Annotated in this window: 50 protein-coding genes and 1 riboswitch (1 of these 51 cut by a window edge); of the genes, 32 read left to right on the top strand and 18 right to left on the bottom strand. The window is 71.3% G+C overall.

What is annotated here, in order from left to right:
- Both ASD11_RS13945 and ASD11_RS13940 read left to right on the top strand, forming a co-directional pair.
- Positions 1-722, top strand: the 3' portion of a protein-coding gene (locus tag ASD11_RS13945) for an NUDIX hydrolase (protein ID WP_156464728.1). The gene continues 106 nt to the left of window position 1, outside the view; the window shows 722 of its 828 coding nt (coding positions 107-828); its start codon lies off the left edge, out of view; it ends in the stop codon at positions 720-722.
- Entirely contained in the window at positions 719-1,495 is a 777-nt protein-coding gene (locus tag ASD11_RS13940; protein WP_056288111.1) for an MBL fold metallo-hydrolase, read from the top strand. The genes ASD11_RS13945 and ASD11_RS13940 overlap by 4 nt, the downstream gene beginning before the upstream one ends.
- Positions 1,496-1,728: 233 nt before the next feature.
- Here the strand turns inward: ASD11_RS13940 and ASD11_RS13935 are convergent, their stop codons facing one another.
- Positions 1,729-2,406 carry a Crp/Fnr family transcriptional regulator gene (locus ASD11_RS13935; protein WP_056288109.1) on the bottom strand — a complete coding sequence of 226 codons (678 nt, stop codon included), beginning with the start codon at positions 2,404-2,406 and terminating at the stop codon, positions 1,729-1,731.
- A gap of 166 nt (positions 2,407-2,572) precedes the next feature.
- On the opposite strand from ASD11_RS13935, the gene nth reads away from it, so the two are divergent.
- Genes nth through ASD11_RS13915 form a run of 4 tightly spaced genes read left to right on the top strand, consistent with a single transcriptional unit; the run spans position 2,573 to position 5,922 of the window.
- Complete coding sequence (gene nth / locus ASD11_RS13930; RefSeq protein ID WP_056288106.1) at positions 2,573-3,238, top strand: endonuclease III; 666 nt, start codon at positions 2,573-2,575, stop codon at positions 3,236-3,238.
- Between the two features lie 34 nt (positions 3,239-3,272).
- The gene (locus ASD11_RS13925) at positions 3,273-3,917 is read left to right on the top strand and encodes an NUDIX hydrolase (protein ID WP_056288104.1); all 645 of its coding nucleotides are present in this window, start codon (positions 3,273-3,275) and stop codon (positions 3,915-3,917) included.
- Positions 3,914-5,086: a MarP family serine protease gene (locus ASD11_RS13920; protein ID WP_056288102.1), complete on the top strand. Its 1,173-nt coding sequence runs from the start codon at positions 3,914-3,916 to the stop codon at positions 5,084-5,086. Before ASD11_RS13925 ends, ASD11_RS13920 begins: the two co-directional genes overlap by 4 nt.
- Positions 5,086-5,922, top strand: a complete 837-nt coding sequence (locus ASD11_RS13915) for a hypothetical protein (protein WP_156464727.1) — start codon at positions 5,086-5,088, stop codon at positions 5,920-5,922. Before ASD11_RS13920 ends, ASD11_RS13915 begins: the two co-directional genes overlap by 1 nt.
- A gap of 3 nt (positions 5,923-5,925) precedes the next feature.
- Here ASD11_RS13915 and ASD11_RS13910 read toward each other — a convergent pair whose 3' ends face one another.
- A complete protein-coding gene (locus tag ASD11_RS13910) occupies positions 5,926-6,363 on the bottom strand; it encodes a phage holin family protein (RefSeq protein ID WP_056288932.1) in 438 nt (145 codons plus the stop codon).
- A gap of 346 nt (positions 6,364-6,709) precedes the next feature.
- On the opposite strand from ASD11_RS13910, the gene ASD11_RS13905 reads away from it, so the two are divergent.
- Together ASD11_RS13905 and ASD11_RS13900 are read left to right on the top strand one after the other, a co-directional pair.
- Complete coding sequence (locus ASD11_RS13905; protein ID WP_056288098.1) at positions 6,710-8,026, top strand: adenylate/guanylate cyclase domain-containing protein; 1,317 nt, start codon at positions 6,710-6,712, stop codon at positions 8,024-8,026.
- Positions 8,027-8,293: 267 nt separating this feature from the next.
- A complete protein-coding gene (locus tag ASD11_RS13900) occupies positions 8,294-9,163 on the top strand; it encodes a hypothetical protein (RefSeq protein ID WP_056288096.1) in 870 nt (289 codons plus the stop codon).
- 82 nt (positions 9,164-9,245) lie between these two features.
- On the opposite strand, the gene ASD11_RS13895 is transcribed toward ASD11_RS13900, so the two are convergent.
- The 7 genes from ASD11_RS13895 to ASD11_RS13865 form a co-directional block, all read right to left on the bottom strand.
- A complete protein-coding gene (locus ASD11_RS13895) occupies positions 9,246-10,757 on the bottom strand; it encodes a sodium/solute symporter (protein ID WP_056288095.1) in 1,512 nt (503 codons plus the stop codon).
- On the bottom strand, positions 10,757-11,161 hold the full coding sequence (locus ASD11_RS13890; protein WP_056288092.1) for a hypothetical protein: 405 nt from the start codon (positions 11,159-11,161) through the stop codon (positions 10,757-10,759). Before ASD11_RS13890 ends, ASD11_RS13895 begins: the two co-directional genes overlap by 1 nt.
- Complete coding sequence (locus ASD11_RS13885; protein ID WP_056288091.1) at positions 11,158-11,895, bottom strand: LytR/AlgR family response regulator transcription factor; 738 nt, start codon at positions 11,893-11,895, stop codon at positions 11,158-11,160. The genes ASD11_RS13890 and ASD11_RS13885 overlap by 4 nt, the downstream gene beginning before the upstream one ends.
- Before the next feature lie 44 nt (positions 11,896-11,939).
- Positions 11,940-13,061: a sensor histidine kinase gene (locus ASD11_RS13880; RefSeq protein WP_056288088.1), complete on the bottom strand. Its 1,122-nt coding sequence runs from the start codon at positions 13,059-13,061 to the stop codon at positions 11,940-11,942.
- Between the two features lie 30 nt (positions 13,062-13,091).
- Positions 13,092-15,059: an acetate--CoA ligase gene (gene acs / locus ASD11_RS13875; RefSeq protein ID WP_056288085.1), complete on the bottom strand. Its 1,968-nt coding sequence runs from the start codon at positions 15,057-15,059 to the stop codon at positions 13,092-13,094.
- A 167-nt stretch (positions 15,060-15,226) separates the two neighbouring features.
- Positions 15,227-16,897 (bottom strand): solute symporter family protein, encoded by a 1,671-nt coding sequence (locus ASD11_RS13870; RefSeq protein WP_056288083.1) that lies wholly within the window; start codon positions 16,895-16,897, stop codon positions 15,227-15,229.
- Positions 16,894-17,232, bottom strand: a complete 339-nt coding sequence (locus tag ASD11_RS13865) for a DUF485 domain-containing protein (RefSeq protein WP_056288080.1) — start codon at positions 17,230-17,232, stop codon at positions 16,894-16,896. Before ASD11_RS13865 ends, ASD11_RS13870 begins: the two co-directional genes overlap by 4 nt.
- A gap of 181 nt (positions 17,233-17,413) precedes the next feature.
- On the opposite strand from ASD11_RS13865, the gene ASD11_RS13860 reads away from it, so the two are divergent.
- The 4 genes from ASD11_RS13860 to ASD11_RS13845 are packed head-to-tail and all read left to right on the top strand — an operon-like array spanning position 17,414 to position 21,903.
- Positions 17,414-18,211 carry a class I SAM-dependent methyltransferase gene (locus tag ASD11_RS13860; protein WP_200940132.1) on the top strand — a complete coding sequence of 266 codons (798 nt, stop codon included), beginning with the start codon at positions 17,414-17,416 and terminating at the stop codon, positions 18,209-18,211.
- The gene (rffA, locus tag ASD11_RS13855) at positions 18,211-19,365 is read left to right on the top strand and encodes a dTDP-4-amino-4,6-dideoxygalactose transaminase (RefSeq protein ID WP_056288077.1); all 1,155 of its coding nucleotides are present in this window, start codon (positions 18,211-18,213) and stop codon (positions 19,363-19,365) included. The genes ASD11_RS13860 and rffA overlap by 1 nt, the downstream gene beginning before the upstream one ends.
- Positions 19,358-21,124: a hypothetical protein gene (locus tag ASD11_RS13850; RefSeq protein WP_156464726.1), complete on the top strand. Its 1,767-nt coding sequence runs from the start codon at positions 19,358-19,360 to the stop codon at positions 21,122-21,124. The genes rffA and ASD11_RS13850 overlap by 8 nt, the downstream gene beginning before the upstream one ends.
- Positions 21,121-21,903 (top strand): GNAT family N-acetyltransferase, encoded by a 783-nt coding sequence (locus ASD11_RS13845; RefSeq protein WP_056288071.1) that lies wholly within the window; start codon positions 21,121-21,123, stop codon positions 21,901-21,903. Before ASD11_RS13850 ends, ASD11_RS13845 begins: the two co-directional genes overlap by 4 nt.
- On the opposite strand, the gene ASD11_RS13840 is transcribed toward ASD11_RS13845, so the two are convergent.
- Positions 21,858-22,814, bottom strand: coding sequence for a glycosyltransferase family 2 protein (locus ASD11_RS13840; RefSeq protein WP_056288068.1), 957 nt, complete (start codon positions 22,812-22,814; stop codon positions 21,858-21,860). The two genes, ASD11_RS13845 and ASD11_RS13840, sit on opposite strands and share 46 nt — an antisense overlap.
- 63 nt (positions 22,815-22,877) lie before the next feature.
- Between ASD11_RS13840 and ASD11_RS18820 the strand changes: the two genes are divergently transcribed.
- From ASD11_RS18820 to eutC, 11 genes are all read left to right on the top strand, one after another.
- Entirely contained in the window at positions 22,878-23,930 is a 1,053-nt protein-coding gene (locus ASD11_RS18820) for an FAD-dependent monooxygenase (RefSeq protein ID WP_056288065.1), read from the top strand.
- A gap of 45 nt (positions 23,931-23,975) precedes the next feature.
- Complete coding sequence (locus ASD11_RS13830; RefSeq protein WP_056288062.1) at positions 23,976-25,373, top strand: phytoene desaturase family protein; 1,398 nt, start codon at positions 23,976-23,978, stop codon at positions 25,371-25,373.
- A 121-nt stretch (positions 25,374-25,494) separates the two neighbouring features.
- A complete protein-coding gene (locus ASD11_RS13825) occupies positions 25,495-25,962 on the top strand; it encodes an FMN-binding protein (protein ID WP_200940131.1) in 468 nt (155 codons plus the stop codon).
- A 4-nt stretch (positions 25,963-25,966) separates the two neighbouring features.
- Entirely contained in the window at positions 25,967-26,824 is an 858-nt protein-coding gene (locus tag ASD11_RS13820) for an FAD:protein FMN transferase (RefSeq protein WP_056288061.1), read from the top strand.
- A complete protein-coding gene (locus ASD11_RS13815; protein WP_156464725.1) occupies positions 26,821-28,392 on the top strand; it encodes an FAD-dependent oxidoreductase in 1,572 nt (523 codons plus the stop codon). The genes ASD11_RS13820 and ASD11_RS13815 overlap by 4 nt, the downstream gene beginning before the upstream one ends.
- Before the next feature lie 193 nt (positions 28,393-28,585).
- Positions 28,586-31,177, top strand: a complete 2,592-nt coding sequence (gene clpB, locus ASD11_RS13810; RefSeq protein ID WP_056288054.1) for an ATP-dependent chaperone ClpB — start codon at positions 28,586-28,588, stop codon at positions 31,175-31,177.
- Between the two features lie 64 nt (positions 31,178-31,241).
- Positions 31,242-32,291 (top strand): hypothetical protein, encoded by a 1,050-nt coding sequence (locus tag ASD11_RS13805; RefSeq protein WP_056288052.1) that lies wholly within the window; start codon positions 31,242-31,244, stop codon positions 32,289-32,291.
- A 52-nt stretch (positions 32,292-32,343) separates the two neighbouring features.
- Entirely contained in the window at positions 32,344-33,795 is a 1,452-nt protein-coding gene (locus ASD11_RS13800; protein WP_082554366.1) for an NAD(P)/FAD-dependent oxidoreductase, read from the top strand.
- Between the two features lie 83 nt (positions 33,796-33,878).
- On the top strand, positions 33,879-35,312 hold the full coding sequence (eat, locus tag ASD11_RS13795) for an ethanolamine permease (RefSeq protein WP_056288049.1): 1,434 nt from the start codon (positions 33,879-33,881) through the stop codon (positions 35,310-35,312).
- Positions 35,309-36,730 carry an ethanolamine ammonia-lyase subunit EutB gene (locus ASD11_RS13790; RefSeq protein WP_082554365.1) on the top strand — a complete coding sequence of 474 codons (1,422 nt, stop codon included), beginning with the start codon at positions 35,309-35,311 and terminating at the stop codon, positions 36,728-36,730. Before eat ends, ASD11_RS13790 begins: the two co-directional genes overlap by 4 nt.
- Positions 36,727-37,473, top strand: a complete 747-nt coding sequence (gene eutC, locus ASD11_RS13785; RefSeq protein ID WP_056288048.1) for an ethanolamine ammonia-lyase subunit EutC — start codon at positions 36,727-36,729, stop codon at positions 37,471-37,473. Before ASD11_RS13790 ends, eutC begins: the two co-directional genes overlap by 4 nt.
- 2 nt (positions 37,474-37,475) lie before the next feature.
- Here the strand turns inward: eutC and ASD11_RS13780 are convergent, their stop codons facing one another.
- From ASD11_RS13780 to icmF, 5 genes are all read right to left on the bottom strand, one after another.
- Positions 37,476-38,252, bottom strand: a complete 777-nt coding sequence (locus ASD11_RS13780) for a helical backbone metal receptor (protein ID WP_056288046.1) — start codon at positions 38,250-38,252, stop codon at positions 37,476-37,478.
- Positions 38,253-38,330: 78 nt separating this feature from the next.
- Positions 38,331-38,801, bottom strand: a complete 471-nt coding sequence (gene rnhA / locus ASD11_RS13775) for a ribonuclease HI (protein ID WP_056288043.1) — start codon at positions 38,799-38,801, stop codon at positions 38,331-38,333.
- Entirely contained in the window at positions 38,798-39,295 is a 498-nt protein-coding gene (locus ASD11_RS13770) for an acyl-CoA thioesterase (protein ID WP_056288042.1), read from the bottom strand. Before ASD11_RS13770 ends, rnhA begins: the two co-directional genes overlap by 4 nt.
- Positions 39,296-39,336: 41 nt before the next feature.
- Positions 39,337-39,795, bottom strand: a complete 459-nt coding sequence (locus tag ASD11_RS13765) for a hypothetical protein (protein ID WP_056288039.1) — start codon at positions 39,793-39,795, stop codon at positions 39,337-39,339.
- Positions 39,796-39,912: 117 nt separating this feature from the next.
- A complete protein-coding gene (gene icmF / locus ASD11_RS13760) occupies positions 39,913-43,104 on the bottom strand; it encodes a fused isobutyryl-CoA mutase/GTPase IcmF (protein WP_056288037.1) in 3,192 nt (1,063 codons plus the stop codon).
- 74 nt (positions 43,105-43,178) lie between these two features.
- Between icmF and ASD11_RS13755 the strand changes: the two genes are divergently transcribed.
- Complete coding sequence (locus ASD11_RS13755; RefSeq protein ID WP_156464724.1) at positions 43,179-43,676, top strand: MarR family winged helix-turn-helix transcriptional regulator; 498 nt, start codon at positions 43,179-43,181, stop codon at positions 43,674-43,676.
- 66 nt (positions 43,677-43,742) lie between these two features.
- Here the strand turns inward: ASD11_RS13755 and ASD11_RS13750 are convergent, their stop codons facing one another.
- From ASD11_RS13750 to ASD11_RS13740, 3 genes are all read right to left on the bottom strand, one after another.
- A complete protein-coding gene (locus ASD11_RS13750) occupies positions 43,743-44,537 on the bottom strand; it encodes a hypothetical protein (protein WP_056288032.1) in 795 nt (264 codons plus the stop codon).
- 147 nt (positions 44,538-44,684) lie between these two features.
- A complete protein-coding gene (locus ASD11_RS13745) occupies positions 44,685-45,416 on the bottom strand; it encodes a hypothetical protein (RefSeq protein WP_056288031.1) in 732 nt (243 codons plus the stop codon).
- Positions 45,417-45,523: 107 nt separating this feature from the next.
- A complete protein-coding gene (locus tag ASD11_RS13740; RefSeq protein ID WP_056288030.1) occupies positions 45,524-47,422 on the bottom strand; it encodes an acyl-CoA dehydrogenase family protein in 1,899 nt (632 codons plus the stop codon).
- A 111-nt stretch (positions 47,423-47,533) separates the two neighbouring features.
- Here ASD11_RS13740 and rraA point away from each other — a divergent pair, with 111 nt between their 5' ends.
- The 8 genes from rraA to ASD11_RS13700 all read left to right on the top strand — a co-directional run bounded on the left by rraA (position 47,534) and on the right by ASD11_RS13700 (position 56,218).
- A complete protein-coding gene (gene rraA / locus ASD11_RS13735; protein WP_056288029.1) occupies positions 47,534-48,019 on the top strand; it encodes a ribonuclease E activity regulator RraA in 486 nt (161 codons plus the stop codon).
- Between the two features lie 83 nt (positions 48,020-48,102).
- A complete protein-coding gene (locus tag ASD11_RS13730) occupies positions 48,103-49,254 on the top strand; it encodes an energy-coupling factor transporter transmembrane component T (protein ID WP_056288028.1) in 1,152 nt (383 codons plus the stop codon).
- Positions 49,251-50,858, top strand: a complete 1,608-nt coding sequence (locus ASD11_RS13725; protein WP_056288027.1) for an ABC transporter ATP-binding protein — start codon at positions 49,251-49,253, stop codon at positions 50,856-50,858. Before ASD11_RS13730 ends, ASD11_RS13725 begins: the two co-directional genes overlap by 4 nt.
- Positions 50,855-51,709 carry an ECF transporter S component gene (locus ASD11_RS13720; RefSeq protein WP_056288024.1) on the top strand — a complete coding sequence of 285 codons (855 nt, stop codon included), beginning with the start codon at positions 50,855-50,857 and terminating at the stop codon, positions 51,707-51,709. The genes ASD11_RS13725 and ASD11_RS13720 overlap by 4 nt, the downstream gene beginning before the upstream one ends.
- A gap of 34 nt (positions 51,710-51,743) precedes the next feature.
- Positions 51,744-51,852, top strand: a riboswitch (cobalamin riboswitch).
- A 58-nt stretch (positions 51,853-51,910) separates the two neighbouring features.
- Positions 51,911-53,266: a prenyltransferase/squalene oxidase repeat-containing protein gene (locus ASD11_RS13715; RefSeq protein WP_056288020.1), complete on the top strand. Its 1,356-nt coding sequence runs from the start codon at positions 51,911-51,913 to the stop codon at positions 53,264-53,266.
- A complete protein-coding gene (locus ASD11_RS13710; RefSeq protein WP_056288017.1) occupies positions 53,263-54,120 on the top strand; it encodes a hypothetical protein in 858 nt (285 codons plus the stop codon). Before ASD11_RS13715 ends, ASD11_RS13710 begins: the two co-directional genes overlap by 4 nt.
- 20 nt (positions 54,121-54,140) lie before the next feature.
- Positions 54,141-54,713 carry an antibiotic biosynthesis monooxygenase gene (locus ASD11_RS13705; protein ID WP_056288012.1) on the top strand — a complete coding sequence of 191 codons (573 nt, stop codon included), beginning with the start codon at positions 54,141-54,143 and terminating at the stop codon, positions 54,711-54,713.
- Positions 54,710-56,218 (top strand): cobyric acid synthase, encoded by a 1,509-nt coding sequence (locus ASD11_RS13700; RefSeq protein ID WP_082554364.1) that lies wholly within the window; start codon positions 54,710-54,712, stop codon positions 56,216-56,218. The genes ASD11_RS13705 and ASD11_RS13700 overlap by 4 nt, the downstream gene beginning before the upstream one ends.
- The last annotated feature ends 18 nt before the right edge of the window (positions 56,219-56,236 follow it).

The raw sequence follows: 56,236 nt of genomic DNA, 5'->3' as shown, positions 1-56,236 counted from the left end.
CCGACGGCGCGGAGACCTACCTCATGCGTCGCCAGACGACGATGGCCTTCGCGGCCGGGTTCTACGTGTTCCCCGGCGGCGGGGTCCAGTCGTCCGACACCGACCCGATCGCGCACGTCGGCCCCTCGTGGCAGGAGTGGGGCGACCGGCTCGGCTGCGACGCCGACCGGGCCCGTGGTCTGGTGGTGGCCGCGGTCCGCGAGACGTTCGAGGAGTCGGGCATCCTGCTCGCCGGCGCCGACGAGCACACCGTCCTGGCCGACACCTCCGGACCGGAGCTGGCCGCCGCGCGGCTGGCCCTGGAGTCCAAGGAGCTCTCGCTCGCCCAGCTCCTGGAGCAGCGCGGGCTCGTGCTGCGCACCGACCTCGTCGGAGCCTGGTCGCGCTGGATCACACCGGCCTTCGAGCCGCGACGCTACGACACCTTCTTCTTCGTCGCTGCCGTGCCCGAGGGGCAGGTCGTGGGCGAGCTCCCCGGCGAGGCCGACCGTGCCCTGTGGGCGCCGCTGAGCCGCGTGCTCGAGTCGGTCGACCGCGGCGAGGCCGTCATGATGCCGCCGACGATCGTCACGTGCCGCGAGGTCGCCGGCCTGGCGTCGGGCGAGGCCGTTGCCGCCTCGGTCGCGCGCGAGGTGCGCGCCATCGAGCCGCGGCTCGTCCAGGTGGACGGCGAGTGGTTCATCGAGAACGACAGCGACCGCTCCCCGGAGGAGGAAGCATGAGCGAGTACGAGCAGCCGGTGCAGGTGACCGACCGCGCCACCTCCGTCCTGGCCCGGAACCCCGGGATGATGACGCTCGACGGCACCAACACTTGGGTGCTGCGCGAGCCGGGCGCCGCACGCTCGGTCGTGGTGGACCCCGGACCGGCCGACGCCGCGCACCTCGACGCCGTGCTGGCCGTGGCGGGCGAGGTCGGGCTCGTGCTCTTCACGCACCACCACGGCGACCACACCGAGGCCGTCGACGAGCTGACGCGTCGCACGGGTGCGCCCGCGCGAGCCGTGTCGGCCGAGTTCTGCCGTGGCGCCGAGCCGCTCGTCGACGGCGAGGTGCTCGACGTCGACGGACTGCGCCTCGAGGTCGTGCTCACGCCCGGCCACACCCGCGACTCCACGAGCTTCCTGCTCCTCGACGAGCCCTCGCTGCTCACGGGCGACACGGTGCTGGGGCGCGGGACCACGATCATCGCGCACCCCGACGGCGTGCTCGGCCCCTACCTCGAGTCCGTGACCCGGATGCGAGGGCTGGTCACCGACGGCCGCGCCGAGCGCATCCTGCCGGGGCACGGCCCGGTGGTCACCGACGCGGGCGCGGTGCTCGACTTCTACCTGGCGCACCGCAAGGAACGGCTCGAGCAGGTCCGGGCCGCCGTGGCCGACGGCGCCACCACGGCCCGCGAGGTCGTCGAGAAGGTGTACGCCGACGTCGACGAGGTGCTCTGGCCCGCCGCAGAGCTCAGCGTCCAGGCCCAGCTGGACCACCTCGGCGTCTAGCTCCACCCGTCGTCAGGCAGGGCCGGACGAAGAACGAGGGCTCCCGGTCGCCATGGCGGCCCGTACCCCTCGTCGTTGGTCGTGGGGGAACGAAGGATGAGGGTTGGTGGTCGCTGTGGCGGCCCGTACCCCTCGTCGTTGGTCGGACCGCACGAAGAACGAGGGCTCCCGGTCGCCGTGGCGACCAGAAGCCCTCATCGTTCGTCCCAACCCGGGCAGGCCCGGGAGGTGGATCAGCGAGCGCGGCGCTGCAGGCGCTCGAGGTCGAGGATGACCACGCTGCGGGGCTCGAGGCGCAGCCAGCCGCGGGACGCGAAGTCGGCGAGGGCCTTGTTGACGGTCTCGCGCGAGGCACCGACGAGCTGGGCCAGCTCCTCCTGCGTGAGGTCGTGGTTGACGTGCACGCCGTCGTCGGCCTTGCGACCGAAACGACCCGCGAGGTCGAGCAGCGCCTTGGCGACGCGACCGGGGACGTCGGAGAAGACGAGGTCGCCGACGACCTCGTTGGTGCGCCGGAGGCGACCGGCCAGCTGGTTGAGCAGCGCCATGGCGACGTCGGCGTGCTGCAGGAGCACGGGGCTGAGTGCCTCGTGGCCCAGGCTGCGGACCTCGACGTCGGTGACCGCGGTGGCCGTCGCGGAGCGCGGGCCGGGGTCGAAGAAGGAGAGCTCGCCGAACATCTGTCCGGGGCCCAGGATGGCGAGCAGGTTCTCTCGTCCGTCGGGTGACGTGCGCCCGAGCTTGATCTTCCCGGAGGTGACGACGTAGAGCTGGTCGCCGTCGTCGCCCTCGTTGAAGAGGACCTCGCCGCGGCCGAGCGTGCGCCCCGTCATGGAGGCGTCGAGTGCCGCCGCCGAGTCCTCGTCGAGGCCGGAGAAGAGGGGTGCCTGCCGCAGCACGTCGTCGGTCACGTTGGTCCTTGTCTCTGTTGCGTCGCTCACAGTGTTGCCTACGGCGACCCACTTTTCCACACTGTCGGGCTATCCGGCGCGCGACACGTAGGGTCGGAGCGTGCCGGAAAGCGGAAAATCCCTGTCGCAGCGCCCCGAGACGACCCTCGTGAGGCGCGCACGGAAGATGCATCGCGTGCTCGCGGAGACCTATCCGGAGGCCGGGTGCGAGCTCGACTTCACGAGTCCGTTCGAGCTGCTGGTCGCCACGGTGATGTCGGCGCAGACCACCGACCGCCGCGTCAACGCCGTGACGCCGGTCCTCTTCGGCCGCTACCCCGATGCCACGGCCCTCGCGGCCGCCGACCGCGCCGACGTGGAGGAGATCATCCGCTCCACGGGGTTCTTCCGGGCCAAGACCAACAGCATCCTCGGGCTGTCGGCCGCCCTCGTGGAGGGCTTCGGCGGGGAGGTGCCCGGTCGGCTCGAGGACCTGGTGACCCTCCCGGGCGTGGGGCGCAAGACCGCCAACGTCGTGCTCGGCAACGCCTTCGACGTCCCGGGCCTCACGGTCGACACGCACTTCGCCCGGCTCGTCCGTCGCTTCGAGTGGGTCGACGGCGCGACGGCCAAGGACCCGGTCCGCACCGAGCACGCCGTGGGCGCGCTGTTCCCGCGCCAGGACTGGACGATGCTGAGCCACCGCCTCATCTGGCACGGCCGCCGACGCTGCCACGCCCGCAAGCCGGCGTGCGGCGCGTGCCCGCTGGCGCGCTGGTGCCCGAGCTTCGGGGAGGGGCCCACCGACCCCGTCGAGGCGGCCGCCCTGGTCACCACCCAGGGCCGCGCGTGAGCACGTCTGGGAGAGCCCTGGAAGAATTCGCCTCATGACCCTCGACGGACTGCCGCCGTGGCTGCGGCCGCTCGCCGAGATGGCGTCGTCGGTGCAGGCCGAGCAGCTGGCCCCGCGGTTCCCGCACCCGCCGGCCGACGCTCGGCCGGCCGCCGTCCTGATCTGCTTCGCGGACGGTCCCGACGGGCCTGAGCTCCTGCTCACCGAGCGGGCCGCCACGTTGCGCAACCATGCCGGCCAGATCTCGTTCCCGGGTGGCGCCACCGACCCCGAGGACGACGGCCCCGTCGATACGGCCCTGCGCGAGGCGCAGGAGGAGGTGGGACTCGACCCCTCCGAGGTGGAGGTGTTCGGGACCCTGCCCACGCTGTGGCTGCCGCCCAGCAACTTCGCCGTCACGCCGGTGCTCGGCTACTGGACCGCGCCGCGCGCCCTCGAGCCCGTCTCGGCCGCCGAGGTCGGGCACGTCCTGCACCACCCGATCCGCAACCTCGTGGAGCCGGCCAACCGGTTCAGCGTCGAGCATCCCTCGGGCTGGCGCGGACCGGCCTTCGAGGTGGGCACCGAGGTCCCGCTCTGGGGCTTCACCGCAGGCGTCATCTCGCGGCTCTTCGAGGCCGTCGGCTGGGAGAAGCCCTGGGACGAGTCCGTCACGAGACCGTTGCCGGGGCTCGGATGAGCTCCCTCGACGTCCTGATCGTCCTGGTCATGCTGGCCTACGCGGTCTCGGGCTACGTGCAGGGATTCGTCGTCAACCTCATCGGCACGGCCGGCCTGCTGGTCGGAGGGCTCATCGGCATCGCCGTCGTGCCGCGGGTCCTCGGCGACGACGACCCGACTCTCACGACCTCGCTCCTCGCGCTCGGCATCGTCGTGGCCGGAGCCGGGATCGGCCAGGCCCTCGGCACGTACGTCGGCTCCGACCTGCGTGGCGCGCTGCGGGCCGCTCCGCTGCGCCGTCTCGACGCCGTCGGTGGTGCTGCGCTCAGCATGGCCGTGGTCCTGGTGGCGTCGTGGGCCCTCGGCTACTCGGTGAGCGGGACCTCCATCCCCTACCTCGCCAAGGAGTCGCGCTCGTCCGCCATCCTGGGCAAGGTCGACTCGATCATGCCGGGGCAGGCCTCGCAGGCGCTGCGGACGTTCAACAAGGTCCTCGACGCCAACCTCTTCCCGCGCTACATCGATCCGTTCGCCGACGAGAAGATCGTCGCCGTCGGTCCGCCGAGCGACGACATCATCAAGGACCCGGAGGTCCGGACCGCCTCCGAGAGCGTGGTCAAGATCCTGGGCGTGGCCCGGTGCGACCGCGGCATCGAGGGCTCGGGGTTCGTCTACGCGCAGGACCGTGTCATGACCAACGCCCACGTGGTGGCCGGGGTGAGCGAGCCCACCGTCACCGTCGAGGGCGAGCGCCGCAGGGCCAGGGTCGTGCTGTTCGACCCCAAGCTCGACATCGCGGTGCTGTCGGTCGAAGGCCTGGGCCTGGACCCGCTCAGCTTCGACACCGGCGGTGCGGCCGGCGACGACGCGGCCATCCTCGGCTTCCCCGAGAACGGCCCCTTCGACGCCCGCGCGGCCCGTATCCGCGACCGCATCACCCTGCGCAGCCCCGACATCTACGACCGTGGCCAGGTGCTGCGGCAGACCTTCGCGGTCCGCGGTCTGGTGCGCTCAGGCAACTCCGGTGGACCGCTCGTCTCGCCCGACGGCGACGTCCTCGGCGTGATCTTCGCGGCCTCCGTGGCCGACGGCTCCACCGGCTACGCTGTCACCGCCGAGCAGGTGCAGGACGACGCAGCGCGCGGCCGGACCGCTTCCTCGGCCGTCGACACGGGCGAGTGCGCCTGATGCGCTCCGTCGCCTCGCTCGCGGCGTGGGTCGTGGCCGTCCTCGCCGTGGTGGTGGCGCTCCCCGCCGGGTGGACGGCCACCCACGTCACGTCGGAGGACGGCTTCGTGTCCCTCGTCGGTCCGCTCGTCCAGGACGAGCAGGTCCGCGATGCCGTGATCGACGAGGTCACTGCCGCCCTGGTCGACGACGCTGCCCTGCCGGTCTCGGTGCCGGCGAGCCTGGAGGAGGTCGTGCGGTCCGCCGTGCGAGCGGCTGCCGAGCGGGTGGCCGGGGACCCTGGGTGGCAGCAGGCCTGGGACGAGTCGATCGCCCGCACGCACCGCTCGCTGTTCCAGCAGACCGACGGGCCCGGCTACTTCAGCATCGACGCCGCCCCGGTGGCCGACTACGTGCTCGACAAGATCACGGGCTCGCTGCCGGTGCAGATCAATGCACCCAGCACGGTGCCGGTGGTGCTCGAGACCGTCGAGGACGACACCGCGCTGGAGGTGGCCCGGCAGGCCCCCACGGCGGCCGTCGTCGGGGGGCTGGTGGCGCTGCTCGCCGCGCTCGCCTCGGTCGCACTCGCCCGCCGACGGGGCGTCGCCGTGGCGGGCCTCGGCGTCGGCCTCCTGCTCTCCGCCGCCGTGCTGTGGCCGGCGCTCGGCTCCGTCGCCGACGCGGCGCTCGACGAGCCAGCGACCGGCGGCGAGGTGGCCCGGACGGTGCGGGACAGACTCGTCCAGCTCACCCAGGACAGCGCGCAGGGCTGGCTGACCACCACGGCGGTCGCGGGCGTCGTCCTGCTGGTCCTGGGCGCCGTCGTCGCAGCCGTGGCGGGACGACGGCGCTGAGCCTCAGCGACGCGGGAGCGACGCGGGCTTCTGGCCCTTGAGCGCGGCCGGGATCTCCTTGGCGGTGGAGATGGTCTTCTCGGGAGCGCGGATCTTCTTGATCTTCTTGATGCCCACGAGGACGAGGAGCACGATCAGCAGCAGGTAGACGCCCGACACGATCAGGAAGCACCAGGCGGGGTGCAGCCCGGTCATGGTGAGGAAGTACGCGAACGCGATCGAGAGCAGGATCGTGATGAGGATCCCGAGGAAGCCGGCCACCAGGAACAGCGCGGCGCCGATCCCGCCGGCCGTGGCGCTCACCTTGAGCTCGGTCTTGGCCAGGCGGATCTCCGACTGCACGAGGGCGGAGATGTCGCGGCTGACCTCGGCGACCAGCTTGCCGACGGTGGGCTGCTCCTCGGCGACGGGTGCGGGAGTCGTGGACTCGCTGCTGCTCATGATCACGAGCCTACAAGTGACCGACGGTCCCCCGCGACGGGAGCGGCGGGACGCGGCGGCCGTGAGGAGGTCAGGCCGCGCCGAGCAGGCGCAGGATGAGCCCTGTGGCGATGGCGCCCATGATCACGGACGTCGAGAAGACGAGGTCGGTGCGTGTGGTGTCGGTGTCCATGGCTCCACCGTGACCCGCGCAGGTGAGAGGTACCTGAACTGAGGCTGTCGACTTGCCGTCAATCGGGTGACCCCGATGCACGAGAACAACGTCACAACCATGCCCTGACCTGCGACGATGCATTCCCACTAGCATGAGTCGAAGCCCCAGGGCCCGATGGTGAGGAGGTGTTGCATGGTCACGTCACGTCAGGCACGTGGCAAGTTCGCCAACGCCTTCGCCGCCTTCGTCCAGACCGACGTCCCGTACAAGCTCGCCGTCATGATGTGCGGCTTCCTGCCCGCGCAGCTGGCCGCGGCGTTCGTCATCTGGTGGACGACCCGCGAGTCCGGGGTCGTCCGGATGGCCGTCCTCGACGAGTCGCTGCTCTACGGCATCGGCGTGGTCGCCTTCGGACTCGTCATCAGCTGGATCGCCACGGCTCGACACTGGCCTGGCAAGCCCGTGCTCTACGTGGCCCTCGCGCTGTACTCCAGCTACATGGTCCACCTCGTCCACGTGCTGGGGATGTGGAGCACGCCGTACCTCATGCTCGTGCCGGTCGTGGCCTTCGTGTGCGGGGTCGTGTTCGGTCCGCGGGCCGGCTGGTTCTCCCTCGGCACGTCGACGGTCCTCATCGTGGTGACCGAGGTGCTGCGCTTCTCCGACGTCCTCGAGTACGCGCCGGCCGTGCGGCACGACGCCATCGGCGCGTCCCCCAACGGCTGGTGGGTGGCGTCGGCTGTCGTGCCGCTCGCCGGCTTCGTGATCGGCACCTTCACCATGACGATGGCCGTCGTGCTGGCCGCCGAGCTCCAGGCACGGCGGCTCGACATGCAGGCCGAGACGCTGCGTCGCAGCCACGCCATGATCCGCCGGTACGTGCCGTCCCAGGTGGTCGACGCGGTCGTGGCCGGCGGCGAGAGCGTCACCGCCCACGAGCGTCGCAAGGTCACCGTGTTCTTCTCCGACATCGTCGGCTTCACCGAGATGGTCGACCGCATGGAGCCGGAGGAGCTGTCGCGCGTCCTCAACGACTACTTCACCGCCATGACGCTCATCGCCGAGAAGTACGACGGCACGATCGACGAGCTCATCGGCGACGCCGTGCTCATCCTGTTCGGCGCCCCGAGCACCACCAACGACCGTGACCACGCGATGCGCGCGGTCCGGATGGCTCTGGACATGCAGGCGTCGGTGGGCCGGTTGAACGCCGAGTGGATGAACGCGGGCATCGACGCCGAGATGCGCGTGCGCATGGCCATCGACACCGGCGTGGTCACCGTGGGCAACTTCGGCTCCTCGGGACGGATGAAGTACGCGGCGCTCGGTCGTGCGGTGAACGTGGCTGCCCGGCTCCAGACGCTGGCCGTGCCGGGCCGCCTGCTGGTCAGCCACCCGACGTTCCTGCTCGTGCGCGAGGCCGTCGCGTACGAGGAGAAGGGCGAGGTGGAGCTCAAGGGCGTCCACCACCCCATCCGCACCTACGAGATCGAGGCCATGGTCCCGTAGCCCCGGGCGGTGGATCTCCCACCGAAAGCGAGGCGACGGGGTCGAGCGGTGGATCTGCCACCGTATGAACGCTCATACGGTGGTGGATCCACCGCCCGCCGCTTGTGGACGACGGTCGGTCGTGCACAGGCCGAGCGATCGGCCCTTTCCCGTTCGGCCGTCTGACGCTGAGGTCGGAAGATGCGTCGCCCTTCTCCTCTCCCTCCTCAGCTCCTCCGCCGACCGTTCCACCGTGCGGAGGCTGTGCAGCTGGGAGTGTCGTCCCGCATGCTCGAGCACCGTCGGTTCGTCGAGCTCCTGCCGCAGGTGTACGTCCACCCCGAGGCTGACTTCGGACCGCGCTCCCTCACCTCGATCCAGTGGATCCACGCCGCACGACTCGCGTTGCCGTCCGACGCGGTGCTGAGCCACCAGACCCGCTTCGTCGAGCTGGGGCTGGAGATCGGGGCGCTGCTCCCGCTGCACTTCACGGTCGGCCGGGACCTGCACCTCGCCTTCGACACGATCATGCTCCACCGGACCGAGGTCCTGCCGCTGCACGACGAGCTCGGTGTCAGCATCGAGGCGGCCTTCCTGGGCGTCGCAGCCACGATGCGACTGATCGACGTGATCAAGGTCGGCGACTGGCTGATGCACCGTCGGCATCTCGACCTGGCGCGGCTCAGGACCCTCGTGATCACGGACGACTGGCGTCCGGGGATCGCCACCGTCGAGAGAGCCCTGCCGCACCTGGAGCCGCGAAGCCGTTCGCTGCTGGAGTCCGAGGGACGGATCTTCCTGACGTTCGCCGGTCTCCCACCGCCTGCTTCGAACCTCGACATCTACGAGGACCACGAGTTCCTGGGCTGCGGCGACCTGGCCATGCCCGACCTGAGGATGGTCGTGGAGATCGAGGGTCGACAGCATGCTCTCGACATGCGCCAGTTCCACCACGACATCGGCAGGTACGCCCGCTTCCGCGACGCGGACTGGGCCTACGTCCAGGCGACCGCGCGGCACCTCAGCTGGCCCAAGGCATACGTCCTCAACGTCCACCGGGTGATGCGCGACCGTGGATACGTCGGCCCGGCCCCGATCTTCGGTCGGCGCTGGGACCGGCTCTTCCTCGCCCCTCGCCGCCACCGCCCCGGGCGGTGACTCCTCCACCGTATGAGCGCTCATACGGTGGTAGATCCACCGCCCGCAGGGGCGGTGGCTCATTCGGTGGTAGATCCACCGCTCAGCGGGCGGGGGAGCGGTCGACGTCGAGGTGCTCGGGGGTGTGCAGGCGCACCATGGTGCGGCTCGTGCCGGGTGGGACGGAGCCGCGGGTGAGCAGCGAGACCGCGATCATGAGGCCGAATCCGACGGGTGCGGACCACGCGGCGGGCTGGGCCAGGAGAGCGCCGGCCCAGCCCTCGGGGTGTGCGGCGAGCGTGACGACCGAGCCGGCCACGGCACACACGCCGCCGCCGGCGAGCCCGGCCATCGCACCGGCCGCCGTGAGTCCGCGCCACCAGATGCCCAGGACGAGCAGCGGCGAGAACGTCGAGGCGGCCAGGGCGAACGCGAAGGCCACGGAGCTGGCCACCGAGACCGACTCTGACCCGAGCGCGAGGCCGAGCGGGACGAGCACGCAGGCGGCGGCCGAGACCCGCAGCGCCGTGATGGGCGGGACACGACGGGCCGTCGGCGGCCACCGGTTGATGGACTGACCCATGACGCCCGCGATGGCCATGGTGACTCCGCACGACGTGGACAGGAACGCCGCGAAGGCGCCGGCGGTGACGAGGGCTCCGAGCAGGTCGGCGGCCGTGCCGTCGTAGAGCCGGCCGGGCAGCGCGAGGACCACCGTGTCGGCTGCCCGACCGGCCACGAGGTCGCCCGCGTAGATCCGTCCGAGCACGCCGTAGAGGGTGGGCAGGAGGTAGAAGCCGCCCAGGAGCCCGAGCACGAGCAGGGTGGTGCGGCGGGCCGCATGACCGTCGGGGTTGGTGTAGAAGCGGACCACCACGTGCGGCAGACCCATCGTGCCGAGGAAGGTGGCGGCGAGGAGCGAGTAGGTCGTGTAGAGCGCCATGCCGTCGCCGCCGCTCGTGGGCAGGAGCCAGTCGGCGTCGGCCACGGGAGACGGCCGACCGTCGCGCTGCCAGGCCAGCAGGAGGAAGAACGCCGGGACGAGCAGCGCCGAGAGCTTGAGCCAGTACTGGAAGGCCTGCACGAAGGTGATGCCACGCATGCCGCCGGCCACGACGTTCACGACGACGATGACCGCCACCAGCACCGACCCCACCCACGGTGCCGCGCCGGTGACCACGGCCAGGGTGAGTCCGGCGCCCTGGAACTGGGGCAGCAGGTAGAGCCAGCCCACCGCCACGACGAGGACGGTGGCTGCTCTCCGGACGGCGACGGACTGCAGCCGCAGCTGGGCGAAGTCGGGCACCGTGTAGGCCCCGGAGCGGCGCAGGGGAGCGGCCACGAACACGAGGAGGAAGAGGTATCCCGCGGTCCAGCCGATGGGGTACCAGAGCATGTCGGGACCGTTGGCGAGGACGAGGCCGGCGACGCCGAGGAAGCTCGCGGCAGACAGGTACTCACCTCCGATGGCCGAGCTGTTGAGCACCGGGCTCACGGACCGGGACGCCACGTAGAAGTCGCTCGTGGTGCGGCTGACGCGCATGGTCAGGGCGCCGATCGTGAGCGTGGCCAGGCTGACGAGCGTGACCGCTGCGATGCCCCACCCGGTAGACATCAGAGCTCCTGGTCGTGCTGCTCGACCAGCCCGGCGAAGTCCTGCTCGGCGCGCTCGGCCTGCCGCACGTAGAGCCAGGCCACCACGATCAGCACGGGATACACCGCCACGCCGAGCAGCAACCAGGGGAGAGGGACGCCGAGCAGACGAGCGGTGGTGACGTCGTCGACGAGCACGAAGACGAGGGGGAGCGACGCCACGAGCAGCAGCACCGTGGCCACGACGGTGAGGGCGGCCCTGAGCTGGCTCCGCACGAGCGACCGGACGTAGAGCTCACCGATCGTGGTGGACTCGTCGATCTCCTGCCGCACGCTGCGGGGCGATCGCGACGACGCCTCGACGAGCGGGTTCACCACCCGGACGCGACGGCCGGTGGGGGCGGGCTCGTCCGTCCCGGCACTCATGCGCCGCGGTCGGTCAGGAGCTCGCGCACCGCTCGGGTGTGCCGGCGGGCCACGGCCAGCTCCACGAGCCGGTCGCCCGAGGGCACCACCACGCTCGTCCGCCCGGCCGCCTGCCGGAGCTCGCGGACGTGGGCGAGGTTGACCACGATGCTGCGGTGCACGCGCGCAAATCCCGCAGGTGCCCAGTCGTCGGCGAGACCGCTGAGGGCGGTGCGGATGAGGTGGTGCGCGCCGTCGGCGGTGTGGAGACGCACGTAGTCGCCGTTGGCCTCGGCGTACGTGACGCGGGAGCGCTGCACGAACCGCGTGACGCCGGCGAGCTCGACGGTGATGGTCTCGTCGGCCGGTTCCGACGGGTCGACGTCCTGGCCGGCGCGGCGGATGCTCTCGGCCAGACGCTCCTCGCGGATGGGCTTGAGCAGGTAGTCGACCGCGCCCAGCTCGAACGCGTCGACGGCGTGGTTGTCGTGGGCCGTCACGAAGACGATGTGCGGCCGGTGTCGGAACTGGGCCACCACGCGGGCGATGTCGATGCCGCTGAGCCCGGGCATGGCGACGTCGAGGAACATCAGGTCGACGTCGCCGGCCTCGAGCCGGCGAAGCGCCTCAGCACCGGACCGGGCCGTGTCGACGGCACCGATGCGGTCGTCGCGTCCGAGGAGGAAGACGAGCTCGTCGCGGGCCGGCTGCTCGTCGTCGACGACGAGGGTCCTCAGTCCCGTGGTGCTCGTCATCGGGACATCCTCGCGCCGCGGGCGACGCACCACAACCGCCCCGGTCACGTCGGCTCCTGGAACTTGGGGACGCGGAGACGCACCAGGGTTCCCTCGCCGGGGGCCGTCTCGACGACGATCCCGTGGTCGTTGCCGTAGACGGTGCGCAACCGCTCGTCGACGTTGGCCAGGCCCACCGACCCACTGGCGGACCGTCCCGCGAGCGCCGCGCGGACGTCGGCCGGCTCCGACCCGATCCCGTCGTCCTCGATCGTGATGACGCAGTCGACCCCGGACTCCAGCGCGATGAGCGTGACCGTCCCGACGCCCTCCTTGCCCTCCAGCCCGTGCCGCACGGCGTTCTCGACGAGTGGCTGGACCGAGAGGAACGGCAGACGCACGTTGAGCACCTCGGGCGCGATGCGCGTGACCACCCGGAGCCGGTCGCCGAAGCGCGCCTTCTCCAGGACGAGGTAGCGCTCGATGGACCGCAGCTCCTCGGCGAGCGTCGTGAACTCGCCGTGCTGGCGGAAGGAGTAGCGGGTGAAGTCGGCGAACTCGAGCAGGAGCTCGCGGGCGCGCTCGGGGTCGGTGCGCACGAACGACGCGATGGCCGCGAGTGAGTTGTAGACGAAGTGCGGAGAGATCTGGGCGCGCAGGGCCCGGAGCTCAGCCTCCATGAGCGCGGTGCGCGACGTGGCCAGCTCGGCGAGCTCCAGCTGTCCCGACATCCACCGGGCGACCTCGGTGGTGGCCCGCGCGAGGCCGGCGGACGGCTCGTCTGTGGCGGTCACGACGCACCCCACCACGAGGTCCTCGAGGGTGAGGGGAGCCGCGATGGCACCGCCGACGGACTGCGTCGTTCCCGAGGCGAGGACGTGCTCCACGAGATCGCCCACGGCGGGTTCTGGACCACTCCAGGCCAGGACACCGTGCAGGTCGACGACGCCGACGGTGGGTGTGCCGAGCAGCGCCCGGAGGTGCGGCAACGCCTCGGCCGCCGCCGTGGCGTCGAGCCCGCGACGCAGCGCGGGCGCCATCTGCGACGCGGTGTGCAGGGTGGCGTACGTGGCCCGGTCGGCGGGCGAGCCGAGCGAGCGGCGGCGGCTCAGGAGCCACCAGCGCGCGCCCAGGCTCGCTGCCACGAGCACGGCGAGCACCGCCAGGGCGACTGCCAGCTGGGTCATGTCAGCGTCCGTCCCCCCGGCGGAGCCGGCTCAGTCCTCGTCGGACGTGGCGTCCTTGAGACCGTCGGTGATGAGGTCCATGACCGAGCTGTCGGCGAGCGTGGTGGCGTCGCCGACCTCGCGGTTCTCGGCGACGTCGCGCAGGAGGCGCCGCATGATCTTGCCCGAGCGGGTCTTGGGCAGCTCGGGGACCACCATGATCTGGCGCGGCTTGGCGATGGGGCCGATCTCCTTGGCCACGTGGTTGCGCAGGTCGGCGCTGACGTCCTCGACGTCCTTGGCCGACTCGCGCAGGATCACGAAGGCCACGACGGCCTGGCCGGTGGTGTCGTCAGCCGCACCGACGACGGCCGCCTCGGCCACCGACGGGTGCGACACCAGGGCCGACTCGATCTCGGTGGTGGAGAGCCGGTGGCCGGAGACGTTCATGACGTCGTCGACCCGGCCGAGGAGCCAGATGGCTCCCGTGTCGTCCTTCTTGGCACCGTCGCCGGCGAAGTACATGCCTTCCCAGCGCGACCAGTAGGTCTCCTTGAAGCGCTCGTCGTCGCCCCAGATGGTGCGCAGCATGGAGGGCCAGGGCTCGGTGATGACGAGGTAGCCGCCCTCGCCGTTGCCCACCGGCTTGCCGGCGTCGTCGACGACCTCGGCACCGATGCCGGGGAAGGCCGTCATGGCCGAGCCGGGCTTGGCCGACGTGACGCCGGGCAGTGGGGTGATCATGTGCGCGCCGGTCTCGGTCTGCCACCACGTGTCGACGATGGGGGTCTGGCCGCCGCCGATGTTCTCGCGGTACCAGACGTAGGCCTCGGGGTTGATGGACTCACCCACGGAGCCGAGGACGCGCAGGCTGGACAGGTCGTGCTCGGCCGGGATCTGCTCGCCCCACTTCATGCACGTGCGGATCGCGGTGGGTGCGGTGTAGAAGAGCGTCACTCCGTACTCGGCGATGATCTCCCACCAGCGACCCTTGTGCGGGGTGTCGGGGGTTCCCTCGTAGAGCACCTGCGTGGCGCCCTCGGCCGTGGGGCCGTAGACGATGTAGGAGTGGCCGGTGACCCAGCCGACGTCGGCGGTGCACCAGTACACGTCCGTGTCGGGCTTGTGGTCGAACGTGGCCCAGAACGTGTAGGCGGCCTGGGTCAGGTAGCCCGCGCTCGTGTGCAGGATCCCCTTGGGCTTGCCCGTGGTGCCCGACGTGTACATGACGTAGAGCGGGTGCTCGGAGTCGAACATCTCCGGGGTGTGGTCGGTGGAGGACTCTCCCACGACCTCGTCCCACCAGACGTCGATGTCGCTGTTCCAGGCGACGTCCTCGCCCGTGCGCTTGACCACCAGCACGTTCTCGACGGGGCTCGCGTCGCCGAGCTTGGCGATGGCCTCGTCGACCGCCGGCTTCAGGGCCGACGGCTTGCCGCGGCGGTAGCCGCCGTCGGAGGTGATGATGAGCTTGGCCTCGCAGTCCTCCACGCGGGAGGCGAGGGCGTCGGAGGAGAAGCCGCCGAAGACCACGGTGTGGGGGGCGCCGACCCGGGCGCACGCGAGCATCGCGATGACGGCCTCGGGGATCATCGGCAGGTAGATGGCCACCCGGTCGCCGGTCTCGATGCCCAGCTCGGTGATGGCGTTGGCGGCCTGCGAGACCTCGTCCTTGAGCTGGCTGTACGTGATGGTGCGGGTGTCGCCCGGCTCGCCCACGAAGTGCAGCGCGACCTTGTCGCCCAGCCCGTTCTCGACGTGCCGGTCGACGCAGTTGTAGGCGACGTTGAGCTTGCCGCCCACGAACCACTTCGCGAAGGGCGGGTTGCTCCAGTCGAGGACCTCGGTGAAGGGTTCGCCCCACGCGAGGCGCTCGGCCGCCTTGCCCCAGAACGCCTGGCGGTCGGCGTCGGCCTCGGCGTAGATGTCGGCCTTCACGTTGGCCTGCGCGGCGAGGTCCGCCGGCGGCTCGAAGGTGCGCTCTTCACGGGCGAGGTTGCTGATGGCCTGGTCGCTCACGTCTTCTCCTTCAGAGAGATCTCTGGGTTCTCGTTCATTGTGTCCCAGCGCACACGCTGGAGCACTGCGGGTTGCGCCGGGGTTGCCCCGCCCCACCGCTGAGCGTGACCGTTCGGTTGGATCCAGGCGAGAAAACCAACCGAACGGTCACACTCAGCGGGGACGGGTCACTTTTCGGAGCCGGCTCCGGTGAGGGAGCGGACCTCGAGCTCGGGGAAGCGCTCCTCGCTCGTGCGCTCCTTCGACGTCACCGTGCCCAGCCAGCCCAGGAAGAAGCCGAGCGGGATGGAGACGATGCCCGGGTTCTCGAGCGGGAACCAGCTGATGTCGATGCTCGTGGGCAGCAGCGACAGGTTCTTGCCCGTCGGGTCGAGCCCCTTGCCCGAGACGATGGGCGAGAAGATGACGAGGCCCACCGACGAGATGAGCCCGCCGTAGATGCTCCAGACGGCGCCGCGGGTGTTGAAGCGCTTCCAGAACAGGTTGTAGAGCAGCGCCGGCAGGTTGGCCGACGCCGCCACGGCGAACGCGAGCGCCACGAGGAACGCGACGTTCAGGCTCTGGCCCGGGATGGCCAGCGCGATGGCCACGCCGCCGATGACGAAGGCGGCGATCCGTGCCACCTTCACCTCCTGGGCGCCCGTGACGTCGGCCTGCTTGTTCCACACGTTGGCGTAGAGGTCGTGCGCCACCGACGACGCCGACGTCAGCGTCAGGCCGGCCACCACGGCGAGGATCGTCGCGAACGCGACGGCCGAGATGAGGGCCAGCAGGACGGCGCCACCGGTCGTCCCGGGACCACCGCCCACGGCCTCGGCCAGGAGCGGTGAGGCCAGGTTGCCGCCGGACTCGACGATGCGGTCCTTGGCGTCACCCTTCACGAGCGCCGCGGCGCCGAAGCCGAGCACGAGCGTCAGCAGGTAGAAGGTGCCGATGATGCCGATGGCCCACAGGACCGACTGGCGCGCCTGGCGGGCCGTCGGGACCGTGTAGAACCGCACGAGGATGTGCGGCAGGCCGGCGGTGCCGAGCACGAGCGCGATGCCGAGCGACAGGAAGTCGATCTTGCTCGTGGTGGTGGCGCCGTACTTGAGGCCCGGCTCGAGGAACGCCGACCCCTTGCCACTGTTCTCCGCCGCGGTGCCCAGCAGGTCGGACACGTTGAAGCCGAACTTGGCCAGCACGAGGATCGAGATGAGCAGCGTGCCGAACATGAGCAGGACGGCCTTCACGATCTGCACCCAGGTCGTGCCCTTCATGCCGCCGAAGACGACGTAGAAGATCATCAGGATGCCGACCGCGACGATCGTCAGGTTCTTGGCCGTCTGGCTGTCGACGCCCAGCAGCAGCGACACGAGCGCGCCGGCGCCCACCATCTGGGCGAGCAGGTAGAAGATCGACACGACGATCGTCGACGTGGCTGCCGCCGTGCGGACCGGCTTCTGCCTCATCCGGTAGGCCAGCTGGTCGGCCATCGTGAAGCGGCCGGAGTTGCGCAGGAGCTCGGCCACGAGGAGCAGAGCCACGAGCCAGGCCACGAGGAAGCCGATGGAGTACAGGAAGCCGTCGTAGCCGGACAGTGCGATGGCGCCGGAGATGCCGAGGAACGACGCCGCCGACATGTAGTCGCCGCCGATCGCGAACCCGTTCTGGACGCCGCTGAAGGAGCGGCCACCGGCGTAGTAGTCGGCCGCCGTCTTGGTGTTGCGGCTCGCCCAGAAGGTGATGCCCACGGTGAGCAGCACCACGAGGACGAAGAGCGTGGCCGTGAGGGCCTGGTGGTCGTTGGTGTCGGAGGCGGCGGACAGCACGTCGCCGCTCGTGAGGAGCGCGCTCATCGGTTGATCTCCTTCTCGAACTCCTCGTTCAGGGCGTCAGCGATGGGGTCCATCGCGCGGGCCGAGTACTTGGCGTAGACCCAGGCGATGGCGAAGGTCGTGATGAACTGCAGGAGCCCGAAGACCAGGGCGACGTTGATGTTGCCCACGACCTTGGTGCCCATGAAGCCGGGCGCCCAGTTGGAGCACACGACGTACAGCAGGTACCAGAGCATGAACCCGACCGTCGTGGGGACGACGAACCGGAGGTAGCCGCTCTGGAGCCTGGCGAACTCGGGCGAGGCATGGATGCGTTGGTAGGCCGCGTGGGCCTCGGGCGTCACCTTCTCGGTCACGTGACTCACCTCTTCGATGCGGGGACGGGCACAGGGATGTGCCTCGCCCCGACGCTAGGGAGCGAGGCCCGCTGTGTGCCAGGTCACGGTGTGGACGGGTCGACGAGGGCCGCTCGTGGGACGGTCCAACGGGAGTGCGCCGCGACGAACGGTCGGGTTCCGGCGATGAGCGGCGGGGCTCGTGACGCGCGTGGTACCGTCCGGCGTGGTCGAGTGGTCGCCGGACGCCGAGGGCGGATTCGACCCCGGTCTCTTCGCAGAGCTGGCTGCCCTGGAGCAGCAGAACTTCTGGTTCGTCGCTCGGAACCGCCTCATCCGCTGGGCCCTGCGACGCGAGGTCGCCGCACCCCGGCGCATCCTCGAGATCGGCTGCGGCACCGGGTTCGTGCTGGCCGGGCTGGCCGAGGAGTACCCCCGGGCGCACCTGATCGGCACCGAGCTGTTCGAGGAGGCGCTGCCATTCGTCCGTGAGCGGCTCCCGGGCGCCGAGCTGCGGACGATGGACGCCCGGCACATCGACGTCGGCGAACAGGTCGACGTGGTGGGGGCGTTCGACGTCATCGAGCACGTCGTCGAGGACGATGTCGTGCTGGACCAGGTGTTCGCGGCCCTGCGGCCCGGCGGGACCCTGGCCGTCACCGTCCCGCAGCACCGATGGCTGTGGAGCTCCGCCGACGTCCACGCGCACCACGTGCGTCGCTACACCGCGCGCGAGCTGCGCGACCGTGTTCGCGCGGCCGGCCTCGAGGTGCGGTACGAGACGTCGTTCGTCACCCTGCTCCTCCCGCTGATGGTGGCCTCGCGGCTCGCTCGCCGCTCCGCCGACCACGACGCCGCGGCGGAGCTGGCTCTGCCCCGCGTGGTCAATGCCGTGTGTGCGACGGTCATGACGGTGGAGCTCGCCCTGTTGCGGTGGGGGCTCAGGTTCCCGATGGGCGGCTCGCGGCTGATGGTGGCGCGCCGGCCCGAGGAGGCGTGATGGACGGTCTGATCCCGTTCAACCGACCTCACGTGCCGGCGGCCGCCCAGGCGCTCGTGGCCGAGTGCCTCGCCTCCGGCCACCACTCGGGCGACGGACCGTTCACGCGTGCCGCGACGCAGAAGCTGCGTGGACACGTCGGTGGGGGAGGAGTCCTCCTCACGACGTCGTGCACCCACGCTCTGGAGATGGCGGCGCTGCTGCTCGACGTCGGACCGGGCGACGAGGTCATCATGCCGTCGTTCGCCTTCGTCTCGGCCGCCAACGCCTTCGTGCTGCGGGGTGCCACCGTGGTGTTCGTCGACTGTCGACCCGACACCTTCAACCTCGACGAGCGACTGCTCGAGGACGCCATCACGCCGCGGACCAAGGCTGTGGTGCTCATCCACTACGGCGGCGTCGCCTGCGCGATGGACGTGATCGGAGACATCGCCGCCCGCCACGGGATCGCGATCGTCGAGGACAACGCGCACGGCCTCGGGGCCACGTCGGACGGTCGACCGCTCGGCTCCTTCGGTGCCCTGGCGACCCAGAGCTTCCACGAGACCAAGAACGTGCAGTGCGGCGAGGGTGGCGCCCTCGTGGTCAACGATCCGGCGCTCCTCGAACGGGCAGAGATCCTGCGCGAGAAGGGCACCAACCGCACGCAGTTCGCCCGGGGGGAGGTGGACAAGTACCGCTGGCTCGACGTCGGGTCCAGCTACCTTCCCGGCGACCTCCTCGCGGCCCTGCTGTGCGCCCAGCTCGACGCGTTCGACGACATCCAGGCCAGGCGCGGCGCCATCTGGAGCACCTACGACACGGAGCTGTCCGCTTGGCGGAGGGACCACGGCGTCCCGGCGCAGCACGTGCCGGCCGACGTCGCCCACCCGTCGCACCTCTACTCCTTGCTCCTGCCGGACCGCGCCGACCGCGACCGCTTCATCCGCCACATGGCCGACGCCGGCATCACGTCGCCCTTCCACTACGTGCCTCTGCACGACGCGCCGGGTGCGCGAGGGCGCAGCCGGGTCGCGCCGAGCGGCTGCGCGGTGACGAACGACGTCAGCGCGCGTCTGGCACGATTGCCCCTGTTCCCCGACCTCGGCGCGACAGGCGTCGAACGCGTGCTCGAGGCGGTCGTCGGATTCGTTCCCAGGAGACCGCATGACTGAGCAGCCGACGCCCCGACCTTGGTTGGCGATCACCACTGCGGCCACCGGGGTGCTGCCGCTCCTCTTCTGCCTCTGGACCACGACCCGCGGGTTGGACCTGTCCGACGAGTCCTACCTCCTGAACTGGTTGGACCACCCCGGCTCCTACCCGACGTCGGTCTCGGAGTTCGGCTTCGTCTACCAGCCGCTCATGGTGCTCGTCGGCGGGAACCTGATCGCCGCCCGTGTGGTCAACGTGCTCCTGACCTGGGTGCTCGTGGTCGTCGCGGCGCGACTGGTCCTGCGACAGGCCGACGTGACGTCGTCGCCCTGGCTGCACGCCGTGGCGATCGGTGGACTGGCGCCACTCAGCTTCCACCTCGGGATCACGACACCGGGCTACAACTCCCTGGCGTTCGAGGCCGGGGCCCTCTTCGTCATCGCGCTCGCGCTGATGGGTGGGGAGACCCCGCGCCGTGTGTGGACCGGTGCCGTCCTGGCCGGGTTGTCGGGCTGGCTGCTGCTGCTGGCCAAGCCGACGACTGCTGTGGTCGCAGCGGTGCTGGGGCTCGTCCTGCTGGCGGTGACCCGCCGCCTGTGGCGGCTGACCACGGCGGCCGTCGTGGGCAGCGGAGTCTTCTTCGTGCTGCTCGGCGCCGTGCTCATCGACGGCTGGCCGGGCGACTTCGTGCGACGGATCCGAGGCGGTGCCGACGACCTGAGCATCCTCGGCAGCCACACCGACCTGCTCCGCTGGGACTACCTGTTCGTCGCCGACGTGCAGCGACTGGCCTTCGGGCTGGTGGTGGTCGGCATCGCGCTCGCGATCGCCGCCTCCTTCGACGACGGCCGACTCGGCCAGGTCGCCGAGGTCGTCGGGGCGCTGGCCTGCGTCGGTGCCGTCGTGATCTTCGTGCGGCGACCCCTGCTGCTCGAGCTGGCCCAGCCGGGGAAGTCGATCCTGCTGCTGGGGCTGGCCGTGGGCACGGTGCTCGGCGTGCTGGCCCTGCACGTGAAGCTGCGTCGTGGACTCGACCGGACGGTCCTGGCGTGGGCCATCGTGCTTCTCTCGCTGCCCTTCGCGACGGCCGTCGGCTCCAACAACAACTACTGGCTGCAGATGACGCCGTTCGCCGTCTGGTGGGTCCTCGGGGCGCTCGTGCTGCTGCGTGGTGCGGGTCGACCGTTCCTCTCCCTCGTCACGACCGTGCTACTCGTCGGTCAGACTGCGACCGTGCTGCTGCTGGTGTCTCAGGCCGATCTGCCGTATCGCCAGGTCTCGTCGCTGTGGGACATGGACCAGTGGACCCGGGTCGGCTCGCACGGCTCTGTCCAGCTCGACGACGAGATGTCCAGCATCCTCGACCGGGTCACGCGGGAGGCGCGAGCGGACGGGTTCGAGGACGACACCCCGGTCATCGACCTCACCGGAGCCTCGCCGGGAGTCATCACCGTGCTGGGTGGCAAGGCCGTCGGGTCTCCCTGGTTGCTCGGCGGATATCCCGGCAGCCAGGACCTGGCACTCAAGGGCCTGCGTTCTGCGTCGTGTGCCGAGCTGGCCCGGGCCTGGGTGCTGACCGAGCCGCAGGGCGGGCGCGCCATCTCGGGGAAGGTCCTCGGCGAGCTCGGCCTGGACGAGCAGGCCTACCGCGACGTCGTCACATGGGCGCCGCCGCAGCTGCGCCCACCGACCCTGCCCCGCGGCGAGGTCACCCTGGCCGTACCGACCGACCCTGAGGCCGCGCGGATCTCCTGCACGGCCGACCGGCAGGGTTCGTGAGCTGGGCGGCGCTCCACCGCGGCGACCACGTCCAGGTCGCCGACTCGCCGGTGGAGTCGGCACGCTTCGGGGTGTCCATCGCGCGGGTCCTGGTCCCCGAGGAGGCCGAGGCGGACGCTGCCTTCGCCACCGTCCGCGAGACGCTCTCCGAGCACTCGGCCGACGTCATCGTCCTGCGCTACCCGGCCCGCCACGTCCGGTGGTTCGCCGACCTCCTGTCCACCGGCCGCGAGCTCATCCACGCCGACACCCTGGACTTCTGGGACCGTGCCCTCGACGAGGTGCGCGATCCCGACTACGCGCCGTACGTGCTCGACGAGAGCCCCTCGCCGGAGGACGTCGGTGCCATCTCGGCCCCGATGTTCGACGAGTATCCCAATCACTACGCGGCCAACCCGCGGCTCGACGTCTCGAGGCTCGGCGCGGGGTTCGCCGAGTGGGCCACGACCCTCGCCGGTGCCGGGCCCACAGGGGTCCTGCGCGCCGAGGACGGCGACCCGGCGGGCTACTACACCGTGGCCCTGCACGGTGAGGTCGCCGAGTGGGTGCTCGGCGGCGTGACCGCGGGGCACCGGGGCCGCGGGGTCTACCCCAGGCTCATGGTCGGTGCCGAGCGTGCCGCGGCGCAGGCCGGCGCCTCGCGTCTCATCGTCTCGACCCAGGTGCAGAACCTGCCGGTCCGACGCTTCTACGCCCGTCTGGGCATGACGCCGTTGTCAGCCTTCCTGACCGTTCACGCCGTGCGGTCGGACCGGTCGGACCGGTCAGCCACGAGGTAGCTCGGGCGCCCGATCGAGTGCCCGTGGACCCGTCCGAGGTACTCGCCGAGCAGGCCGAGCGAGACCAGCTGGGCAGCGGAGAACATCGCCACCATCGAGGCGATCATGGTGAATCCGGGGACCCCGACGTCGCCCGCGAGGAAGCTGACCAGCACGTAGCCCATGAGCCCGAGCCCGACCAGGCCGAGCGCGAGCCCCAGGTACGTGGCGGCCCGCAGCGGGGCGGTGGAGTACCCGAGCACCATCGTGAGCGCATGCGCCATGAGCATCCGCAACGAGTAGTTGGAGCGACCGTGCGCGCGTTGGTCCATCGGCACCTCGACCTCGGTCACGCGAGCCGTGGTCCACGAGAGCAGGACGTCGAGCGAGGTGGCGGGTCCGGACACGTCGGCGAACCCTGCACGCAGCCGTGCACGGAACGCGCGGAAGGCGCTGAAGCTCTGCGCGTGCGGCACGCCCAGGGTGCGCCCCAGCAGCGACTTGAGCGCCCGCGACGTCATGTTGCGGAACGGGCCGTGCTCCTCGGCGAGAGACACGCCGTACACGAGGTCGACGGCAGGCCCCAGTGCGTCGAGCAGGGTGGGGACGGCCTCGGGCCGGTGCTGCAGGTCGTCGTCCATCGTGACCACGACGTCGTGACGAGCCTCGCGCACGCCGGCGAGCAGCGCCTGGTGCTGGCCGTAGTTGCGCGACAGGCGTAGCGCCACGACGAAGGCGTGGTCGTCGGCAAGCTTGCTGGCCACCGACCAGGTGTCGTCGGGGCTGCCGTCGACGACCAGGACGATCTCGAACCGGTCGGCGCAGTCGTGCAGGACGGGCTCGAGACGGGCGACGAGCTGTGGCAGCGATGCGGCGGACCGGTAGCAGGGCACGACGATCGAGACGGAAGGTCGTCGTCCGGGGTCGGCCATGCGCCAGAGCCTACGCGGCTCCGACCGCGTCGGGAGGGGCTCCGAGCCCTCTAGGCTGCCCGGATGAGGATCGACGTCGTGGGGGCCGGGCTCGCCGGCCTGACGTTCGCCCTCGCGGCCGAGCGGCACGGCCTCGAGGTGGAGCTGCGCGACGAGCGGCCCGCCCTGGGCGGAGGGGCCGCCCTCACCCTGTGGCCGCGTGCGCTGGACCGGCTCGAGGGCCTGGGGCTCGCGGCGGTGCTTGACGAGCTCGGAGAGCCGGCGCCGACCGCGTCGGTCCGCCGTCCTGACGGACGCGTGGTGCAGAACCCGCGACCTGCTGCGGTGGAGCGCGCCCTCTCCGGCGTGCCCCGGGTCTTCGACCGGGGAGACCTGCAGCTCGCCCTGGCCGAACGGGTCCGAGGGCCGATCCGTCTGGATCAGGCACTCCTCCCCGACGCCGACCTGCCGGGCGCCGTCGTGGTGGGGGCCGACGGGTGGCGCTCCGTGGTGGCGCGCCGTCTCGACCACCGGCTCGTGGAGCGGCCCACCGGTCACGTCGCGTACCGCGGTGTGGTGCACGGTGTCGTCGACCCGCGGGAGCACGGCATCGTCTGGGGCCCCGGCATGGAAGCCGGCATCGCGCCCATGCGCGGAGGCCGGACCTACTGGTTCGCCACGCTTCTCGAGTCGGGGGCCTCGGTGGAGCGTCTGCTCGAGACCGTCGACGGCTGGGCCACGCCGCTCGCGTCGATGATCCGCGAGACCCCGCCGGAGCAGCTGTCGTGCGTCCCGGTCGTGCACCGCTCGATCCCGCGGCGCTGGCACGACGACCGGCAGGTCGTCATCGGCGACGCCGCCCACGCGATGCTCCCGTCCCTGGGCCAGGGCGGGGGACACGCCATCGTCGACGCGGTGGTGCTGGCGGGCCTCCTCGCGGGCGAGGCCGATCCGCAGCGGGCGTTCGTGGGCTTCGAGGCCGGCCGTCGCCGCGAGGTCGAGGCCGCCACGCGACGCTCCGCCCGGGCGTGGGACGTGTCGCACGGGCGTGGCCTCGTCGGCCGGGCGGGTCAGGTGGCGGCCGGGCTGGCGCCCCCGTTCGTGGCCACGCGGGCCCTCAGGGCCTTTGCGGGCTGATCGGCAGCCCGTGCGCTGCAGGGCCCAGGGCCTAGGCTGCGGACCATGACCAGTGCCGTCGTCGTCGGATCAGGCCCCAACGGTCTCGCCGCGGCCATCGTCCTCGCCCGCGCAGGGCTCGACGTCACGGTCCTGGAGGCCGAGGACACGATCGGCGGGGGCATGCGCTCGGCCGAGGTGACCGTCCCGGGACTCGTGCACGACCTGTGCTCGGCCGCCCATCCCACCGGGGCGGCCTCCCCGTTCTTCGAGTCGCTCGACCTCGAGCAGCACGGCCTCACGTGGCTCCGCCCCGAGGTCGAGGCAGTGCACCTGCTCGACGGCGGACGCGGAGGGGTGATGCACGGCGACGTGGAGACCACCGCGCTCGGTCTCGGCCGCGACGCAGACCGCTGGCGCAAGCTCTTCGAGCCGCTCGTGGAGAAGCGTGAGCGCATCGTGCCGGAGATCTTCGGACCCGTGCTCCACGTGCCCAAGCACCCCCTCGACTTCGCCGCCTTCGGTGCTCGCGGGGCCTTCTCGCTGAACGGTCTGGTCCGCGGGTGGGAGACCGACGAGGCCCGAGGTCTGCTGGCCGCGTTCGCGGCCCACGTCATGGCTCCCATGAGCCAGCCCAGCACGGCCGGCATCGCCATGATGTTCGGCATGCTGGGCCAGTCGGTGGGCTGGCCCGTGGCCAAGGGCGGCTCCCAGGCCGTCGCCGACGCTCTCGTCTCGGTGCTCGAGGGGCTCGGCGGCCGCGTGGAGACCGGTCACCGCGTCACGGCGATGCCCGACGCCGACGTCGTGATGCTCGACGTCACCCCGCACCAGGCCCTCGCGCTCGCCGGCGACCGGCTCCCCTGGCACGTGCGCCGATCCTTCGGGCGCTGGAAGCGCGGACCCGCCAGCTTCAAGATCGACCTGGCGGTCGAGGGGGGCATCCCGTGGACCAACGAGGCCGCTCGCCGGGCCGGCACGCTGCACCTCGGCGGCACGGTGGCCGAGGTCGACGGTGCGGAGCGGGCCGTGGTGGCCGGTCGCATGCCTGAGCGTCCGTTCGTCCTCGTGTGCCAGCAGTACCTCGCCGATCCAGGCCGCTCGGTGGGCGACGTCCACCCTGTGTGGGCCTACGCCCACGTGCCCCACGCCTACCCCCACGACGCCACGGAGGCGGTGTACCGACAGCTCGAGCGGTTCGCCCCGGGCTTCCGTGATCGCGTGGTCGCGGCCTCCGTGCTGACCCCGGCCGACCTCGAGCAGCACAACGCCAACTACCTCGGCGGGGACATCACCGGAGGCGCCAACACCTTCGGGCAGACCGTCTTCAGGCCGCGTCTCGCCATGGATCCGTACAAGCTCACCGATCGCTGGTGGATGTGCTCGTCGGCCACCCCGCCGGGTGGCGGCGTCCACGGCATGGCCGGCTTCAACGCGGCCACGCGGGCTGTCCGTCACCTGTGAGGTGGCCATGGCCCTCCGCACCATGGAACCAAGCGGCCTCGTCCGACCGTTGACTGGTTGAACTGGCAACGAGGCACGAGAGATGCCACCAGCCACCCACCCGAACCAGGAGTTGAGACCGGTGACCCTGCCCCGTCACAAGAAGATGATCCTCGCCAGCACGGCGCTGTCGGCGCTGCTGCTGACCGCCGCGTGCGGCAGCGGAGACGACACCGCGTCGTCGAGCACCAGCACCTCGGCGCCCGCCGCAGACGACACCGAGACGTCGAGCAACGACTCCGGCTCGAGCTCCTCCTACAAGGCCGGCGACTACGAGGCCGAGGGCTCGTACCAGAACCCCGGAGGCCAGTCCTCCGTGAAGGTCTCGCTGACGCTCGAGACCGACGGCACCATCTCGTCGGTCGACGTGAGCCCCGAGGCCAGCGGCACGTCGCGGCAGTACCAGGAGAAGTTCGTCGGCGGCATCGCCGACGAGGTCGTGGGCAAGAGCATCGACGAGCTCAACGTCGGCAAGGTCGCCGGCTCCTCGCTCACGAGCGGCGGGTTCAACGCTGCCGTCGAGACCATCAAGGACGAGGCCCAGGCCTGACCTCATGGCTGACTGGCGGTTCGAGGCGATCGGCACGGCCTGGCAGGTCGACTCCGACGTCGAGCTTCCCGACGCGGTGCGACGGGACGTGCTCGAGCGCATCGAGGGGTTCGACCGCACGTGGTCGCGCTTCCGCCCCGACTCCGTCGTCACCGCCCTGGCGGCCACGCCGGGCGCGGTCGAGCTTCCTGCCGAGGCGGGTCCCCTGCTCGACCTCTACCGTCGGCTCGACCACCTGACCTCCGGTGCCGTCACACCGCTGATGGGGCGGGCCCTGGCCGACCTCGGCTACGACGCCACCTACTCGCTGAGGCCGTCCGGGCGGGCGGCCGTCGTGCCCGGCTGGTCGGTGCTCACGTGGGAGCCGCCCGTGCTCACGACGCACGAGCCCGTGCTCCTCGACGTGGGGGCGGCCGGCAAGGGGCTCCTGGCCGACCTCGTCGCCGACGTCCTGAGGTCGTCGGGCGTCGAGACGTTCTCCGTCGACGCGAGCGGTGACCTCGTGCACCGAGGCCGCGATCCGCTGCGCGTCGCGCTGGAGCACCCGCTCGACCCCACGGTCGCCGTGGGCGTGGCCGAGCTGGCTCCCGGCACGGCGCTGTGTGCGTCGGCCGTGAACCGTCGCGCCTGGGGCGAGGGACTGCACCACGTCCTCGACGGCCGCACGGGCCGTCCGACGCACGACGTCCTGGCCACCTGGGTGGTGGCCGACACCTGCCTGCTCGCCGACGGTGCCGCCACGGCGGCCTTCTTCGTCCCGCCGCCCCGACTCGAGGCCGAGCTCGGCGTCGCGTCGGCGCGGCTCCTGTCCACGGGCCGACTCGAGTGGTCGGCCACCTTCCCCGGGGAGATGTTCGTATGAGAACCGCACTGACTGCCTGGCGCGACGTGCTGGACCGCACGCTCGGCCGCGTCACGATGTACCGCCTCGTCACGATCGTGCTGGTCGCCCTCGTGGCGGTCTACGCACTCTTCACCGCGACAGGAGTGATCGAGGGACTGTCGACGGGCAAGAACCTGATCGCCCTGCTGGTCCTGCTCGTGGCGTCGGTCGTGAGCAACCGACTGCTGGGTCTCGCGTGGCGGCTGCGGCCCCACACCGAGAGCGCCGTCATCACCGCCCTCCTGCTGTTCTTCCTGTTCGTGCCGGTCACCGAGGGGACCGAGAACCTGGCCTGGCTCGCCGCTGCGGCCGTGCTGGCCAACGCGTCCAAGTACGTGCTCGCCTGGCGCGGTCGGCACGTGCTCAACCCCGCCGCGGCCGGTGCCGTGCTCGTCGTGCTGCTGCAAGACCTCGTGGGTCGCGAGTCGTCGATCTTCCCCATCTGGCAGACCGCCGCCATGAAGGAGCTGGTCTGGTTCGTCCTGGTCGCCTCCGCGATCGTCCTGTGGCGGACGGGTCGGATCGGTGTGGGCCTCGCCTTTCTCGTCCCCGCCTACGTGCTGCTGGTCGTCGGTCTCGTCGAGGGGTCCGACGCGCCGATCGGCGATGCCTGGCAGACCGTCCTCTACTCGTTCCCGCTCGTCTTCATGGCCGGCTTCATGGTCACCGAGCCACTCACCCTGCCGCCGCGCCGCTGGCAGCAGCTGACGGTCGCGGTCGTGACGGGAGTGCTGTCCGCGGTGCCGGTGCTCGTGTCGATCCCGGGCTGGACCGCGCCCACGCTCGGACCGCTGTCGCTCACGCCCGAGGTCGTCATCGTGCTCGGCAACCTCGTGGCGTTCGCCCTCGCCCGACGGACCGGGGTCTCCCTCGTCTACCGCGGCAAGCGGCAGCTCGGCGGCGACGTGTGGGAGCTGGCCTTCGTCCCCTCGCGGCCCGTGCGCTTCCTGCCCGGCCAGTACCTCGAGCTGCACCTGCCGCACACGAAGGCCGACACCCGTGGTGTCCGGCGGGTGTTCAGCATCAGCTCGGCCCCCGGGGCCGAGGAGCTCACCGTGGCGATCCGCGTCCCCGAGAAGTCGTCGTCGTTCAAGCGCGCGCTCCTGGAGCTGCCCCCCGGCACGAGGCTGCAGGCCACAGGGGTGCGCGGTGACTTCGTGCTGCCCTCGTCGCGGCCGGCGCTCCTCGTGGCCGGCGGCATCGGTGTGACGCCCTTCCTGAGCCAGGTGCGCGACGGGGACGCGTCGGCCCGCTCGGTGCTGGTCTACGGGGTCCCCGACGCCGACGTCGTGCCGTACGGCGAGGAGCTCGTGGCGAGCGGCGTGCCGGTCGTGCTGGTCTCGCCCACCGCTCCCCGGACCCTGCCCGAAGGATGGACCCACGTGGCGTCGCCGTTCATCAGCGGGGACGTGCTCGACGAGGCCGTCCCCGACGCGTCGAGCCGTCAGGCCTTCGTGTCGGGCCCGCCCGTCATGGTGAACGCCGTCCGCGGCGAGCTCGCCCGCCGCTGCCGTCGCGTCCACACGGACTACTTCTCCGGCTACTGACCCCTCCCGGGTTTACCACGGGGTCTGGGCAAGTGCCGACGCCCCACGGGCTACCGGCCGTGGGGCGTCGGTGTTTGCCGTGGTGCGTCAGGTTTGCCCAGACCCCGTGGTAAACCGGAGGAAGTTGAGTGGAATAGACTCAACTTTGGTGAGGTTGGAACAGGAGACGGAATCCCTCACCAGGAGGACACGCATGGACCTTTCCAAGCTCACGACGCGCAGCCAGCAGGCCCTGGCCGCCGCGCTCTCGCAGGCTGCGGCCGCCGGCAACCCGGCCGTCGAGCCTGCGCACCTGCTCGCCGCCCTGCTCGGCCAGGACGGCGGCACCGGGACGCCGCTGCTGCGGGCCGCCGGATCGGACCCCGACCGGGTCCAGGCCGACCTCACGTCCGTGCTCGACGCCCTGCCCTCCGCGGCCGGCTCGAGCGTCCAGAACCCCACGCTGTCGCGCTCCTCGCACGAGGTGCTGCAGCGCGCCACCGACCTCGCCGCCCAGCTCGGCGACGACTTCGTCTCCACCGAGCACGTCGTGGTCGGGATCGCCACCGTCGAGTCACCCGTCCGTGACCTCCTGGCCCGGAACGGCGCCACGCCCGACACGCTCCAGGCCGCCTTCGAGGCCGTCCGCGGCGGAGCGCGCGTCACGAGCCAGGACGCCGAGGACAGCTACCAGTCGCTCGAGAAGTACGGCGTCGACCTCACGGCCGTCGCGCGCGAGGGCAAGCTCGACCCCGTCATCGGCCGCGACGCCGAGATCCGCCGCGTCGTGCAGGTGCTGAGCCGTCGCACGAAGAACAACCCCGTACTCATCGGCGAGCCGGGTGTCGGCAAGACCGCCGTCGTGGAGGGCCTGGCCCAGCGCATCGTCGCGGGCGACGTCCCCGACAGCCTCAAGGGCCGGCGCCTCATCAGCCTCGACCTCGGCGCCATGGTCGCGGGCGCCAAGTACCGCGGCGAGTTCGAGGAGCGGCTCAAGGCCGTGCTGGCCGAGATCAAGGAGTCCGACGGCCAGGTCATCACCTTCATCGACGAGCTCCACACCGTCGTGGGCGCGGGAGCCGGCGGCGACTCCGCGATGGACGCGGGCAACATGCTGAAGCCGATGCTCGCCCGCGGCGAGCTGCGCATGATCGGCGCCACGACGCTCGACGAGTACCGCGAGCGCATCGAGAAGGACCCCGCCCTCGAGCGACGCTTCCAGCAGGTGCTGGTGGGTGAGCCCACCGTCGAGGACACCATCGCGATCCTGCGTGGCATCAAGGAGAAGTACGAGGCCCACCACAAGGTGGAGATCGCCGACGCCGCGCTCGTGGCTGCTGCCACCCTCTCCGACCGCTACATCCCCGGGCGCCAGCTGCCCGACAAGGCCATCGACCTCGTCGACGAGGCCAGCAGCCGCCTGCGCATGGAGATCGACTCCAGCCCCGTCGAGATCGACGAGCTCCGTCGCGGCGTCGACCGCCTCCGCATGGAGGAGCTCCACCTGCAGAACGAGACCGACGACGCCAGCGTCGACCGGCTGGAGAAGCTGCGCGGCGAGCTCGCCGACAAGGAGGAGACGCTCCGCGCCCTCGAGCAGCGCTGGGAGGCCGAGAAGGCAAGCCTCAACGCCGTGGGCGAGATCAAGGAACGCATCGACGAGGTGCGCATGGCCGCCGAGCGCGCCCAGCGCGAGGGCGACCTCGAGACCGCGGCCCGCCTGACCTACGGCGAGCTGCCCGGGATCGAGCAGCAGCTCCTCGAGGCCCAGGCTGCCGAGGCGGCCGCGTCGCAGTCCGAGCGGATGGTGCACGAGGAGGTCGCGGCCGACGACATCGCCGAGGTGGTGGCCGCCTGGACCGGCATCCCCACGGGCCGGCTGCTCGAGGGCGAGACCGGCAAGCTCCTGCGCATGGAGGAGGAGCTGGGTCGCCGCCTCATCGGCCAGAAGGAGGCCGTCACGGCGGTCTCCGACGCCGTCCGACGCAGCCGCGCGGGTCTCTCCGACCCGGACCGCCCCACGGGATCGTTCCTCTTCCTCGGACCCACGGGCGTGGGCAAGACCGAGCTCGCCAAGACGCTCGCGGAGTTCCTGTTCGACGACGAGCGCGCCATCATCCGGATCGACATGTCCGAGTACGCCGAGAAGCACAGCGTCTCGCGGCTCGTCGGCGCACCTCCCGGCTACGTCGGGTACGACGAGGGCGGCCAGCTCACGGAGGCCGTGCGTCGGCGCCCGTACTCGGTGGTCCTGCTCGACGAGGTGGAGAAGGCGCACCCCGAGGTCTTCGACATCCTGCTGCAGGTGCTCGACGACGGTCGGCTCACCGACGGGCAGGGGCGCACGGTCGACTTCCGCAACGTGATCCTGATCCTCACGTCCAACCTGGGATCGACGTTCCTGGCCGACCCGAGCCTGGAGCAGCAGGCCAAGAAGGACGCCGTGCTCGAGGTCGTCAAGGCGTCGTTCAAGCCCGAGTTCCTGAACCGGCTCGACGAGATCGTCACGTTCGACCCCCTGGGCACGGAGGAGCTGACGCACATCGTCGACCTCCAGCTGGCGTCGCTGCAGAAGCGACTCGACGCCCGGAGGATCAGGCTCGAGGTCACCGACGCCGCCAAGGAGTGGCTCGCCCTCACCGGCTGGGACCCTGCCTACGGCGCCCGTCCGCTGCGCCGGCTCGTCCAGCAGGCCATCGGCGACCGGCTCGCCAAGGCGCTCCTGGGCGGGGAGGTGCGCGACGGCGACACCGTCCGCGTCGATCGCGAGGAAGGCCTCGACGGCCTGACCGTCCAGCCCGCCTGACGAACGCCCGAGGGCCTCCACCGCACCGGTGGGGGCCCTCGGTGCTCCCCGTAGTCTGGGCGGCATGCCTCCGACCCTGCAGCGCCCACCCGCGCTGACGATCGCCTGCGTCTTCGTCGGGGTCGCGAGCGGCCTCCTGCTCTTCAGCATCGTCTCGGTCCTGGGGTCGTGGAACTCGCTCGACACCCAGGAGTCGCTCCGCAGGTCCATGGACGAGGCCGTCCTCAAGGACCTCGGGGTCACGATCGAGACGGCTGTGCGCTGGGCGCGGTGGGTCCTCATCGGGGTCGTGCCACTGACGGTGGCCGGCATGGTCTTCGCGGTCTTCGCAGTGCGCGGCGACCGGCCGTCCCGCTGGTTCCTCACCGCCCTCTGCGTGCTCGGTGCGCTCGTCGCGACCTTCGGCGGCCTGGTGGGCCTGCTGCCGGCCGCGATGCTCTTCCTGTGCGCCTTCACGTTCTGGTCGCCGGACTCGCGCCGCTGGTTCGACGCCGTGAACGGTCGTCCTGTCGCGCCGGCGGCCCGGCGGGCGACGAAGCCCGGCGTCCACCCCTCCTCCTCCGACGACGCTCCCCGGCTCGAGGTCCCCACCTACGACGCCACGACGCAGACCTATGCCACGCGGGAGGCGCCGGCCCCGCGCACGCCGCCCGTCGACCCCGGCCGTCCTGTCGACTCCGGGCGGCCCCGTCCGCGGGCGCTCGAGATCGCTGCCTGGACCACGATCGGGTTCTCTGCGCTCGTCGTGATCGGCTCGGCCATGGGCCTGCTCGTGTCGACCCTCGGGGCCGACGTCTACCGCGACGCATCCCAGGACTCGGCCATGGTGCGCGACCTGCTGCGCGACAGCGACGTGAGCATCGACACCCTCCTGCAGTACACGCGGTGGGGGACCGCCGTCGCTCTCGTGGCCTCGCTGCTCGGCCTCGCGGCGGGCGTGACCGCTCTCTCCGGACGCCGCTCCGCCCTGAACTTCCTGCGGATCATGGCCGGAGTCACGATCGTCCTCTCCGCGCTGTCCTTCCCGGTGGGCCTCCCCACCGGCGTCGCCGCCATCGTGGTGCTGGTCCAGAGCCTCAAGCCCGAGCTCCGGACCCCGCCCGAGTTGTCCTGACAAAGTCCGGCCCGACCTGCGAGGCGCGGCAGGACGCGAGTACGCTGGAGGCATGGCAGACACCGCCTCCAACCCAGCTTCCGACGCAGCCTCCGACACCCCTGTGGGCAATGCCTCCGGCCTGGACACCAGCCCGAGCAGCGACGCCGCACCCGGCTCCGCCCACACCCGCTCCAACCGCCCGCACGTCGTGGTGGTGGGTGGAGGGTTCGGCGGACTCGCGGCCGTGCGCAAGCTCCGTCGCGCCGACGTCGACATCACCCTCATCGACCGGCACACCTACAACACGTTCCAGCCGCTGCTGTACCAGGTCGCCACGGCGAGCCTGAACCCCGGCGACATCACCTGGTTCCTGCGCGCCGTGCGGGCCAACCAGAAGAACGTGCGCTTCCTCAAGGGCATCGTCACGGCCATCGACCACAGCCAGAAGCGGCTCTCGCTGCACGGCGACGTGTCGATCAGCTACGACTACCTGATCCTCGCCAACGGCGTCACCACCAACTTCTTCGGCACCAAGGGTGCCGAGGAGTTCGCCACCCCGCTGTACAAGCGGTCCGAGGCCCTCAAGGTCCGCGACAAGCTCTTCGAGAGCCTCGAGGAGTTCGCCATCAACGGCCAGGACGAGGACCTTCGTCTCGTCGTGGTCGGCGGCGGCGCCACGGGCGTGGAGACCGCGGGCGCGTTCGCGGAGTTCCGCAACAACGACATGCCCACGACGTACCCCGAGCTCGACCGCAACCGCATCCACGTCACGCTGCTCGAGATGGCTCCGGCCGTGCTCGGTCCCTTCCACGAGAAGCTGCGCGAGTACGCCAAGAAGTCGCTCCTCAAGCGCGACGTCGACCTCCGGCTCAACACGGCCGTGAAGGAGGTCCGCGCCGACGGTGTCCTCATCGAGAAGGACGGCCAGGAGGAGTTCCTGAGCGCAGGCATCGTCGTGTGGGCCACCGGCGTGACGGCGCACCCCACGGTCCTCGACTGGGACGTCCCGCAGGGTCGCGGCGGCCGCATCGAGGTCGACGAGCACCAGCAGGTCAACGGGATCCCCGGGACGTTCGCCATCGGCGACATCTCCATCGGCCCCAACCCGCTCCCGCAGCTGGCCCAGCCGGCCATCCAGGGTGGCAAGCACGTCGCCAAGGTGATCAAGGCCGAGCTCAAGGGCAAGAGCAAGCCCAAGCCCTTCAAGTACTCCGACAAGGGCACGATGGCCACGATCGGCAAGTCGTCGGCGGTCGCCGAGATCACGCACCTCCCGCGCCTCACGGGCTTCCCCGCCTGGATCATCTGGGTGGGGCTGCACATCGCCACGCTGCTGGGCAACCGCAACCGGCTCGCCACGCTCATCAACCTGTCGAGCAAGTACCTCTTCAGCGGCAGCCACAACGCCATCGTCGGCGAGACGCCGTACGTCGTGGCCAAGCACGAGCTCCACATCACGGCTCGCGAGAAGCGCACGGCCGAGCGCCGGATCCTCGAGCGCAAGGAAGCGTCCAAGAGCTGACGGCCCCACCGGGTACTCGATGAAACCTGGATCAGTCGTGAGCGACACCTGGCGGTAACGGGACGGCCCTAGCGTCGTCCTGCATGACCCTCAAGGAACCCGCGCCGTCCACGACCGCCGCCGGTGCTGCCGCGCCGGACGAGTACCTCGAGAAGAGGCAGCTCAAGAAGGGCAGCGCCGGCTGGCTGCTGCTCGCCGGGCTCGGTGTTAGCTACGTGGTCTCCGGCGACTACTCGGGCTGGAACTTCGGGCTCGCCGAGGGCGGTTTCGGCGGGCTGCTGATCGCGTCGGTGCTCGTGGCCAGCATGTACCTGGCGCTCGTGCTGGGCATGGCCGAGCTGTCGTCGGCGCTGCCGGCCGCCGGCGGCGGGTACACGTTCGCCCGGCGCGCGCTCGGGCCGTGGGGAGGGTTCGCCACCGGCACGGCCATCCTCATCGAGTACGCCATCGCCCCGGCCGCGATCGCGACCTTCATCGGCGCCTACGTCGAGTCCCTGGGGATCTTCGGGATCACGGACGGCTGGTGGGTCTACCTGGCCGTGTACGTGCTGTTCATCGGCGTCCACCTCGCGGGGGTGGGCGAGGCGTTGAAGGTCATGTTCGTCATCACCTCGGTGGCCCTCCTCGGCCTCGTGGTCTTCGCGGTCGCCGCCCTCGCCGACTTCGACGTCTCCAACCTCACCGACATCGCCGCGACCGATGCGGCCGGGTCGTCGGAGTTCCTCCCGTTCGGCTACCTCGGGATCTGGTCGGCCCTTCCGTTCGCCATCTGGTTCTTCCTGGCGATCGAGGGAGTGCCGCTCGCGGCGGAGGAGACCGCCGACCCCGAGAAGAACGTGCCCCGCGGCATCATCGCGGCGATGGGCGTCCTGCTCGTCACCTGCGCCCTCTCGCTCGTCCTGGCCACGGGGGCCGGCGGTGCCGAGATGATCTCCGGCTCCGGCAACCCCCTCGTCGAGGCGCTCAGCAACGACGCCGCGGCCAAGGTGGTCAACTACATCGGCCTGGCCGGCCTGGTGGCCAGCTTCTTCTCGATCATCTACGCCTACTCGCGCCAGCTGTTCGCCCTGTCGCGGGCGGGCTACCTGCCGACGTCGCTCTCCGTCACGAACGGCCGCAAGGCGCCGACCCTCGCGCTCGTGGTCCCGGGCCTCATCGGGTTCGTCCTCACGTTCACCGGCGAGGGTGCGCTCCTGCTCAACATGGCGGTCTTCGGTGCGGCCCTCAGCTACGTGCTCATCATGGTGAGCCACATCGTGCTGAGGGTGAGGCAGCCCGACATGCCCCGTCCGTACCGGACGCCGGGCGGTGTGGCCACGACGGGCTTCGCCCTCGTGGTGGCGGTGCTCTCGGTGATCGCGACGTTCATCGTCGACAGCACGGCAGCCCTCTGGTGCCTCGCCGTCTTCGCAGCCTTCATGGCGTACTTCGGGCTCTACAGCCGACACCACCTCGTGGCGTCCTCGCCCGACGAGGAGTTCGCCGCCCTGGCCCAGGCCGAGCGGGACCTGGAGTGATCCGACGGCAGAGCCTGGCCGGCACCACCTACACCTTCGACGGGCTCGTCGAGGTGATGGCCAAGGCGACGCCGGTGCGCTCGGGAGACCAGCTGGCCGGGTGTGCGGCGTCCTCGGACGCTGAGCGCGTGGCGGCGGCGTCGGTCCTGGCCGACCTCCCGCTCACGACCTTCCTCGAGGAGCTGGTGGTCCCCTACGAGAGCGACGAGGTCACGCGCCTCATCATCGACTCGCACGACGCCGCGGCCTTCTCGACCGTCTCGCACCTCACGGTGGGCGGGTTCCGCGACTGGCTCCTGGAGACGGCGGCCGGACCCGGCGCCGCGACCGTGCTGGCTGCCGTGTCCCCCGGTCTCACCCCCGAGATGGTCGCTGCGGTCTCGAAGATCATGCGGAGCTCGGACCTGATCGCCGTCGCCGCGGCCGTGCGGGTGACCACGGCCTTCCGCACGACGATCGGGCTGCCGGGGCGTCTCGGCACCCGTCTGCAGCCGAACCACCCCACCGACGACCCGGCCGGCATCGCAGCGGCGACCCTGGACGGCCTGCTCATGGGCAGCGGCGACGCCGTCATCGGCATCAACCCGGCCACGGACTCGCCCCAGGCGACGGCGCGGCTGCTGCACCTGCTCGACGACGTGCGTCAACGCTTCGACATCCCCATGCAGTCGTGCGTGCTGTCGCACGTGACCACGACCGTCAACCTCATCGAGCAGGGCGTCCCGGTCGACCTCGTGTTCCAGTCGATCGCCGGGACCGAGGGGGCGAACGCCGGCTTCGGGGTCACCGTGCCGATGCTCCTGGAGGCCAACGAGGCCGGGCGCTCGCTGGGGCGCGGGACGGTGGGCGACAACGTCATGTACCTCGAGACGGGTCAGGGCTCGGCCCTCTCGGCCGGTGCCCACCTGGGCACCGGCGGGAAGCCGGTCGACCAGCAGACGCTGGAGACCCGTTCCTACGGCCTGGCCCGGGCGCTGGACCCGCTGCTCATCAACACCGTCGTGGGCTTCATCGGTCCGGAGTACCTCTACGACGGGAAGCAGATCATCCGCGCGGGCCTCGAGGACCACTTCTGCGGGAAGCTGCTCGGCCTGCCCATGGGCGTCGACGTCTGCTACACGAACCACGCCGAGGCCGACACCGACGACATGGACACCCTCCTGACGCTGCTCGGGGTCGCCGGGGCGGCCTTCGTCATCGCGGTCCCCGGTGCCGACGACATCATGCTCGGCTACCAGAGCCTCTCGTTCCACGACGCGCTCTACGTGCGCCAGGTGCTGGACCTCCGCCCGGCGCCGGAGTTCGAGGCATGGCTCACGCGCATGGGCATGGCCGATGCCGACGGCCGGGTGCTCCCGCTGGACCTCGCCGGATCGCCGTTGCTCGCGCTGGCGGGTCCCCTGGGGAAGGGCGCATGAACGAGGACGTGCCGGTCGACGACCCCTGGGCCGTGCTCCGCGCGAGCACGCAGGCGCGGATCGGACTGGGACGGGCGGGAAGCTCGCTGCCCACCCGCCGGGTCCTGGAGTTCGCGGCAGCGCACGCCGCGGCCCGCGACGCGGTGCACGAGCCGCTCGACGTCGAGTCGTTCGGCGCTGCGGTGGCCGAGGTGGGGATCGGCACCCCGGTGCACGTGCGGAGCCGTGCGGAGTCACGCGCGGAGTACCTGCGCCGCCCGGACCTCGGCCGGGAGCCGGCGGACCTGGCCGGCCTGGCGCCGGACGGCTCGGACGTGGCGGTCGTGCTGGCGGACGGACTGTCGCCGCGGGCCCTGGCGGAGCACGGCGCCGGCATGCTCCGAGCCCTCGTCGACGCGCTCGGCGAGCAGTACCGGATCGCCCCGCCGGTGATCGCCACCCAGGCCAGGGTGGCCCTGGGCGACGCCGTGGGTGAGGCGCTCGGCGTCACGACGCTCGTGGTGGTGATCGGGGAGCGGCCAGGGCTGTCGGTGGCCGACAGCCTGGGCATCTACCTCACCCATGCGCCCCGCCCAGGACGCAGCGACGCCGACCGCAACTGCATCTCCAACATCCATCCGCCGGGCGGGCAGTCCTACGCCAACGCCGCCCGCATCACCGCAGCCCTGGTCGCCGGGTCGCGTGAGCTGGGGGTCTCCGGGGTGCGGCTCAAGGACACCGCGGGTCCCGAGCTCTTGGCCTGAGCTCAGTCGAGCACGTGCCGGGCTGGAAGCAGCGACGGGCCGTACCAGGTGAGCAGGCGCCCGTTCACGAGTCGGGTCGGGACCTGCGTGAAGACCTCGGGCCCGTCGTCGGGGGTGAAGACGTAGGGCTCGTCCGGGAGGAGCACCAGGTCGAGGTCGTGACGGTCGAGGTCGGCCGGCTCGACGTGCGGGTATCGGTCGGCGTCGGGCGCGTCGCTGTCGTAGGCGTTGGCCCAGCCCAGACGGCGCAGCAGGTCGGTCGTGAAGGTGCGAGGACCCACGACCATCCAGGGGTCGCGCCAGATGGGCACGGCGACGGTGCCGCGAGGCTCGGGGACGGGGCCGGACCAGGCGCGCTCGGACTCCTCGAGCCAGTCCGGGACACCCCACCCGAGGGCCTCGACGAAGAGCCGGCGCATGGAGGCGAAGGCCTCGTCGACGGTTTCGATCCGCGTGACCCAGACCGCGATGCCGGCCTCGCGGAGGCGGCGGACGTCGAGCTCGCGGCTCTCCTCCTGGTTGGCGATGACGAGGTCGGGCCGGAGCGCCACGATGGCGCTGCGGTCGGGGTTCTTGGTGCCGCGGACCCGCGTGACGTCGAGGTCGGCGGGGTGGGTGCACCAGTCGGTGGCGCCCAGGAGCGCCTCGGGCCGGGTGGCAGCGACGGCCTCGGTGAGGGAGGGGACGAGCGAGACGACCCGCCGGGCCTCGCCAGGCACCTCGACGGCGTGGCCGAGGTCGTCGGGGAAGGACGAACGACGAGGGTCCGGGGTCGTCATCGCGACCTCATCCCCTCGTCGTGGCCCGTGGGGAGACGAAGGACGAGGGCTCGTGGTCGCGGCCGCGACCCCGGACCCTCATCGTTCGTCCTCGGGCGGTGGCGTCTGGTTGCGGGCGGCGGTGGTGGCGAGCCGGTCGGCGATCTCGTTGTCGGGGTCGCCGGCATGGCCCTTGACCCAGCGCCACTCGACCTCGTGCCGCTCGCAGGCCGCGACGAGCTCGAGCCAGAGGTCGGCGTTCTTGACGGGCTGCTTGGCCGACGTCTTCCAGCCGTTGCGCTGCCAGCCCTTGACCCACGTCATGATGCCGCTGCGCACGTACGTGGAGTCGGTGCGCAGGATGACGTCGGAGCGCTGCTTGAGTGCCTCGAGACCGCGGATGGCCGCGGTCAGCTCCATGCGGTTGTTGGTGGTGGCGGGGTCCGAGCCGGAGATCTCCTTCTCGTGGGAGCCGCTGCGCAGGATGGCGCCCCAGCCGCCCGGCCCGGGGTTGCCGAGGCACGCGCCGTCGGTGGAGATGGTCACCTGCGGCCGCACGTGCTCGCTCATCGCCGGATCCCCAGGGAGCCGCTCACCGGCACCGTCCAGTCCTGGCGGTCCTGCTCGACGGCTGCGTCGAGGAGGGCGGCGATGTCGTCGGGCCACGAGGCCGGACGGCGGTCCGAGAAGTCGACGTGGACCGCGACCGCCTCCATGACGCACGAGAGCTCCTGCCGCGTCTCGTTCACGACGAGCGCGGCGAAGTGCACGGCCTTGTCGCCGCGCGCCAGGATGACGGTGGGCACGCGGAGCCGGTCGCCCTCGACGGACTCGCCGAAGTACCGCAGGTGCTGCTCGGCCGTGAAGGTCGTGAAGCCGCGGTCGGTGATGTACGAGTCGGGCATGCCCAGGTCCTGGCGGCTCCGGTCCCACAGGGCGTGCCCGCCGAACGAGAAGTAGTGCCCGATGTTCATGTGGTTGTTCTCGTCGAGGTGCTCAGGCCCGACGACGTGCTCCGACGTGACCGGCAGCGCCGCGAGCTGCTCGTAGCTGGGAAGACTCACGGCTCGACGCTACCTGCCGCCAGGCCCGGGCCCGACCTCGGTCAGGCCCGGTGGACCCCGGAGCCGCGGGTGTCGGGCTCGGCCGTGGTCGCGTGGTCGTCGGTGGCCTCGGCGGACGCCGGGACCTCGGTGCCGGCCGGGGCGTCGGGGACGTCCGGGTCGAGACGGTCGGCCTCGACGAGGCGGTCGTCGGCCCGGCCCTGCACCTCCGCCGCCTCGTTCTCCAGGTCCACGGCGTGGCGCTCGAGCCGCGCGGCCTTCTCGCGGGCCATCTCGGCGTCGGCCCGGGCGGCCGCTGCTCCGGCCTCGGTCTGCTGTGCCGCGGCCTGGTGCTCGGCCGCCTCCTCGCGCAGCTGCGCGGCCTGGAGGCGACGGTGCTCACGCTGCTCCAGGTGGCGGCGTTCCCTCATCCGGTGCAGCTCCCTCGTTGCCACCGCAGCGACGGCGATGACCGCCAGCAGCGCGACGAGCACGATCAGGATCCGGACCCAGGCGTCCATGGTTGCAACCTCCTCGACGGGACGAGGCGTCGCCGGTCGGCGACGCTGCTCGAGAGCTCCCTCGTCCTTGGTACAGCAGACGAGCCCCGAGCGCTCGTCGGAGAGACGCCTCCGGGCTCAGACGTTGCGTCGGTACTGGCCGCCGACCTCGAAGAACGCCTCGGTGACCTGCTGGAGCGAGCACACCCGGGCTGCCTCCATGAGGACCGCGAACACGTTGTCGCCCCGGACCGCGGCCTCCTTGAGCCGTGCGATGGTGGCGTCGGCCTCGGAGGAGTGCGCCGCGTTGTAGGCGTGCACCCGGTCGAGCTGCGACTGCTTCTCGTGCTCGGTGGCCCGGGCGAGCTCGACGGTGGGCGGCGTGACGTCGGTGTTGGGGTTGCGGAACGTGTTGACGCCGACGATGGGGATGGAGCCGTCGTGCTTGCGGTGCTCGTAGAGCATCGACTCGTCCTGGATCCGGCCGCGCTGGTAGCCCGTCTCCATGGCGCCGAGCACGCCGCCCCGCTCGTTGATCGCGTCGAACTCGGCCAGCACGGCCTGCTCCACGAGGTCGGTGAGCTCGTCGATGATGAAGGAGCCCTGCAGGGGGTTCTCGTTCATCGCGAGGCCCCACTCGCGGTTGATGATGAGCTGGATGGCGAGCGCGCGGCGCACCGACTCGTCGGTGGGCGTCGTGACGGCCTCGTCGAACGCGTTGGTGTGCAGGCTGTTGGCGTTGTCGTAGATCGCGATGAGCGCCTGCAGCGTGGTGCGGATGTCGTTGAAGTCCATCTCCTGGGCGTGGAGCGAGCGCCCCGACGTCTGCACGTGGTACTTCAGCTTCTGGCTGCGGTCGTTGGCCCCGTACTTCTCCTTCATGGCCACGGCCCACACGCGGCGGGCCACCCGGCCGATCACGGAGTACTCGGGGTCCATGCCGTTGGAGAAGAAGAAGGACAGGTTGGGCGCGAAGTCGTCGATGTCCATGCCGCGCGCCAGGTAGGCCTCGACGTAGGTGAACCCGTTGGCGAGGGTGAAGGCGAGCTGGCTGATGGGGTTCGCCCCGGCCTCGGCGATGTGATAGCCCGAGATGCTCACGGAGTAGAAGTTGCGGACCTTCTGCTCGATGAACCACTCCTGGATGTCGGCCATCATGCGCAGGCTGAACTCGGTGGAGAACAGGCACGTGTTCTGGCCCTGGTCCTCCTTGAGGATGTCGGCCTGCACGGTGCCGCGGACCTGCTGCAGCGCCTCCTCGGCGCTGATGCCGTTCTCGGCAGCCTGGTCGATCACGGTGTTGAGGAAGAACGCCAGGACCGTGGGGGCCGGTCCGTTGATCGTCATGGAGACCGAGGTGGACGGGTCGATGAGGTCGAACCCGTCGTACAGGGCCTTCATGTCGTCGAGCGTGGCCACCGAGACGCCGGAGGTGCCGATCTTCCCGTAGACGTCGGGACGCTCGTCGGGGTCGCGGCCGTAGAGGGTCACGGAGTCGAACGCGGTGGACAGGCGCGTGGCGTCGCCGTCGGAGGAGAGCAGCTTGAACCGCTTGTTGGTGCGGAAGGGGTCGCCCTCGCCGGCGAACATGCGGGCCGGGTCCTCGCCGTCGCGCTTGAACGGGAAGACGCCGGCCGTGTACGGGAAGTAGCCCGGCAGGTTCTCGCGTCGCCAGAAGCGCACGAGGTCGCCGTGCCCGGTGAAGCGGGGCAGCGCGACGCGACGGATCTTGTTGCCCGACAGCGACTCGCGCGTGAGCTGCGTGTGGAGCTCCTTGTCGCGGATCTTCACGACCTGCTCGTCGCCGGAGTAGGACTCGACGACGGCCGGCCAGCCCGCGACCTGGTCCGACACGTCGTGCGGCACGTCCTTGCGCGCCTGCTCGAGCAGGGACTCGACCGAGGCCGAGTCGAGCTCGCCGGCCGCCAGCTCGGCGGCCGTGAGCTCGAGGCGCTGCACGCGGTCGGCCGCGGCGGCCAGCTCCTCGGTCCGGGCGTGGTAGCCCCGGACCGTCTCGGTGATCTCGGCGAGGTAGCGGACGCGGTCGGTGGGCAGCACCTGGCGGATGCCGCTGGAGAAGCGGACGTCGACGTGAGGGAGCGCGCCGTCGGCGATCTCGAGGCCGTCGCCGGCCAGGAGCTCACGCAGGTGCTGGTAGAGCGCCGTGACGCCGTCGTCGTTGAAGGTGGCGGCCGACGTGCCGAAGACCGGCATGTCCTCGGGCTTCTTGCCGAAGGCCTCGCGGTTGCGGACCATCTGGCGGCCGACGTCTCGCAGGGCGTCCTTCGCGCCGCGGCGCTCGAACTTGTTGATGGCCACGGCGTCGGCGAAGTCGAGCATGTCGATCTTCTCGAGCTGCGAGGCCGCACCGAACTCCGGCGTCATGACGTAGAGGGAGTGGTCGACGAACGGGACGATGGCGGCGTCGCCCTGGCCGATGCCGGGCGTCTCCACGACCACGAGGTCGAAGCCCGCAGCCTTCACGACGTCGATGACGTCGGTGAGGAACTCCGGCGTCTCGTGCGCGCCGCGGGTGGCGAGGGAGCGGAAGTACACGCGGTCGCCGTCGAGGCTGTTCATGCGGATGCGGTCACCCAGGAGTGCGCCGCCGCCGCGGCGACGCGTGGGGTCGATGGCGATGACCGCGACACGCAGCTTGTCCTGCTGGTCGACGCGCAGGCGCCTGACCAGCTCGTCGGTGAGCGAGGACTTGCCGGACCCGCCGGTGCCGGTGATGCCCAGCACGGGGACGCGGCGCGAGGCTGCCGCGGCGTGGAGCACGGAGCGCTGCTCGTCGGTGAGGCGGCCGGACTCGGCCACCGTGAGGGCGCGGGCCACGGCGGCGCGCTCGCCGGAGCGCACGGCGTCGAGGTCGACCTGCTCGGCATCGGCCAGGTCGACGTCGCACGCCTGGAGGACCTGGGAGATCATCCCGGGCAGCCCGAGACGCTGCCCGTCCTCGGGCGAGAAGATCGTGACACCGGAGGCTCGCAGGCGGGTGATCTCTTCGGGGACGATGACGCCGCCACCGCCGCCGACGACCTGGACGTGCCCGGCTCCCTGCTCACGCAGGCTCTCGACGAGGTACTCGAAGTACTCCACGTGCCCGCCCTGGTAGGACGAGACGGCCACGCCCTGGACGTCCTCCTCGATGGCGGCCTGGACGACCTCGGCCACGGAGCGGTTGTGTCCGAGGTGGATGACCTCTGCGCCCTGCGCCTGCATGATCCGCCGCATGATGTTGATGCTGGCGTCGTGCCCGTCGAAGAGGGCCGACGCCGTGACGATGCGGACGGGATGCTGGAGCGCGGGGACCTGCGAGGAACTCATAGGACGTAAAATAGTCGGACATCCAAGTAAATGGAAGTCATCGCGCACATCCGGGCGTCGGGATGGCTAGGCTCATGCTCGTGGCACCTCTCGAGTTCGACCCCATCGCCCGTGCCGGCGACCTGTGGGACGAGCGTATAGGCGATGCGACGTCCATGAGGCTCGCTACGTCGATCATGCGGGTCCAGCAGCTCGTGATCGCCGGGCTCGAGGCAGCGCTCAAGCCGCACGGCATCACCTTCGCGCGGTACGAGGTGCTGCGGCTCATCTCGTTCAGCCGCGACGGCTACCTGCCGCTCAGCAAGATCGGCGAGCGGCTCATGGTGCACCCCACGTCGGTCACCAACGCCATCGACCGACTCGAGTCCCAAGGACTCGTGCAGCGCGAGACCGACCCCGAGGATCGCCGACGCGTGCTGGCCTCCCTCACGCCACAGGGCCGGGCCGTCCTCGACGCGGCCACCGACACGCTCATGGAGGTCGACTTCGGCGTCGGCTCCATCCCGGCTGCCCAGCAGCAGGCGCTGTACGAGGCGCTCACCCCGCTGCGCTCCCGCGACTTCGAGGTCTGACACCCGCTCACGACGACGGGCCCGGACCGAGAGGTCCGGGCCCGTCATCTGGTCATGTCCAGGTGCTCAGAGGTGGACGACCTCGGAGTTCGAACCCAGACGCGTGGTGCTGGTGGGCACCCGAAGGCGCCAGTAGTGCTTGCCGGTCCTGATCGTCCAGGAGACCGAGTTGCCGTTGGCGGCCAGCTTCAGAAACTTCTTCGTGACCCAGCCGCGGCTCGTCTTCACCTGGACCTCGGCGCGCTCCGCCGAGACCTCCTTGTGGATCTTGTACATCTTGACGCCGACGCCCTTGAAGGTCATGCTGCCGCCCTTGCGAACCGCTGAGAACGTCCCGCGGGTGACGCCGTAGCGCACGCGGAACTCGCCGCTCTTCGTCGTGTCCTTCGGGGATGCCGTGGTGGGTTCCTGGTCGAGGCTCTCGGTGATGTACGACGGGCCGAGCACGACCTTGCCGGCGCCCCAGCCGGACTTGTAGACCACGAACTGCTTGTCGGAGTCCTTCGCCTGGAAGATCTCGACGAGCCCCTTGTAGACGCCGTTCACGCGGACCTCGGTCTTGGCTCGGACCACGTTGCCCGTGAAGTGAGCACGGCCCTCGACGTAGGCGCCCTCAGGTCCATAGGTCGCCGACGAGGCGAAGGACAACTTGGTGATGTCGGGAGCGGCTGCCGTGCCGACCTCGGCCGAGCGGGCGACCCGGGCCTGGGGTGCCGACCCGAGGTACTGAGGCGCCTGCGCGGACGGCTGGTCCGGCGTGTCGAACGTGCTGGTCGAGGCGACCGCGGCCGGCGTGGGCAGCGCGAGCGTCGCGGTGAGGAGGCCGACGACGCCGAGGCGTCGGAGGGAGAGCACGGGCATGGGCGGTCCTTGGCTGGGTGGGCGTCGCGATCACGACAGGTTCATGGTGCCCAATTCTCGTCTCCACCGTGGGGGTTTCGCCCAGGTCGGACAACAGGACGGGCCCGGACCGAGGTCCGGACCCGTCGCTGGGGGAGCGTCGTCAGCTCAGAGGTGGACGACCTTGCTGTTCGCTCCGAGGCGCGTCGTGGTCGTGGTGACCTTGAGGCGCCAGTACTTCTTGCCGCTCTTGTACTTCCAGGACGGCGAGTTGCCGTTGGCGGCGAGCGAGAAGTACTTCTTGTTCTTCCAGCCGCTGCTGGTCTTGACCTGCAGCACCGCACGGCCGGCGCTCACGTCCTTGTGGATCTTGAACATCTTGACGTTGACGGCCTTGAACGTGAGCTTCGAGCCGTAGCGCTTGACCGACAGGTACCCGGTGTGGACGCCGTAGCGCACACGGAAGGTGCCGCTCGTCGTCGGGTCGTTGACGTTCCCGTTGATGACCGACGGTCCGACCACGACGGCGCCGGCGCCCCAGCCCGCCGGGTAGTTGAAGCCGTTGGGCCCGACGGCCACGGTGCCCTTGTAGGCGCCGTTGACGCGGACCTGGGACACGACCGAGCCGATGTCACCGGTGTACGAGACGGTGCCCCGCACGGCGGCACCGGCCTTGCTGAACATGGCGGCCGACCTGAAGGAGAACTTCGTGACGTCGGGCGAAGCCGCGGCGCGAACGGTTCCGGACGGCGCGAACGTGCCGCGCGCCGAGCTCTTCTGCGGGGTGCTGACCGGTGCGTCGACCCCCGAGGTCGAGGCGACGGCAGCGGTCGCGGGGAGGGCGAGCGCCACGGTGATGAGACCGACGAGCGCAAGCCGTCGGGCGGAGGACAGGTGCATGGGTGGTCCTTCTTCTGGTGGGAAGTGCCGCAGTCGCGGCAGACCTATCGTGCCCAATCCGCCCGACGCGCGCGCTCCCGGGTCCCAGCTGTCGGGACGGTCCTGTCTCAGCTCTCGAGGAACGCGGCGTTGAGGGTGTGCTCGGGGACGCCGAGGCCCTCGACGAGGGTGAGGAGATGGGGCCGCAGCTTCGCGAGCTGGTCGTTGACGAGTGCCGTCACGGTCTTGGCTCGCGTGTCGGAGAGGCGGTTGTGACCCATGAACCAGGCGAGGTCGTCCTCGATGCTGACGAGGGCGAAGAGCGTGCAGACCTCGCGCAGGAGATCGGCAGCCTCGTCGTCCTCGCAGCGCGCGATGCCGGCGGTGAAGGCCTCGAGGACGATCCGGTCGACGTGCACGCGGCCGCAGCGGATGACGTGGTCCTGGGCGTTGTTGAAGATGCGGAAGGCCTCGTCGTCGTCGGCCTTGGCGGCGCGCTGGAGGCGTCGGGCCGCCGTCTCGATGACGTGCTGCTCGCGGTCCTCGAACAGGCTCAGCTGCGTGCCGCGGTCGAGGAGGTCGTGGTCGTCGTCGCCCTTGCCCGGTCGGGCGTCGATGAGACGCTGGATGAGCTGCGAGGCGGCCGTGCGCTCCTTGACGACGTCGGTGACGGTGCTGGCCACGAAGCGCGCCATGCCCACGGGGTCGAGCCCGCCGATCTCCGAGGCGTAGGCCGTGAGGAGCTCCTTGGCCACGAGCTGGAAGAGGACGTGGTTGTCACCCTCGAACGTGGTGAAGACGTCGACGTCGCCGCGCAGCGTGGTGAGACGGTTCTCGGCGAGGTAGCCGGCGCCGCCGCACATCTCGCGCGACTCCTGGATGGCGTGCGAGGCGTGCCACGTCTGGGCCGCCTTGAGGCCGGCCGCGCGGCTCTCGAGCTCGCGCGAGAGCTGGGCGTCGACCTCGTCGGCCGTCTGCAGACGGTGCATGCGGGCCACGAGCTGGTTCTGCGCGAAGCGGTAGGCGTACGACTTGGCGATGAGGGGGAGGAGCCGACGCTGGTGCATGCGGTAGTCGGCCAGCAGCACCTCCTGGTCGGCGGGACCGAACTGGCGGCGCTGGAGCGCGTAACGACCGGCGATGCTGAGGGCCACCTCCGCGGAGGCGCTCGCCGAACCACCGACGCTGACGCGACCGCGGATGAGCGTGCCGAGCATCGTGAAGAAGCGGCGGTTGGTGTTGTCGATGGGCGAGGAGTAGGCCCCGCCCTCGTCGACCTGGCCGTACTTGTTGAGCAGGTTCTCGCGGGGGATGCGCACGTCGTGGAACATGAGTCGGCCGTTGTCGACGCCGCCGAGTCCGCCCTTGTGGCCGTCGTCGGAGGTGGTGACGCCCGGCAGGTCCTCGCCGTGCTCGTCGCGGATGGGGACGAGGAAGCAGTGCACGCCGTGGCTCTCGCCGCGGGTGACCAGCTGGGCGAAGACCGCCGCGATGGTGGCGTGCTTGGCGGCGTTGCCGATGTAGTCCTTGCGGGAGCTGGGCGTGGGCGAGCTGAGCACGAACTCCTGCGTGGAGGGGTCGTACGTGGCGGTGGTCTCGAGGCTCTGGACGTCGCTGCCGTGGCCCGTCTCGGTCATGGCGAAGCAGCCGACGAGGTCGAGGTCGATGATGCGGGGGATGAGGGCGTGGTGCTTCTCGGTGCCGAGGTTCTCGACCGCGCCGCCGAAGAGGCCCCACTGGACGCCGGCCTTCACCATGAGGGACAGGTCGAACTGGGCCAGCATCTCGATGCCGGTGACCGCCATGCCGGGGTCGCCGGTGCCGCCGTGGTCCTTCGTGAAGCCGGCCGCCGGGACGCCGGTGGGGACGAGCTGCTTCAGCTGGGCGAAGGTGCGCTCACGGGCGTCGTCGAGCCCGAGGTCGTGGTCGTACGCCAGGTCCATCTCGGCGAGCTCGCGACGGGACTGCTCCCGCACGTGCCGCCACTTGCCGTCGAGCGCGATCCGGACCTCGTCTGCCAGAGTCATGGCTCCACGGTACTGGCGCGGTGGGGCCGAGGCTCGTCGAACCGATCGTCTTGGTCGGGAGTGCGACGGTGGGGCCACCACCTCCCATCACTCGCCCACGAGAGGCCCAGCATGACCTTCACGACCCCCGACCTGTGCGACGAGCACGGTGACGACGTCCGGGTCCTCGAGCCCGGCCTGGTCGACCTCGGTGGCCGGGAGGTGTTCCACGGCCCCGTCCGGACGGTCTCGTGCCACGAGGACAACTCGCGCGTCAAGGAGGTGCTGGCCACGCCCGGCGACGGTGCCGTCCTGGTGGTCGACGGCGGCGGGTCGCTCCGCTGCGCCCTGCTCGGCGACATGATCGCGGCCGGAGCCGTCGACCAGGGCTGGGCCGGCGTGGTCATCGCCGGGGCCGCGCGCGACGTGGAGGTCCTGCGCACGCTCGACCTCGGCGTCCGGGCCCTGGGCTCGGTGCCGCGACGGTCGGACCGTCAGGGCCGCGGCGAGCTCGACGTCCCCGTGACCGTGGCGGGCGTCGACGTGCGTCCTGGCGACCACCTCTACGCCGACGCCACCGGCATCGTGGTCGCGTCGAGGAACCTGCTCGACGGCTGACGTCCCACCGGCCCTCGCCCGGGAGATACCGTGGGCGCCGCGACGGCAAGACCAGCGGTGCGACCAGACGGGGAGGTGCGGCGATGGCCTCGGCAGCGACCGCGTACTTCCTCCCCCGTGACCTGCACCCGGCTGCGTGGTGGGTCTGGGCCCTCGGGCTGGCCGCGGCCGCGAGCCGCACGACCAACCCGTGGCTCCTGCTCGTCATCTTCGGCGTGGCCTGCCACGTGGTGGTCTCCCGTCGGCCCGACGCCCCCTGGGCGCTCGCCTTCCGGCTCTACCTCTACCTCGGCCTCACGATCATCGTGGTCCGACTCGTGTTCCGGGTCCTGCTCGCGGGCGGGCAGGGGCAGACCGTGCTGCTCTCCCTCCCGTCCGTCCCGCTGCCCGAGTGGGCTGCAGGCGTGAGCCTGCTCGGCGACGTGACCGCGGAGGCCATGCTCTCGGGCCTCTACGACGGGATGCGGCTGGCCACCATGGTCATCTGCCTCGGCGCGGCCAACGCCCTGGCCAACCCCAAGCGACTCCTCAAGTCGATGCCGTCGGCTCTCTACGAGGTGGGGACGGCCGTCGTCGTGGCCATCTCGGTCTTCCCGCAGCTGGCCGAGAGCTTCCTGCGGGTGCGACGGGCACGTGCCCTGCGGGGTGGGCCGAAGCAGGGCCGGATGAAGGCACTGCGGGCCATCGTCATCCCGGTGCTCGAGGACGCCCTGGACCGGTCGCTCCAGCTGGCGGCGTCGATGGACTCCCGCGGCTACGGACGGGCCGGTCGCGACAGTGCACGCACGCGACTGCTGACCGGCTCCCTCATGGTGGTGGGGCTCATCGGTGTGTGCGTCGGCGTCTACGCGACGCTCGACGGCACGACGCCGCGGGTCCTCGCCGGACCCGTCCTCGCGGCCGGCGCGGTCGTCGCGCTGATCGGCTTCGGCGTCGCCGGGCGGCGGGTGCAGCGGACGCGGTACCGCCCGGACCGCTGGCGTCCCGCCGAGGTCCTCGTCGCGCTGAGCGGCATCGGCGTCGCGGTGGTCCTGTTCACGACGTCGAGCTTCGACCCGCTCGACGTGAACCCGTCGCTCTCGCCCCTCACGTGGCCGCCCGTCGCCGTCGTGCCGCTCCTCGGCATCCTGGTGGGCGTGCTCCCGTCGTTCTTCACCCCGCCGCCGCGCGCGCCGCACGCCGGCCAGGTGCAGCCGTTCGAGCAGGCGCGTCTCCCGGTGGGGGAGGGCGCATGATCCGCCTCGACCGCATGAGCTTCACGTACGACGGCGCCACGAGGCCCACCCTCCGCGACGTCGACCTCACGATCGACGAGGGCGAGCTCGTCCTCGTGGCCGGGCGCACGGGCGCGGGCAAGTCGACGCTGCTCAACGCCTTCAACGGGCTCGTCCCGCACTTCACCGGCGGTCATCTCGACGGCTCGGTCTCGGTCCAGGGAGTCACCACCCAGGAGAAGCCGCCGCGGGAGTTCTCCCACCTCGTCGGCGTGGTGGGGCAGGACCCGCTCGCGGGCTTCGTCACCGACACCGTCGAGGAGGAGCTCGCGTACGGGATGGAGCAGCTCGGCGTCGAGCCCCAGGTGATGCGTCGACGGGTGGAGGAGACGCTCGACCTGCTCGGCATCGCCGACCTCCGCGACCGTGCCCTCCGCACGCTCTCGGGCGGCCAGCAGCAGCGGGTCGCGATCGGCTCCGTCCTGACCATGCACCCCGCCGTGCTCGTGCTCGACGAGCCGACGTCGGCGCTCGACCCCACGGCGGCCGAGGACGTGCTGGCCACCCTCGCCCGTCTCGTCCACGACCTCGGGACCACCGTCGTGCTGGCGGAGCACCGCATGGAGCGCGTCATCCCCTTCGCCGACCGCATGCTCTGGGTCCCTGGTGACGGGCGGGTCGTCGACGGCACGCCCGCGCAGGTCCTCGCACAGCTCCCGGCGGCGCCACCGATCATCGAGCTGGGTCGGCTGCTCGGCTGGGACCCGCTCCCGCTCAGCGTGCGTGACGCCCGCCGCGCCGCGACCTCGGTCCGGGCCGAGCTCGACGCGTCGGACTCGGCCGTCCCGCGCCGGGACCCTGGTGAGGGCAAGGTGCTGCTCGAGGCCCGTGGCGTCGTGGTCAGGTACGGGCAGCACGTCGCCGTCCGGGAGGTCGACCTGGCTCTTCACGCCGGCTCGGTCACCGCGCTCATGGGCCGCAACGGGTCGGGCAAGTCGTCCCTCCTCTGGGCGCTCCAGGGAGCGGGCAGGCGTCAGGCCGGCACCGTCCTGGCCGGTGGTGTCGAGACGGCGCAGGTCAGTCGCGCCGACGCACGGCGGGCCGTCGGGCTCGTGCCGCAGACCGCCAGCGACCTGCTGTACCTCGAGTCCGTCGACCAGGAGTGCGGTGCGGCCGACGACGAGTCGGGCGCCGAGCCCGGCACGTGCCGGACGCTGCTCGACCGCATGGCGCCGGGCATCGACGGCACGCAGCACCCACGTGACCTCTCCGAGGGTCAGAAGCTCGCCCTCGTCCTGGCGGTCCAGCTCACGGCGGCGCCGCCGGTGATGCTCCTCGACGAGCCCACGCGCGGTCTCGACTACGGCGCCAAGTCGGCGTTCGTCGAGATCGTGCAGGCGCTCGCGGCCGACGGGCACACGGTGGCCATCGCGACGCACGACGTCGAGTTCGTGGCCCGGGTCGCCGACCGCGTCATCGTGATGGCCGAGGGGGAGTTCGTGTCCGACGGACCGGCCGTCGACGTGCTCGGCGGGTCTCCGGCGTTCGCGCCGCAGACGGCCAAGGTTCTGGGTCCGCGGTGGCTCACCGTCGAGCAGGTCCGTGAGGCGGTGGCCCCGCGATGAGCATCCTCAGGACCTCGGCCAGGCCCTCCGAGGGCCAGGCCGTCCGCGTCGGGCGACGCTCGGCCGTCGTGCTCACCCTCGCCTCGGTGGCCGGACTCATGATGTTCGTCTGGCCGCTGCTCGTGCAGGTGGAGCCGCAGGACGTGGCGGACCGCACGGACGCACCGTTCGTCTTCATGGTGATCCTGCCGGTCATCATCGCGGTGGTCCTGGCCGAGCTGTCCGAGGGCGGGATGGACGCCAAGGCACTGGCGATGCTCGGCGTGCTGTCGGCCGTCAACGCGGCGCTGCGGCCGCTCGGCGCCGGCACGGCCGGCATCGAGGTGATCTTCTTCCTCATCGTGATCGCCGGCCGGGTGTTCGGGCCGGGCTTCGGCTTCGTGCTGGGCTGCACCTCCCTGTTCGCGTCGGCGCTGCTCACCGCGGGCGTCGGGCCCTGGCTGCCGTTCCAGATGATGTGTGCGGCGTGGATCGGGATGTTCGCCGGTCTGCTGCCGCGTCGCGTCACCGGGCGGGCCGAGATCGCGATGCTCGTGGGGTACGGCATCGTCGTGGCCTACGGCTTCGGGTTCCTCATGAACCTCTGGAACTGGCCCTTCGTCACCGGCATCGACCTCTCCTACTACTCCGGCGACCTGTCCTACGTGCCGGGAGCGCCCGTCCTCGAGAACCTGCACCGGTTCGTCGTCTACACGGTGCTCACCTCCACCGCCGGGTGGGACACGGGGCGCGCCATCACCAACGCGGTAGCCCTCGTGGTGCTCGGCCCGGCACTCCTCGCCACGCTCCGGCGGGCGTCGAGGAGGGCGTCGTTCGGCAGCGTTGCGACGTTCCGGGACGAGACCCCCTGAAGGCTTGATACCGTGGCCGAGCCCGTCCGGGCGACAACTCCATCCACCCGACGCTGGGGAAAGCCGGTCCAAGTCCGGCGCTGACCCGCAACCGTAGGCCCCTCGGGGCGAGCCGGAGCACCCGCCGTCGGGGCTGATCAGTCCACGCTGCCGCGGTACGCAGGTGGGGCCTTCCCGCCCTGTCGCAGCGGGAAGGAACCCATGAAGACCATCACTCGGCGCCTCGCTGCCCTCGCAGCCGCGCCTCTTCTCGCCGGCGCCCTCGTCGCCGTGCCCGGCTCGGCCCAGGCGGCCAGCCCCAACGCCACGTCGGCGGGCTACTGGCTCGGCCAGCAGCTCAGCGAAGGCCTCATCTTCAACGAGCAGTACGAGTACAACGACTACGGTCTGACGATCGACGTCCTGCAGGCGCTGCTCGACACCGACACCCAGCCCGCCAAGCGGACCGAGATCGTCAGCGCTCTCCGGGAGCGCGTGAACGAGTACACGTCGGCCGGGGGCACCGGCAAGTTCATCACCGCGGTGCAGGACGCCGGCGCCGTCCCCACCTCGTTCGGCGGCGTGAACCTCGTGCAGCGGCTCGAGGACAAGATCGTCGGGTCCGACGACCCCGAGGCCGGTCGCGGTCGCGACTACGTCGGCGACTTCTCCAGCACCCTCACCCAGTCGCTGATCGTGCGCGGACTCTCCGGCGTCGACAGCAACAAGGCCGCCGCCGCCGTGAGCTACCTGCTCAAGCAGCAGTGCGCCGACGGCGGCTTCCGCGAGGCGATGTTCACCGAGGCCGTCGCCGACGACCCCGAGACGCCCTTCGACGACTCGCGCGAGGCCGTCGACCGCACGTGCGGCGACAGCACCACCGCAGGTGACGACGGCGAGACCGTCGACGCCACGGCGTTCGCCGTGCGCGCGCTGATCGAGGCCAAGATCGGCGCCGAGGTCCCGGACGTCCAGGCACCGCTCTCGCGCGCCGTCCTCTACCTCCTCAAGCAGCAGCAGGCCGACGGCAGCTTCCGCAACGACGGCGCCTCCAACTCCAACTCCACCGGCCTCGCCGCGGCGGCGCTCTCCGTGTACGGCAAGGCCGGGCCCGCCGACCTCGCCGCCGCCTGGCTCGTCAAGCGTCAGGCCACCAAGGCTGCGGCCACGGGCAACCAGCTCGCGGGCGAGCTGGGTGCCATCGCGTTCGACAACAACGCTCTGGCCGACGGCAAGGCCGACGGCATCGGCGTGCCCGACCGCGACCAGTGGATCCGGGCCACCTCGCAGGCCGCGGCAGGCATCGACGCCCTCCTGCCCGCCAAGAAGCTGAGCATCAAGCCCAAGTACTCGACGCGCCCCCGCTCGGCCCAGCAGCTCGTGACGGTCACCGGCCTCGCCGCCGGCGAGAAGGTCACGGTCTACACGCTCGGCAAGACCCTCAAGGGTCAGGCCAACGCGTCGGGCGTCTGGTCGACCCGCTTCACCGTCGGCACGTCGCTCGGCACCAAGGTCGTCCGCGCCTTCGGGCAGAACGCCAAGCGGGTCGGCGAGTCCACCTTCGTCGTCGTCAAGTGACCTGGGCGACCCGCCTCGTCGGCACCCTCACGGCCGCGCTCCTCAGCGCGGCCGTGGGGGTCGTCGCGGTCCCTGGTGCCGCGCAGGCAGCTGCGTGCACGAACGGCTCCGGGTACACGGTGGTCGTCGACTCGCAGCAGCTCGGGTCCGGCTCCACCACGACGTGCGTCGGCGGCAGCGGCCGTGAGCGGGCCGCGGCCCTCTTCGACCGTGCCGGCGTGGGCATGCAGTACGCGAGCAACGACCCGGGCTTCGTGTGCCGGGTCAACGGGGCGCCGGCCAGTGCCGGCTGCGTCGAGACCTCGTCGGCGTCGGCGTACTGGTCGCTCTGGTGGTCCGCGGGCGACGGCACGTGGACGTACGCGTCCTCCGGTGTCGCCTCGCAGCGGGTGCCCGAGGGCGGCTGGGTCGCGTGGAGCTGGCAGGGCCAGAAGACCCGCAACGCACCGGACGTCACGCCGTCCACGCCGCGCGCCGCGGCCCCGCAGCCCACGAAGAAGCCGGCGGCCCGGCCCACGTCGGGCACGGGCTCGACCGGTGGCACGAAGGGGTCCGGCCGGGCCGACCCCGAGTCCTCGCCGTCGGCCCGAGCCAAGGCCACCCCTTCGCCCTCCACCGCTGCCCAGAAGAAGGCGGCCAAGAAGGCTGAGGCGAAGGCCAGGACCAGGGCTTCTGCGTCGACCGGCCCCTCCGCGAGCGGGCCGGCGACGTCCTCGGAGGACGCGGCCAGGGCGTCGTCGGAGTCCGACGGCGGCCCGGGCGGACTCGCCTGGGTGGCCATCGTGGTGCTGCTCCTGCTGGGCGCCAGCGGAGGCGTCGTCGCGTGGCGCCGTCGGACGTCGGCCGACCTCTGAGCGGGCCTAGGCTGGAGACCATGTCAGGACCCGTCACCGTCTCCATCACTCGTCACGTCGACCCTGGTCACGAGGACCAGATGCTGGCCTGGCTCCGGGCCGGGACGCAGCTGTCGGAGCGGTTCGACGGCTTCCTCGGCTCGGGCTGGGTCCGTCCCTCCGCCGGGTCCACCGAGTGGCACATGCTCTACCGCTTCGCCGACGCGGAGGCGCTGCGGGTGTGGGACGAGTCGGAGCAGCGTCGGTGGTGGCTGGAGTCTGCCCAGGGCTTCGTCGAGACCGCGCAGCACGAGAAGCGCACGGGCATCGAGGGCTGGTTCGACGAGCCCACCACGGTCGACCGCGAGGACCTGCGCCCCGCACCCACCCCGCCGCCACGCTGGAAGCAGATGTGCGCGATCTTCCTCGTGTTCTTCCCGCTGAGCCTCGCGGCCAACGAGCTGGGCCGGGTCTACGCCGCCGACTGGTGGCTGCCCCTCCGGGTCCTCGTCACGGTGTGTGCCATGACGCCGCTCATGACCTACGTCTTCCTGCCGTTCGTCACCCGCCTGCTCGCCCCGTGGCTCAACGCCGTTCCCAAGGTGCGCCCTTGAGCGGTCTGCTGGTGGCGGGCACCACCTCGGACGCCGGCAAGAGCATCGTCACGACGGCGATCTGCCGGGCCTTCGCCCGACGCGGCCTGAAGGTGGCGCCGTTCAAGGCGCAGAACATGAGCAACAACTCCATGGTCTGCGTCGACGCGGAGGGTCGCGGCGCCGAGATCGGCCGGGCGCAGTGGGTCCAGGCACGCGCGGCCCGCATCACGCCCGAGCCCGCCATGAACCCGGTCCTGCTCAAGCCCGGCAGCGACCACCGCAGCCACGTCGTCGTGATGGGGCAGCCGGGCGGGACGCTCGACTCAGGTGACTTCCTGGGTGGTCGGACGCACCTGGCCGAGGCCGCGTTCGCGGCGTTCGACGAGCTCCGCTCGCGGGTCGACGTCGTGGTGGCCGAGGGGGCCGGCTCCCCGGCCGAGGTGAACCTGCGGGCGCACGACTACGTGAACATGGGTCTCGCGCGGCACGGCTCCCTGCCCACCGTGGTGGTGGGCGACATCGACCGCGGCGGAGTGTTCGCGGCGCTCTACGGGACGCTCGCGCTGCTCGACGCCGACGACCAGGCGCTGCTCGCCGGCTTCGTCCTCAACAAGTTCCGCGGCGACGTCACGTTGCTCGACCCCGCGCTGCAACGCATCACCGCGCTGACCGGTCGGCCGTTCCACGGCGTGCTCCCGTGGGACCCGAACCTCTGGCTCGACTCCGAGGACGCGCTCGACCTCGAGGGGCGCCGGGCCACCGACCCGGCCGACGCGCTCCGCGTCGCGGTGGTCCGCTTCCCCCGCATCAGCAACTTCACCGACGTCGACGCGCTGGGGCTCGAGCCGGGTGTCGACGTCGTGTTCGCGTCGCGCCCGAGCGAGCTGGCCGGAGCCGACCTCGTCGTCCTGCCCGGCACGCGCACCACCATCGCCGACCTCGCGTGGATGCGCGAGCGCGGGCTCGACGAGGCGGTGCTGCGTCACCATGCGGCCGGCCGGCCGGTGCTCGGGGTGTGCGGCGGCTGCCAGGTGCTGGGTCGGACCATCACCGACGTCGACGGGGTGGAGGGTCCGGGGGGTGCGGTCGTCGAGGGTCTGGGGCTGCTCGACCTCACGACGGAGTTCGGTGCGGCCAAGGTGCTGCGTCTGCCCGAGGGCGAGGCGTGGGGCGTGCCGGTGACGGGCTACGAGATCCACCACGGTCGGATCGAGGTCGGGGCCTCTGCGGAACCGTTCCCCGGCGGCGCCGCCACCGATCGCGTCTTCGGCACGATGTGGCACGGCAGCCTGGAGTCCGACGAGTTCCGGCGCGCCCTGCTGAGCCGCGCTTCGGCCTTGGTCGGGCGTCCGGCCATCGAGTCCGACGTGAGCTTCGAGGACGCTCGCGAGCGTCGGATCGACCTCTTGGCCGACCTCGCCGAGGAGCACCTCGACGTCGACGCGCTCCTCGCCCTGGCCCAGGACGGCGCCCCCGCCGGCCTCCCCTTCGTCCCCGCCGGACCCCGGCCGGACGAACGATGAGGGGTTGGGGTCGTTGAG

The sequence above is a fragment of the Aeromicrobium sp. Root495 genome (genome assembly GCF_001426755.1).
In the GTDB taxonomy this organism is placed as follows: domain Bacteria; phylum Actinomycetota; class Actinomycetes; order Propionibacteriales; family Nocardioidaceae; genus Aeromicrobium.
Note: the sequence above shows the minus strand (reverse complement) of the source record. Positions and strands in the feature narration are given on the sequence as shown.

Excerpts from the sequence above, each read along its gene's own strand:
- ASD11_RS13890 (WP_056288092.1), bottom strand. The coding sequence starts at position 11,161 with ATGAGTGCCGGGACGGACGAGCCCGCCCCCACCGGCCGTCGCGTCCGG.
- ASD11_RS13750 (WP_056288032.1), bottom strand. The coding sequence starts at position 44,537 with ATGCCCGTGCTCTCCCTCCGACGCCTCGGCGTCGTCGGCCTCCTCACC.
- ASD11_RS13840 (WP_056288068.1), bottom strand. The coding sequence starts at position 22,814 with ATGGCCGACCCCGGACGACGACCTTCCGTCTCGATCGTCGTGCCCTGC.
- ASD11_RS13915 (WP_156464727.1), top strand. The coding sequence starts at position 5,086 with ATGCGCTCCGTCGCCTCGCTCGCGGCGTGGGTCGTGGCCGTCCTCGCC.
- ASD11_RS13745 (WP_056288031.1), bottom strand. The coding sequence starts at position 45,416 with ATGCACCTGTCCTCCGCCCGACGGCTTGCGCTCGTCGGTCTCATCACC.
- ASD11_RS13725 (WP_056288027.1), top strand. The coding sequence starts at position 49,251 with ATGATCCGCCTCGACCGCATGAGCTTCACGTACGACGGCGCCACGAGG.
- rraA (WP_056288029.1), top strand. The coding sequence starts at position 47,534 with ATGACCTTCACGACCCCCGACCTGTGCGACGAGCACGGTGACGACGTC.
- ASD11_RS13755 (WP_156464724.1), top strand. The coding sequence starts at position 43,179 with ATGCTCGTGGCACCTCTCGAGTTCGACCCCATCGCCCGTGCCGGCGAC.
- ASD11_RS13830 (WP_056288062.1), top strand. The coding sequence starts at position 23,976 with ATGACCAGTGCCGTCGTCGTCGGATCAGGCCCCAACGGTCTCGCCGCG.
- ASD11_RS13900 (WP_056288096.1), top strand. The coding sequence starts at position 8,294 with ATGCTCGAGCACCGTCGGTTCGTCGAGCTCCTGCCGCAGGTGTACGTC.
- ASD11_RS13940 (WP_056288111.1), top strand. The coding sequence starts at position 719 with ATGAGCGAGTACGAGCAGCCGGTGCAGGTGACCGACCGCGCCACCTCC.
- clpB (WP_056288054.1), top strand. The coding sequence starts at position 28,586 with ATGGACCTTTCCAAGCTCACGACGCGCAGCCAGCAGGCCCTGGCCGCC.
- ASD11_RS13920 (WP_056288102.1), top strand. The coding sequence starts at position 3,914 with ATGAGCTCCCTCGACGTCCTGATCGTCCTGGTCATGCTGGCCTACGCG.
- ASD11_RS13820 (WP_056288061.1), top strand. The coding sequence starts at position 25,967 with ATGGCTGACTGGCGGTTCGAGGCGATCGGCACGGCCTGGCAGGTCGAC.
- ASD11_RS13885 (WP_056288091.1), bottom strand. The coding sequence starts at position 11,895 with ATGACGAGCACCACGGGACTGAGGACCCTCGTCGTCGACGACGAGCAG.
- ASD11_RS13805 (WP_056288052.1), top strand. The coding sequence starts at position 31,242 with ATGCCTCCGACCCTGCAGCGCCCACCCGCGCTGACGATCGCCTGCGTC.
- ASD11_RS13815 (WP_156464725.1), top strand. The coding sequence starts at position 26,821 with ATGAGAACCGCACTGACTGCCTGGCGCGACGTGCTGGACCGCACGCTC.
- icmF (WP_056288037.1), bottom strand. The coding sequence starts at position 43,104 with ATGAGTTCCTCGCAGGTCCCCGCGCTCCAGCATCCCGTCCGCATCGTC.
- ASD11_RS13740 (WP_056288030.1), bottom strand. The coding sequence starts at position 47,422 with ATGACTCTGGCAGACGAGGTCCGGATCGCGCTCGACGGCAAGTGGCGG.
- rffA (WP_056288077.1), top strand. The coding sequence starts at position 18,211 with ATGGACGGTCTGATCCCGTTCAACCGACCTCACGTGCCGGCGGCCGCC.
- ASD11_RS13850 (WP_156464726.1), top strand. The coding sequence starts at position 19,358 with ATGACTGAGCAGCCGACGCCCCGACCTTGGTTGGCGATCACCACTGCG.
- ASD11_RS18820 (WP_056288065.1), top strand. The coding sequence starts at position 22,878 with ATGAGGATCGACGTCGTGGGGGCCGGGCTCGCCGGCCTGACGTTCGCC.
- nth (WP_056288106.1), top strand. The coding sequence starts at position 2,573 with ATGCATCGCGTGCTCGCGGAGACCTATCCGGAGGCCGGGTGCGAGCTC.
- eat (WP_056288049.1), top strand. The coding sequence starts at position 33,879 with ATGACCCTCAAGGAACCCGCGCCGTCCACGACCGCCGCCGGTGCTGCC.
- ASD11_RS13880 (WP_056288088.1), bottom strand. The coding sequence starts at position 13,061 with ATGACCCAGCTGGCAGTCGCCCTGGCGGTGCTCGCCGTGCTCGTGGCA.
- eutC (WP_056288048.1), top strand. The coding sequence starts at position 36,727 with ATGAACGAGGACGTGCCGGTCGACGACCCCTGGGCCGTGCTCCGCGCG.
- ASD11_RS13705 (WP_056288012.1), top strand. The coding sequence starts at position 54,141 with ATGTCAGGACCCGTCACCGTCTCCATCACTCGTCACGTCGACCCTGGT.
- ASD11_RS13765 (WP_056288039.1), bottom strand. The coding sequence starts at position 39,795 with ATGGACGCCTGGGTCCGGATCCTGATCGTGCTCGTCGCGCTGCTGGCG.
- ASD11_RS13800 (WP_082554366.1), top strand. The coding sequence starts at position 32,344 with ATGGCAGACACCGCCTCCAACCCAGCTTCCGACGCAGCCTCCGACACC.
- ASD11_RS13780 (WP_056288046.1), bottom strand. The coding sequence starts at position 38,252 with ATGACGACCCCGGACCCTCGTCGTTCGTCCTTCCCCGACGACCTCGGC.
- ASD11_RS13720 (WP_056288024.1), top strand. The coding sequence starts at position 50,855 with ATGAGCATCCTCAGGACCTCGGCCAGGCCCTCCGAGGGCCAGGCCGTC.
- ASD11_RS13910 (WP_056288932.1), bottom strand. The coding sequence starts at position 6,363 with ATGAGCAGCAGCGAGTCCACGACTCCCGCACCCGTCGCCGAGGAGCAG.
- ASD11_RS13730 (WP_056288028.1), top strand. The coding sequence starts at position 48,103 with ATGGCCTCGGCAGCGACCGCGTACTTCCTCCCCCGTGACCTGCACCCG.
- ASD11_RS13715 (WP_056288020.1), top strand. The coding sequence starts at position 51,911 with ATGAAGACCATCACTCGGCGCCTCGCTGCCCTCGCAGCCGCGCCTCTT.
- ASD11_RS13925 (WP_056288104.1), top strand. The coding sequence starts at position 3,273 with ATGACCCTCGACGGACTGCCGCCGTGGCTGCGGCCGCTCGCCGAGATG.
- ASD11_RS13870 (WP_056288083.1), bottom strand. The coding sequence starts at position 16,897 with ATGAGCGCGCTCCTCACGAGCGGCGACGTGCTGTCCGCCGCCTCCGAC.
- ASD11_RS13895 (WP_056288095.1), bottom strand. The coding sequence starts at position 10,757 with ATGTCTACCGGGTGGGGCATCGCAGCGGTCACGCTCGTCAGCCTGGCC.
- rnhA (WP_056288043.1), bottom strand. The coding sequence starts at position 38,801 with ATGAGCGAGCACGTGCGGCCGCAGGTGACCATCTCCACCGACGGCGCG.
- ASD11_RS13905 (WP_056288098.1), top strand. The coding sequence starts at position 6,710 with ATGGTCACGTCACGTCAGGCACGTGGCAAGTTCGCCAACGCCTTCGCC.